The sequence below is a fragment of the Paractinoplanes hotanensis genome (genome assembly GCF_023717965.1).
GTDB lineage: Bacteria > Actinomycetota > Actinomycetes > Mycobacteriales > Micromonosporaceae > Actinoplanes > Actinoplanes polyasparticus.
The window spans coordinates 1-56881 of record NZ_JAMQOL010000006.1 but is presented as its reverse complement, the minus strand read 5'-3'; the positions used below and the strand labels follow the sequence as shown (position 1 = coordinate 56881).

Annotated in this window: 55 protein-coding genes and 1 pseudogene (1 of these 56 cut by a window edge); 34 read left to right on the top strand and 22 right to left on the bottom strand. The window is 71.1% G+C overall.

Features of this window, described 5'->3' with window-relative positions:
* A protein-coding gene (gene rho / locus LXN57_RS04580) for a transcription termination factor Rho (protein ID WP_251796718.1) crosses the window boundary here: on the top strand, window positions 1-1617 show its 3' portion. It extends 399 nt beyond the left edge of the window; 1617 of the gene's 2016 nt are visible here — the last part of the coding sequence; the start codon falls outside the window, past its left edge; its stop codon occupies window positions 1615-1617.
* Between the two features lie 147 nt (window positions 1618-1764).
* The gene (locus LXN57_RS04575; RefSeq protein WP_251796717.1) at window positions 1765-2931 is read left to right on the top strand and encodes a nitric oxide synthase oxygenase; all 1167 of its coding nucleotides are present in this window, start codon (window positions 1765-1767) and stop codon (window positions 2929-2931) included.
* On the opposite strand, the gene LXN57_RS04570 is transcribed toward LXN57_RS04575, so the two are convergent.
* Window positions 2915-3520 carry an RNA ligase family protein gene (locus tag LXN57_RS04570; RefSeq protein WP_251796716.1) on the bottom strand — a complete coding sequence of 202 codons (606 nt, stop codon included), beginning with the start codon at window positions 3518-3520 and terminating at the stop codon, window positions 2915-2917. The two genes, LXN57_RS04575 and LXN57_RS04570, sit on opposite strands and share 17 nt — an antisense overlap.
* Window positions 3521-3810: 290 nt before the next feature.
* On the opposite strand from LXN57_RS04570, the gene rpmE reads away from it, so the two are divergent.
* Both rpmE and prfA read left to right on the top strand, forming a co-directional pair.
* Entirely contained in the window at window positions 3811-4035 is a 225-nt protein-coding gene (gene rpmE / locus LXN57_RS04565) for a 50S ribosomal protein L31 (protein ID WP_221375839.1), read from the top strand.
* A 78-nt stretch (window positions 4036-4113) separates the two neighbouring features.
* Window positions 4114-5205, top strand: a complete 1092-nt coding sequence (prfA, locus tag LXN57_RS04560) for a peptide chain release factor 1 (protein ID WP_251796715.1) — start codon at window positions 4114-4116, stop codon at window positions 5203-5205.
* Between the two features lies 1 nt (window position 5206).
* Here the strand turns inward: prfA and LXN57_RS04555 are convergent, their stop codons facing one another.
* Together LXN57_RS04555 and LXN57_RS04550 are read right to left on the bottom strand one after the other, a co-directional pair.
* Window positions 5207-6562 (bottom strand): outer membrane protein assembly factor BamB family protein, encoded by a 1356-nt coding sequence (locus LXN57_RS04555; RefSeq protein ID WP_251796714.1) that lies wholly within the window; start codon window positions 6560-6562, stop codon window positions 5207-5209.
* Between the two features lie 8 nt (window positions 6563-6570).
* Window positions 6571-8094, bottom strand: coding sequence for a GGDEF domain-containing protein (locus tag LXN57_RS04550; protein ID WP_251796713.1), 1524 nt, complete (start codon window positions 8092-8094; stop codon window positions 6571-6573).
* A gap of 80 nt (window positions 8095-8174) precedes the next feature.
* Here LXN57_RS04550 and prmC point away from each other — a divergent pair, with 80 nt between their 5' ends.
* Genes prmC through LXN57_RS04530 form a run of 4 tightly spaced genes read left to right on the top strand, consistent with a single transcriptional unit; the run spans window position 8175 to window position 11265 of the window.
* The gene (gene prmC, locus LXN57_RS04545) at window positions 8175-9047 is read left to right on the top strand and encodes a peptide chain release factor N(5)-glutamine methyltransferase (protein WP_438872829.1); all 873 of its coding nucleotides are present in this window, start codon (window positions 8175-8177) and stop codon (window positions 9045-9047) included.
* Between the two features lie 37 nt (window positions 9048-9084).
* Window positions 9085-9729, top strand: coding sequence for an L-threonylcarbamoyladenylate synthase (locus tag LXN57_RS04540; protein WP_221376019.1), 645 nt, complete (start codon window positions 9085-9087; stop codon window positions 9727-9729).
* A 1-nt stretch (window position 9730) separates the two neighbouring features.
* On the top strand, window positions 9731-10324 hold the full coding sequence (locus LXN57_RS04535; protein WP_285904589.1) for an arsenate reductase/protein-tyrosine-phosphatase family protein: 594 nt from the start codon (window positions 9731-9733) through the stop codon (window positions 10322-10324).
* Window positions 10321-11265: an L-threonylcarbamoyladenylate synthase gene (locus LXN57_RS04530; RefSeq protein ID WP_251796712.1), complete on the top strand. Its 945-nt coding sequence runs from the start codon at window positions 10321-10323 to the stop codon at window positions 11263-11265. The genes LXN57_RS04535 and LXN57_RS04530 overlap by 4 nt, the downstream gene beginning before the upstream one ends.
* Here the strand turns inward: LXN57_RS04530 and LXN57_RS04525 are convergent.
* Window positions 11258-12745, bottom strand: coding sequence for an SDR family oxidoreductase (locus LXN57_RS04525; protein WP_251796711.1), 1488 nt, complete (start codon window positions 12743-12745; stop codon window positions 11258-11260). The genes LXN57_RS04530 and LXN57_RS04525 overlap by 8 nt on opposite strands.
* Before the next feature lie 80 nt (window positions 12746-12825).
* Between LXN57_RS04525 and glyA the strand changes: the two genes are divergently transcribed.
* Window positions 12826-14106: a serine hydroxymethyltransferase gene (gene glyA, locus LXN57_RS04520; RefSeq protein ID WP_251796710.1), complete on the top strand. Its 1281-nt coding sequence runs from the start codon at window positions 12826-12828 to the stop codon at window positions 14104-14106.
* 16 nt (window positions 14107-14122) lie between these two features.
* On the opposite strand, the gene LXN57_RS04515 is transcribed toward glyA, so the two are convergent.
* Window positions 14123-15154: a TerC/Alx family metal homeostasis membrane protein gene (locus LXN57_RS04515; RefSeq protein ID WP_251796709.1), complete on the bottom strand. Its 1032-nt coding sequence runs from the start codon at window positions 15152-15154 to the stop codon at window positions 14123-14125.
* A gap of 334 nt (window positions 15155-15488) precedes the next feature.
* Between LXN57_RS04515 and LXN57_RS04510 the strand changes: the two genes are divergently transcribed.
* The 13 genes from LXN57_RS04510 (at window position 15489) to LXN57_RS04450 (ending at window position 26010) form a co-directional block, all read left to right on the top strand.
* Window positions 15489-15941, top strand: coding sequence for a hypothetical protein (locus LXN57_RS04510; RefSeq protein ID WP_251796708.1), 453 nt, complete (start codon window positions 15489-15491; stop codon window positions 15939-15941).
* A gap of 183 nt (window positions 15942-16124) precedes the next feature.
* Window positions 16125-16343 (top strand): hypothetical protein, encoded by a 219-nt coding sequence (locus LXN57_RS04505; protein ID WP_251796707.1) that lies wholly within the window; start codon window positions 16125-16127, stop codon window positions 16341-16343.
* A 31-nt stretch (window positions 16344-16374) separates the two neighbouring features.
* The gene (gene atpB, locus LXN57_RS04500) at window positions 16375-17175 is read left to right on the top strand and encodes a F0F1 ATP synthase subunit A (protein WP_251796706.1); all 801 of its coding nucleotides are present in this window, start codon (window positions 16375-16377) and stop codon (window positions 17173-17175) included.
* Window positions 17176-17286: 111 nt separating this feature from the next.
* Window positions 17287-17490, top strand: coding sequence for an ATP synthase F0 subunit C (gene atpE, locus LXN57_RS04495; protein WP_251796705.1), 204 nt, complete (start codon window positions 17287-17289; stop codon window positions 17488-17490).
* Between the two features lie 47 nt (window positions 17491-17537).
* Window positions 17538-18083, top strand: a complete 546-nt coding sequence (locus LXN57_RS04490) for a F0F1 ATP synthase subunit B (protein ID WP_251796704.1) — start codon at window positions 17538-17540, stop codon at window positions 18081-18083.
* Entirely contained in the window at window positions 18083-18904 is an 822-nt protein-coding gene (locus LXN57_RS04485) for a F0F1 ATP synthase subunit delta (RefSeq protein ID WP_251796703.1), read from the top strand. The genes LXN57_RS04490 and LXN57_RS04485 overlap by 1 nt, the downstream gene beginning before the upstream one ends.
* Window positions 18905-18994: 90 nt before the next feature.
* Window positions 18995-20644 carry a F0F1 ATP synthase subunit alpha gene (gene atpA, locus LXN57_RS04480; RefSeq protein ID WP_251796702.1) on the top strand — a complete coding sequence of 550 codons (1650 nt, stop codon included), beginning with the start codon at window positions 18995-18997 and terminating at the stop codon, window positions 20642-20644.
* A gap of 2 nt (window positions 20645-20646) precedes the next feature.
* Complete coding sequence (locus tag LXN57_RS04475; RefSeq protein ID WP_251796701.1) at window positions 20647-21576, top strand: F0F1 ATP synthase subunit gamma; 930 nt, start codon at window positions 20647-20649, stop codon at window positions 21574-21576.
* Window positions 21576-23018 carry a F0F1 ATP synthase subunit beta gene (gene atpD / locus LXN57_RS04470; RefSeq protein ID WP_251796700.1) on the top strand — a complete coding sequence of 481 codons (1443 nt, stop codon included), beginning with the start codon at window positions 21576-21578 and terminating at the stop codon, window positions 23016-23018. The genes LXN57_RS04475 and atpD overlap by 1 nt, the downstream gene beginning before the upstream one ends.
* A gap of 153 nt (window positions 23019-23171) precedes the next feature.
* Window positions 23172-24293: an LCP family protein gene (locus tag LXN57_RS04465; protein ID WP_438872828.1), complete on the top strand. Its 1122-nt coding sequence runs from the start codon at window positions 23172-23174 to the stop codon at window positions 24291-24293.
* Window positions 24294-24386: 93 nt separating this feature from the next.
* Window positions 24387-24668 carry a F0F1 ATP synthase subunit epsilon gene (locus tag LXN57_RS04460; RefSeq protein WP_251796699.1) on the top strand — a complete coding sequence of 94 codons (282 nt, stop codon included), beginning with the start codon at window positions 24387-24389 and terminating at the stop codon, window positions 24666-24668.
* A gap of 8 nt (window positions 24669-24676) precedes the next feature.
* Window positions 24677-25144 (top strand): DUF2550 domain-containing protein, encoded by a 468-nt coding sequence (locus LXN57_RS04455; protein WP_251796698.1) that lies wholly within the window; start codon window positions 24677-24679, stop codon window positions 25142-25144.
* Window positions 25145-25203: 59 nt separating this feature from the next.
* The gene (locus tag LXN57_RS04450; RefSeq protein WP_251796697.1) at window positions 25204-26010 is read left to right on the top strand and encodes a PhzF family phenazine biosynthesis protein; all 807 of its coding nucleotides are present in this window, start codon (window positions 25204-25206) and stop codon (window positions 26008-26010) included.
* A gap of 57 nt (window positions 26011-26067) precedes the next feature.
* On the opposite strand, the gene LXN57_RS04445 is transcribed toward LXN57_RS04450, so the two are convergent.
* Together LXN57_RS04445 and LXN57_RS04440 are read right to left on the bottom strand one after the other, a co-directional pair.
* Window positions 26068-26457, bottom strand: a complete 390-nt coding sequence (locus LXN57_RS04445) for a VOC family protein (protein ID WP_251796696.1) — start codon at window positions 26455-26457, stop codon at window positions 26068-26070.
* Window positions 26457-27032 (bottom strand): cob(I)yrinic acid a,c-diamide adenosyltransferase, encoded by a 576-nt coding sequence (locus LXN57_RS04440; RefSeq protein ID WP_251796695.1) that lies wholly within the window; start codon window positions 27030-27032, stop codon window positions 26457-26459. The genes LXN57_RS04445 and LXN57_RS04440 overlap by 1 nt, the downstream gene beginning before the upstream one ends.
* 96 nt (window positions 27033-27128) lie before the next feature.
* Here LXN57_RS04440 and murA point away from each other — a divergent pair, with 96 nt between their 5' ends.
* Entirely contained in the window at window positions 27129-28415 is a 1287-nt protein-coding gene (gene murA, locus LXN57_RS04435; protein ID WP_251796944.1) for a UDP-N-acetylglucosamine 1-carboxyvinyltransferase, read from the top strand.
* 17 nt (window positions 28416-28432) lie between these two features.
* Here the strand turns inward: murA and LXN57_RS04430 are convergent, their stop codons facing one another.
* Entirely contained in the window at window positions 28433-28771 is a 339-nt protein-coding gene (locus LXN57_RS04430; protein ID WP_251796694.1) for a hypothetical protein, read from the bottom strand.
* A 138-nt stretch (window positions 28772-28909) separates the two neighbouring features.
* On the opposite strand from LXN57_RS04430, the gene LXN57_RS04425 reads away from it, so the two are divergent.
* Complete coding sequence (locus LXN57_RS04425; RefSeq protein WP_251796693.1) at window positions 28910-29758, top strand: 3-hydroxyacyl-CoA dehydrogenase family protein; 849 nt, start codon at window positions 28910-28912, stop codon at window positions 29756-29758.
* 20 nt (window positions 29759-29778) lie between these two features.
* Complete coding sequence (locus tag LXN57_RS04420; RefSeq protein ID WP_251796692.1) at window positions 29779-30102, top strand: hypothetical protein; 324 nt, start codon at window positions 29779-29781, stop codon at window positions 30100-30102.
* On the opposite strand, the gene LXN57_RS04415 is transcribed toward LXN57_RS04420, so the two are convergent.
* The 5 genes from LXN57_RS04415 to LXN57_RS04395 form a co-directional block, all read right to left on the bottom strand.
* Window positions 30099-31394, bottom strand: a complete 1296-nt coding sequence (locus LXN57_RS04415) for a hemolysin family protein (protein WP_251796691.1) — start codon at window positions 31392-31394, stop codon at window positions 30099-30101. The two genes, LXN57_RS04420 and LXN57_RS04415, sit on opposite strands and share 4 nt — an antisense overlap.
* A 222-nt stretch (window positions 31395-31616) precedes the next feature.
* The gene (locus tag LXN57_RS04410; protein ID WP_251796690.1) at window positions 31617-32366 is read right to left on the bottom strand and encodes a hypothetical protein; all 750 of its coding nucleotides are present in this window, start codon (window positions 32364-32366) and stop codon (window positions 31617-31619) included.
* Complete coding sequence (locus LXN57_RS04405) at window positions 32353-34950, bottom strand: FtsK/SpoIIIE domain-containing protein (RefSeq protein ID WP_251796689.1); 2598 nt, start codon at window positions 34948-34950, stop codon at window positions 32353-32355. Before LXN57_RS04405 ends, LXN57_RS04410 begins: the two co-directional genes overlap by 14 nt.
* 57 nt (window positions 34951-35007) lie before the next feature.
* Window positions 35008-36357, bottom strand: a complete 1350-nt coding sequence (locus LXN57_RS04400) for a hypothetical protein (RefSeq protein ID WP_251796688.1) — start codon at window positions 36355-36357, stop codon at window positions 35008-35010.
* Between the two features lie 8 nt (window positions 36358-36365).
* Entirely contained in the window at window positions 36366-36980 is a 615-nt protein-coding gene (locus LXN57_RS04395) for a DUF4126 domain-containing protein (RefSeq protein ID WP_251796943.1), read from the bottom strand.
* A gap of 70 nt (window positions 36981-37050) precedes the next feature.
* Between LXN57_RS04395 and nucS the strand changes: the two genes are divergently transcribed.
* A complete protein-coding gene (gene nucS / locus LXN57_RS04390) occupies window positions 37051-37710 on the top strand; it encodes an endonuclease NucS (RefSeq protein ID WP_251796687.1) in 660 nt (219 codons plus the stop codon).
* 85 nt (window positions 37711-37795) lie between these two features.
* Here the strand turns inward: nucS and LXN57_RS04385 are convergent, their stop codons facing one another.
* The 3 genes from LXN57_RS04385 to LXN57_RS04375 are packed head-to-tail and all read right to left on the bottom strand — an operon-like array spanning window position 37796 to window position 41441.
* A complete protein-coding gene (locus LXN57_RS04385) occupies window positions 37796-39289 on the bottom strand; it encodes a DUF6297 family protein (RefSeq protein WP_251796686.1) in 1494 nt (497 codons plus the stop codon).
* Window positions 39286-39933 (bottom strand): ABC transporter ATP-binding protein, encoded by a 648-nt coding sequence (locus LXN57_RS04380; RefSeq protein WP_251796685.1) that lies wholly within the window; start codon window positions 39931-39933, stop codon window positions 39286-39288. Before LXN57_RS04380 ends, LXN57_RS04385 begins: the two co-directional genes overlap by 4 nt.
* A gap of 17 nt (window positions 39934-39950) precedes the next feature.
* Window positions 39951-41441, bottom strand: coding sequence for an aldehyde dehydrogenase family protein (locus tag LXN57_RS04375; RefSeq protein WP_251796684.1), 1491 nt, complete (start codon window positions 41439-41441; stop codon window positions 39951-39953).
* A gap of 101 nt (window positions 41442-41542) precedes the next feature.
* Here LXN57_RS04375 and LXN57_RS04370 point away from each other — a divergent pair, with 101 nt between their 5' ends.
* On the top strand, window positions 41543-41884 hold the full coding sequence (locus LXN57_RS04370) for an Rv1322 family protein (RefSeq protein WP_498370561.1): 342 nt from the start codon (window positions 41543-41545) through the stop codon (window positions 41882-41884).
* 13 nt (window positions 41885-41897) lie between these two features.
* On the top strand, window positions 41898-42692 hold the full coding sequence (locus LXN57_RS04365) for an alpha/beta hydrolase (RefSeq protein ID WP_251796683.1): 795 nt from the start codon (window positions 41898-41900) through the stop codon (window positions 42690-42692).
* A gap of 4 nt (window positions 42693-42696) precedes the next feature.
* Here LXN57_RS04365 and LXN57_RS04360 read toward each other — a convergent pair whose 3' ends face one another.
* From LXN57_RS04360 to mce, 4 genes are all read right to left on the bottom strand, one after another.
* Window positions 42697-43920 (bottom strand): AI-2E family transporter, encoded by a 1224-nt coding sequence (locus LXN57_RS04360; protein ID WP_438872833.1) that lies wholly within the window; start codon window positions 43918-43920, stop codon window positions 42697-42699.
* Window positions 43917-45323, bottom strand: coding sequence for a coiled-coil domain-containing protein (locus LXN57_RS04355; RefSeq protein WP_251796681.1), 1407 nt, complete (start codon window positions 45321-45323; stop codon window positions 43917-43919). Before LXN57_RS04355 ends, LXN57_RS04360 begins: the two co-directional genes overlap by 4 nt.
* A 241-nt stretch (window positions 45324-45564) precedes the next feature.
* On the bottom strand, window positions 45565-46866 hold the full coding sequence (locus LXN57_RS04350; protein ID WP_251796680.1) for a DivIVA domain-containing protein: 1302 nt from the start codon (window positions 46864-46866) through the stop codon (window positions 45565-45567).
* Between the two features lie 259 nt (window positions 46867-47125).
* Window positions 47126-47614: a methylmalonyl-CoA epimerase gene (gene mce / locus LXN57_RS04345; protein ID WP_251796679.1), complete on the bottom strand. Its 489-nt coding sequence runs from the start codon at window positions 47612-47614 to the stop codon at window positions 47126-47128.
* Window positions 47615-47696: 82 nt separating this feature from the next.
* Between mce and LXN57_RS04340 the strand changes: the two genes are divergently transcribed.
* Together LXN57_RS04340 and meaB are read left to right on the top strand one after the other, a co-directional pair.
* The gene (locus LXN57_RS04340) at window positions 47697-48881 is read left to right on the top strand and encodes an acetyl-CoA C-acetyltransferase (RefSeq protein ID WP_221375876.1); all 1185 of its coding nucleotides are present in this window, start codon (window positions 47697-47699) and stop codon (window positions 48879-48881) included.
* Window positions 48878-49831: a methylmalonyl Co-A mutase-associated GTPase MeaB gene (gene meaB, locus LXN57_RS04335; protein ID WP_251796678.1), complete on the top strand. Its 954-nt coding sequence runs from the start codon at window positions 48878-48880 to the stop codon at window positions 49829-49831. Before LXN57_RS04340 ends, meaB begins: the two co-directional genes overlap by 4 nt.
* 15 nt (window positions 49832-49846) lie before the next feature.
* Here the strand turns inward: meaB and LXN57_RS04330 are convergent, their stop codons facing one another.
* Together LXN57_RS04330 and LXN57_RS04325 are read right to left on the bottom strand one after the other, a co-directional pair.
* Window positions 49847-50320: a hypothetical protein gene (locus tag LXN57_RS04330; RefSeq protein ID WP_251796677.1), complete on the bottom strand. Its 474-nt coding sequence runs from the start codon at window positions 50318-50320 to the stop codon at window positions 49847-49849.
* 121 nt (window positions 50321-50441) lie between these two features.
* Window positions 50442-51626, bottom strand: coding sequence for an FAD-dependent oxidoreductase (locus LXN57_RS04325; protein ID WP_251796676.1), 1185 nt, complete (start codon window positions 51624-51626; stop codon window positions 50442-50444).
* A 53-nt stretch (window positions 51627-51679) separates the two neighbouring features.
* Here LXN57_RS04325 and LXN57_RS04320 point away from each other — a divergent pair, with 53 nt between their 5' ends.
* The 4 genes and pseudogenes from LXN57_RS04320 to LXN57_RS04305 form a co-directional block, all read left to right on the top strand.
* Window positions 51680-52282, top strand: a complete 603-nt coding sequence (locus LXN57_RS04320; protein ID WP_251796675.1) for a PadR family transcriptional regulator — start codon at window positions 51680-51682, stop codon at window positions 52280-52282.
* 39 nt (window positions 52283-52321) lie between these two features.
* Window positions 52322-53995, top strand: coding sequence for a coenzyme B12-dependent isobutyryl-CoA mutase large subunit (gene icmA, locus LXN57_RS04315; protein WP_251796674.1), 1674 nt, complete (start codon window positions 52322-52324; stop codon window positions 53993-53995).
* 165 nt (window positions 53996-54160) lie between these two features.
* Window positions 54161-55093: a tetratricopeptide repeat protein gene (locus tag LXN57_RS04310; protein ID WP_251796673.1), complete on the top strand. Its 933-nt coding sequence runs from the start codon at window positions 54161-54163 to the stop codon at window positions 55091-55093.
* A gap of 15 nt (window positions 55094-55108) precedes the next feature.
* A pseudogene (locus tag LXN57_RS04305) lies at window positions 55109-56269 on the top strand (arginase family protein); the annotation flags it as partial.
* Window positions 56270-56881: the final 612 nt, after the last annotated feature.

Genomic DNA, 56881 nt, shown 5'->3' with positions numbered 1-56881 from the left:
GAGTCGGCGCCGCAGAGTGTCGCCCCGCAGCCGGAGGCAGCCGAGGTTCCGGCTGTGGCTGCCGAGGGTGGCAGCCGCCGCAGCCGGGGTCGCGACCGCGACCGTGAGCCGCGGGAGGCCCGCGAGCCGCGCGAGACGGCCGTACCGGCTGTCGAGGCCGAGACGACCGAGCGCACCGAGCGTCCGGAACGCGGCGAGCGCAACCGCGACCGCAACGACCGCGACCGCAACGACCGCCAGCGCAACGACCGCCAGCGGGACGACCGTCCGCGCAACGACAGCCGGAACGACCAGGGCCGCAACGACCAGGGCCGTAACGAGCCGAACCGCGATGACGACGACGACAGCGACGGCGAGGGTGGCCGTCGCAGCCGTCGCAGCCGCTTCCGCGACCGTCGCCGGGGCCGCGACCGCGACGGCAACGAGAGTGGCGGTCAGCGTGACGGCGGCCGCGAGCCGCACGTCAACGAGGACGATGTGCTCGTCCCCGTGGCCGGCATCCTCGACGTCCTCGACAACTACGCGTTCGTCCGCACGACCGGCTACCTGTCCGGCCCGAACGACGTGTACGTGTCGATGTCGCAGGTCAAGAAGCACGGGCTGCGCCGCGGCGACGCGGTCACCGGCGCCGTGCGGGCCACTCCCCGCGAGGGCAGCAGTGGCGACCAGCGCCGCGACAAGTACAACCCGCTGGTCCGGCTCGACACCATCAACGGGATGGAGCCCGAGGAGGCCCGGCGTCGTCCGGAGTTCTACAAGCTCACCCCGCTCTACCCGCAGGAAAGGCTGCGTCTCGAGACCGAGCCGCACATCCTGACCACCCGCGTCATCGACCTGGTCATGCCGATCGGCAAGGGCCAGCGGGCGCTCATCGTCTCGCCGCCGAAGGCCGGTAAGACGATGGTGCTGCAGGCGATCGCCAACGCGATCACCCACAACAACCCCGAGTGCCACCTGATGGTCGTGCTGGTCGACGAGCGGCCCGAAGAGGTCACCGACATGCAGCGCTCGGTCAAGGGCGAGGTCGTCGCGGCCACGTTCGACCGGCCGCCGCAGGACCACACCACGGTCGCCGAGCTGGCGATCGAGCGGGCCAAGCGCCTGGTCGAGCTCGGCCACGACGTGGTCGTCCTGCTCGACTCGGTGACGCGGCTCGGCCGGTCGTACAACCTGGCCGCACCGGCTTCCGGGCGCATCATGTCGGGTGGTATCGATTCGACGGCGCTCTATCCGCCGAAGCGGTTCCTGGGTGCGGCGCGCAACATCGAGAACGGTGGCTCGCTCACCATTCTCGCGACCGCGCTGGTCGAGACCGGCTCGATGATGGACACGGTGATCTTCGAAGAGTTCAAGGGCACGGGTAACGCCGAGCTCAAGCTCGACCGCAAGATCGCCGACAAGCGGGTCTTCCCGGCCATCGACATCGACCCCTCGGGCACGCGCAAGGAAGAGATCCTGCTCGGCAAGGAAGAGCTGGCGATCATCCACAAGCTGCGCAAGGTGCTGCACTCGCTCGACTCCGGTGCGGCGCTCGATCTGCTGCTCGATCGGCTCAAGCAGACCCGGACGAACGTGGAGTTCCTGATGCAGATCGCGAAGTCCACCCCGGGCGAGTAGCAAGTCCCGAACACCAGGCGCGGCCTCTCCGGACGGAGGGGCCGCGCCTTTTGTCGCACAAACTGTGTGTGCGATACCGGTCAGAGCCATGCGAATCTCCCCTTCCCCGAAAGAAGAGCCGATTGGTAGGACCGTTTGGGAGGCTCGATGACAGTGCCTGGATACCGGGACGAACCGGCCGAACCGTGGGATCCGGCCGCGCCGGCCGATCCAGGCGAGGCCGAGGACTTCCTGCGGCAGTGCTACACCGAGAACCAGCGGCTCGGGCCGGTCGAACCGAGGCTCGCGATCGTCCGGGCACAGATCGCCGCCACCGGCACCTACGTGCACACCACCGAGGAGCTCGCCTACGGCGCCAAACTGGCCTGGCGCAACGCGAGCCGGTGCATCGGCCGCCTCTACTGGCGCAGCCTCGTCGTCCTCGACCGGCGCCGGGCCCGCACCGCCGACGAGATCTTCTCACTACTGGTGAATCACCTGCAGACGGCCGGCGACGGTCAGATCCGGCCGGTGATCAGTGTCTTCGCCGCGGCCCAGCCGGGTCAGCCGTACGCCCGTGTCTGGAACGAGCAGCTGATCCGGTACGCGGGCTACCGCGGCGCGGACGGCTGTCCCCGGGGCGATTCCCGGCAGGAACAGTTCACCGCCGCGATGCAGGGCTACGGGTGGCGCGGTAAGGGCGACCACTTCGACGTGCTGCCGCTCGCGATCGAGACCCCGGCCGAGGGCGTACGCCTCTACGAGCTGCCCGACCGGGCCATCCGCGAGGTTCCGCTCACGCATCCCGAGCACAGCTGGTTCGACGAGCTCGGCCTGCGGTGGCACGCGGTCCCGGCCATCTCGAACATGCGCCTCACCATCGGCGGCGTGCACTACCCGCTGGCCCCGTTCAACGGCTGGTATCTCGGCACCGAGATCGGCGCGCGCAACCTGGCCGACACCGACCGGTACGACATGCTGCCGGTCGTGGCCGCCCGCCTCGGCCTGGACACGAGCCGGGAGTCGACGCTGTGGCGGGACCGGGCGCTGCTCGAGCTCAACGTGGCCGTGCTGCACTCGTTCGAGAAGGCCGGGATCAGGATGAGCGACCACCACACCGAGTCGCAGCGCTTCCTGAAGCATCTGAGCAACGAGGAGAAGGCCGGTCGGCGGGTGCCCGCGGACTGGACGTGGATCGTGCCGCCCATGTCGGGCGGGATCACCCCGGTCTTCCACCGCTACTACGACGAGATGGACCTGCGGCCCGCGTTCTACCTCGACGAACAGGCGTCGGTCCTGGCCCGTGAGGGCTGCCCGGTCAGGCGAACTCATTGACGGCGAAGTCGGCGCCGTCCGGGACGCGCGTCCGGTCGGAGTGGACCCACGCCAGCACCTTGACCGCGAACTCGGCGGCCGGGATGCGGCCGGCCGCGCGGACGACGTACCCCTCGGAATGTCGCGGACTGCGGCAGGCCGCCCACGCCGCCCGGGCCTCGGAGATGCTGCCGCCGCGGTAGAGCACCGGCACCACCGGCAGCTCGAGCCGCCGGGCCCAGTCGACCGTGTCGTCCCAGCCCAGCAACGTGTCGGTCTCGTCCCAGATGCCGAACACGATGAAGACGCCGGGCAGGTCGGCATAGGCGATGCCGCGGCGGGCCCACATCGACTCGCCGCAGACCCGCCAGTCGTCCGGGATCCGGTGCGACGTCATGGCCCAGAGCGCCTTGGCCGGACGGTCCCACGGCTGCTCGTCCTCGCCGGGGGAGCGTCCGTAGATCGCGTCCCGGGTGAAGGTGAGGTTGCCGCCGTCGAGCTTCTCGGTCACCACCAGTTCGCCGTCCAGCCACGACAGATCGGACTGCACCAGGTCGTCGCCCGCGGTTCCGGGCGAGTCGGGCAGGTGGTGGGTGCGGGGGTACTTCACCGCTTCGGGGTCTCCGGTCTCGGCGTACGGGAGGGGTAGCGGAAGAGTACGGCCCGCGGGGCGCCGCTGGTACCTGCGCGCCCCCGGGAGCAGAGATTACCCATGCCTTCGAGCGTGCGAGAACCCGGCAAAACGGACGGGAATGCCCGGTCCGGGACAGGCGTTGACACCGCAGGTCACGCCGATTTCGCCTGGACGCGGCGGCATGGCAGACTGGTACATCGGCCAGAAGGTTCCGGTTCCCGCGATCAGCGACCCGGCGACCATTTTTCGAGAGGGACCGAGAAGACATGAAGAGCGGCATTCACCCGGAGTACACGACCACCGAGGTCATCTGCTCCTGCGGCAGCACCTTCACCACCCGCAGCACCGCCAAGGGCGGCGAGATCCGCGTCGAGACCTGCAGCGCCTGCCACCCGTTCTACACCGGCAAGCAGCGCGTCCTCGACACCGCGGGCCGGGTCGCGAAGTTCCAGGCGAAGTACGCCAAGATCAACGCCGCGAAGAAGAAGTAACTGCTTCAACGGCGCCCGCACCCCACCCGGGGGCGGGCGCCGTTCGCATGTCAGCAGGAATTCCTGAGGGAGAGACCCGTGAGCAACGATCGTCTGAGCACCCTTCTCGACGAGTACGCCGCGCTGGAGAAGCGGATGGAGGACCCGTCCATCCACTCGGACCAGGTCCTCGTGCGCCGGGTCGGCCGCCGCTTCGCCGAGTTGGCACCCATCTACGCCGCCCACGCCGAGCTCGAGGCGGCCCGGGCCGACCTGGCCGCGGCCAAGGAGCTCGCAGCCGAGGACCCCGCTTTCGCCTCCGAGGTCGAGGCGGTCGCGGCCGCGCTCCCGCCGCTGGAGGAGAAGCTGGGCGAGATGCTGATCCCGCGCGACCCCAGCGACGCCAAGGACGTGATCATCGAGATCAAGGCGGGGGAGGGCGGCCAGGAGTCCGCGTTGTTCGCCGGCGACCTGCTGCGCATGTACACCCGCTACGCGGAACGTCACGGCTGGGTGGTCGAGGTGATCGACTCGCAGGAGTCGGACCTCGGCGGGGTCAAGGACATCTCGGTCGGCGTACGCACCAAGGGAGTGCCCGACGGCGGCCACGGCGTCTGGTCCCGCATGAAGTGGGAGGGCGGCGTGCACCGGGTGCAGCGCGTCCCGGTCACCGAGTCGCAGGGCCGCATCCACACCTCGGCGGCGGGCGTGCTGGTGCTGCCCGAGGCCGAGGACGTCGAGGTCGAGATCGCGCCCAACGACCTGCGGATCGACGTCTTCCGCTCATCCGGGCCGGGCGGCCAGTCGGTCAACACGACCGACTCGGCCGTGCGCATCACGCATCTGCCCACCGGCACCGTGGTGAGCTGCCAGAACGAGAAGAGCCAGCTGCAGAACAAGGAGTCGGCGATGCGCATCCTGCGCTCCCGGCTGCTGGCGATCGCTCAGGAGGAGGCGGACGCGGCGGCCTCCGACTCGCGCAAGGCCCAGGTGCGCACGGTCGACCGCTCGGAGCGGATCCGCACGTACAACTTCCCGCAGAACCGGATCACCGACCACCGCATCGGCTACACCGCCTACAACCTCGACCTGGTGCTCGGCGGCGAACTCGACGCCGTGCTGGACGCGCTGGCCGAGGCCGACCGGGCGGCCCGCCTGGCCGGCGGGTCCGAGATCGGCCGGCGTCCCTGAGTCACCCGACCGCGATGACCTCGAAGCTGTCGCCCCGGTTGCAGGCCAGATAGCCGGGCCGCACCGAGCACGGCGGCCCGGCCACGGGCGCGATCGAACCCAGCAGCCACTGCCGGCCGGTGTCGAGGTCCCATCGGGTGACCGCGGTGCGACCCTCCGGCGCCGTCGTCGGGCGCAGCACGAAGACGGAACGGCCTGCCCCGTCGCCGGCCGTCTCGTCGGAGGCCAGGCTGCCCTCGACCGGTTCGCCGACCACCTTCCCGGTGCCGGAGTCGACGAGTTGCATCGGCCCGATGTCGGCGCCCGCACCGGTGACCACCCGGTCGGCACTGAGCTGCCAGGCGGTGACGACGCCGTCCAGCCGCCAGCGCCGGGCGCCGGTGGCCGGGTCGTAGGCAACCACGGCCTCGCCCTGGCTGAGGCAGAGCGCGGTGCCGCACGCGAACGCGTACCCGTCGGTTTCCGAGGCCCGCCACAGCTCGGCCATCGTGTCGGTGCGGTAGATGGTCATGTCGAACTGCTGGGCCTGCGACCGGTTGACCACCAGGACATCGGCGGTGCCGGTGAGGTCGTTGAAGTAGCCCTCCTCCGGGCGCGAGGCGACCCAGGGGATCGTCGCCGAGCTGAGCAGCGTGCCCGAGGCGTACGAGTAGATCTTGATCTGACCGGCGTCGGTGGCCGTGACGACCTTGTCGGGCCGGTCGTTCATCGGCAGCGAGAGGTAACTGCGGACGCCCGTGGTGTCGCGGCTCCAGACCGTGGAGCTGTCGCCGAGCCGGATCAGCCGCAGCCCCCGCAGGACCGCTCCCGTGCTGAACTCCGTCATCAGAGCGGTGTCGCCGGCCACGGTGTAGGGCTCACCGGTGGTGCGCCACAACTCTTCGCCGGTGGCCACCGACAGGGCGATCGTCGCACCGTGCACCTCGGCGTGGAAGGCCGACCCGTCGTTGGCCGACGGCAGTTTGACCAGCTGGCCGTCGGTGGGGATGAGCAGCATGCCGGCCGCGTCGGCGGGCTGCACGTAGCCGATCGCGCCGTTGATCGTGCGCTGCCAGCGGACCGCGCCGGTGGCCAGCTCGTGAGCGGCGATGGTGGTGGTGGAATTGGCGGTGCGGTAGACGAAGAGCGTGTCGCGGCTCAGCGCCGTGCCCTGGGCCTCGCCGATCGGCACACTCCACACCGGACGCAGACCGTGCGCCCGGGGCACCTCGGAACCGGTCAGACTCACCGCACACAGCATCACGGCCACGGCGAGAGCGATCTGGCGGACGAGCCGGCGGTCGAGCCGGGCCGAGCCGGTGGGCGCCCCGCGGTCGTCGTCGGCCGTGGGCAGTTCACCGAGCTCGATGGTGCTCATGGCAACGGTCAGGTCATTTCGCTGAGGGGCCGGCTGGGCAGCCTGTTGGCCGCCGCGGCGGCGAGGGCCGCACTCAGCGTACGCCCGTTGGCGCCCACCTCGGACCAGCCCGCAGCCAGGCTTATCGGCGTGCCCGGCACCAGGATCTGCCAGTTCTCGGCGTTGGCGGCGGCGGCGATGCGGCGCGAGACCTCGGCCGCCTGGGTCGTGCCCGCCCCCGGCAGCACCACCACGAACTCGTCGCCCGCGAACCGGGCCACGAAGTCGCCCCGGCGCATCACCCGGCTCAGCACCCCGGCTATGCGCTGGAGCACCAGGTCGCCGCAGTGCCGGCCGTGCCGGGCGTTGACCTCGGTGAAACCGACCAGGTCGCAGACGCCGATCGCCGCCCGCTCGCCCCGGGCCAGCATGGTGGCCACGTAGCGTTCGAGCTGACGGCGGTTGGGCAGGCCGGTCAGCGGGTCGGTGAGCGTCTCGTCGCCGTAGCGGCCGCCGTCGCGCTGCGTCTCCTGCGCGTCGAGCCGGGCCGCGACGCCGTCGAGGTAACCGTCGCGCAGCCGGTCGATGCGCTGGGCGGCGAGGCGGAACGCGTAGCGGTCGGCGGCGTGGGCGGCGGCATGGTCGCCCGCGGCCGCGTGGCAGATGCTGCGCAACCGGGCCGGCTCGGCGGCGCCCAGGATCTCGGCCGAGACCGGCACCGAGTCGAGCATGGACAGTGCGGGCCCGGGCCGGCCGGTGGCCAGCGTGAGGCAGACGTTCCCCAGGTGGCGCAGGTCGCGGGTGCGGATGCTGTCGCCGCCGCCGGTGAGCCACTTGGCCGCGTCGGCGCCGGTCTCTTCACCCAGTGCGGCCCGGCGGGCCAGCGAGTAGCCGTAGGCGGCGCGGCTGCCGGGACGCAACTGATCGGCGCCGATCGACACGTAGCGGGCCAGCTCGGCCTCGATGTCGCGCAGCACCCGCAGGCAGCCGTCGGTGTCGCCCTGGTGGTCGAGCGAGACCGCGTTGCGCAGCCGGATGCCGGGCGCCGCGAAGATCTCGGGCGCGAGCCCGACCGCGACGCCGACCTGCCGGGCCTGCTCGATCGCGGTCAGCGCGTGACCGTGAAAGCCGAGATAGGAGTACGCCATGGCCAGGTCGTGCCAGCCCCAGGCGGTCTCGGAGTCGTTCTCCCGTACCGCCGCGAGCGCGCGGGAGGCCTGCACCAGGTGGGTCACGCCACGGTCCAGATTGCGCTCGAGGTGGGCGCCGAGCGCCGCGAACGCGTGCATCTGGCCGCGCAGGTAGGGGTCGGGGATCTCGCGGACGGCATTCTCCGCAGTGGTCATCGCGGCCGCGAAATCGGCTATGCGGCCCAGGTTTATGAGGGCCCCGAAGCGCTGGACCAGCGCGTAGGCCCGGGTGGTGGGGTCGGTCGCGGCGGCCAGCACACCGTCGAGGATGGGCAGCGCCTCGGCCGACCGGCCGTTCTGCTGGAGCCCGCCGGCCCGGCGCAGCTCGTCGACGTTTTCCGCGAGTCGGTCCAACCAACTCACCAGGCGCCTCCCACGGTGCCGCGCGTCAGGTCGCCGACCCGGCCGGTCGGCGTCGCACGTGACGTGGGGAAGATTATGCCGTGTCGGACTTGGAAAACATCTCCCGATCTTGGGAGCGGACGCCGCTGAGCCGGGCGCTGGCGAGCGCCGTGGCCGATCTCGCCGCGGCCGGAGTTGCATCGCCGCGGGTCGATGCCGAGGTGCTCGCCGCGCATGTGCTGGGCATTCCACGTGGGCGGTTGTTGCTCGTGGACTCGTTGCGCCCCGAGGAGCTGAGCCGGTTCACGGCCCTGGTGGCCGAGCGGGTGAAGCGGATCCCGCTCCAACATCTGCTCGGCACGGCCGCCTTCCGGCATCTCGAACTTCAGGTCGGCGACGGCGTCTTCGTCCCACGACCCGAGACGGAGCTTCTCGCCGGCTGGGCGATCGAGCACACCCGGCCCGGCGCGACCGTGGTCGACCTGTGCAGCGGCTCGGGGGCGATCGCGCTCGCGGTGGCCGACGAGGCCGGGCCGGGCCGGGTCGTCGCGGTCGAACGCTCCCCGGCCGCCCTCGCCTGGCTGCGCCGCAACGCCGAGCCGTACCCGGCCGTCGAGGTGCTGCCGGGCGACGTGACGGACCCCGGCCTGCTCGCCGGGCTGCGCGGCCGGGTGGACGTGGTGCTGTGCAATCCGCCCTACGTCCCCGACGGCACCGCCGTGCCGCCCGAGGTGGCCGAGCACGATCCGGCCGAGGCGGTCTTCGGCGGGCCCGACGGGCTGGAGGTCGTCCGGCCGGTCATCGCGCTGGCCGCGGCCCTGCTCAGGCCGGGTGGCGTGGTCGGCATCGAGCATGACGACGTGCACGGCGAGGCGGTCCCGGAACTGCTGCGGGCAGACGGCCGGTTCACCGCGGTGACGGCCCACGACGACCTCACCGGGCGGCCGCGCTACGCGACGGCCCGGCGCACCTGATCGATGCGCTCGATCGCATGGCAGACTGCACGGTGTGATGCTCTATGACTGCCGTACCACCGCGGACAGGGATCGCGGCATCGCCGCCGCCGTCGAAGCGGTCAAGAGCGGTGAGCTGGTCGTCATGCCGACCGACACGGTGTACGGCGTGGGCGCCGACGCGTTCACCCCGCATGCGATCACCGCGCTCCACCATGCGCGAAGCGTCACCAACTTCGTCCCGCCGCCCGTGCTGGTCGGTTCCCGCCACACGCTCGACGGTTTGGTCTACTCGCTGCCCAAGGCCGCCCGCGAGCTGGCCGACGCGTTCTGGCCGGGCGCGCTGACCCTCTACGTGGAGCATTCGCCCAGCCTTCAGTGGGACCTGGGCGAGACCGGCGGCCGCATCGCCGTCCGCATGCCGCTGCACCCGGTCGCGCTCGAGGTGCTGCGCGCCGTCGGCCCGATGGCGGTCACCACGGCCAACAAGACTGGGCAGCCCGCGCCGGGCACCGCCGAGGCGGCCCGCGAACAGCTCGAGTACGCGGTCCGCGTCTATCTCGAGGCGGGCGAGGCGCACGACCCGGCGCCGAGCACCATCGTCGACGTCAGCGGCGAGGCGCCGCAGGTGCTGCGGGCGGGCGCGATCCCCATCGAGAAGCTGCGCGACGTCGTGCCCGAGCTGCTGGCGCCGGAGGCCTGAGGTGGCGCCCTTCACCGTCCTGCACATCTGCATGGGCAACATCTGCCGGTCCCCGATGGCCGAACGCCTGCTGGCCCGCGCGGTCCGCGACCGCGTCGGCGAGCAGGGCGATCAGCTGGTGCGCAGCGTCAGCGCCGGCACCGGCGGCTGGCACGAGGGGGAAGAGATGAATCCCCCCGCCGCCCGTCAGGTGCTGGCCCGCGGCGGCGCCGACAGCGGCTTCGCTGCCCGCAAGCTGCGCGGCGACTTCATCGACGAGGCCCACCTGATTCTCACGGCCACCGCCGATCAGTACGACTACGTGGTCGCGCTGCGCCCCGACGCGGCCGGGCGCACGTTCGTCACCGGCGAATTCGGGCGGCTGCTGGGCGCGATCGACGCGAGCGCGCTGCCCCCGGCCGAGCCGAAGCCCGACGCGGTGCACGCCCGCGGCGTGGCCATCGTCGAGGCCGTCAAGGTGCTGCGCGGCGACGACAGCCCACGACCGGGCGACGACCTCGACGACCCGTGGGGCCGGGGCGACGCGACGTTCCAGCGCATCGGCGACGAGATCGAGGACACCACGGTCCCGTTCGCCGTGCTGCTGCTGCCGTGACGATCGTCCGGCCCGACGCCGAGGGCTATCGGCGGGCGGTCGAGGTGCTGCGGGCCGAATCGGTGGTCGCCTTCCCCACCGAGACCGTGTACGGCCTGGGTGCGAACGCCTTCTCCGAGAAGGCGGTCGGCGAGATCTACCGGCTCAAGAACCGGCCGTCCTGGAACCCGTTGATCGTGCACGTGGCGAACGTCGAGGCCGCCCGCGAGCTGGCCGAGTCGTGGCCGGTCGAGGCCAACGAGCTGGCCGCGGAGTTCTGGCCCGGCCCGCTCACGCTGGTGCTGCCGCGGGCCCGCCACCTGGCCGGGGTCGGCGCGAGCAACAACACGATCGCCGTCCGCATCCCGGACCACGAGGTGGCCCTGCGGCTGCTGGAAGAATCCGGGCTCGCGCTGGCCGCGCCCAGCGCCAACCGTTCCGAGGGCATCTCGCCGACCACGGCCGAGCACGTGCTGCGCAGCCTGCCCGACGTGCCGCTGGTGCTCGACGGGGGCCCGGCGTCGTGGGGCATCGAGTCCACCGTGATCGACGTGACCGGTGGCCGGCCGAGGCTGCTGCGGCCGGGCGCGATCCCGCTGCGCGAACTGCGGGACGTGGCCGGGCCGGTCATCCTGCCCGACGACGGGCCGTCCGACGGCGACGCCCGCCCGTCGCCCGGCATGAGCCGCCGTCACTACGCGCCCCGGGCCACGCTGACGCTGATCGAGGATGTGCGGGCGGCCGACCGGGACGAGTCCGTCGGCGTCCTCACGTACGAGACGGCCGGCGTCGAGGGGGCCGAGATCCTCTCCGCCGACCCCCGCGAGTACGCAGCCGACCTCTACGCGGCCCTGCACCGCCTGGACGACGCCGGGGTGACGACGATCCTGGTGCAGGAGCCGCCGCGGACCGAGGACTGGCTGGCCGTGCGCGACCGCCTCGGGCGGGCCGCCGCTAAGTAGCGGGCAGGCCCTCCGTCGTTCCGGAGCCGGTCGGACGGGTCTCGGCGCCCCGCGCGATGTTGCGGGCCATCCCGCTGAAGATGAAGCCGTGGAAGGGCAGGACCGAGGCCCAGTACGCGTGACCGGCCAGCCCCCGCGGCAGGAAGATGGCCCGCTGGCGGTAGACGCTGCCGCCGTTGCCGTCCGGCGCCGCGGACATCTCGAGCCAGGCCCGTCCCGGCACCCGCATTTCGGCCCGCAGCCGCAGCACCTTCCCCGGCTCGATCTCCTCGACCCGCCACCAGTCCAGCGCCTCACCCACCCGCAGGTGCTCGCGGTCGCGCCGGCCGCGGCGCAGCCCGACGCCGCCGACCAGCCGGTCCAGCCAGCCGCGGACCGACCAGGCCAGCGGGAACGAGTACCAGCCGTTGTCGCCGCCGACGCCCTCGATGACCCGCCACAGCGCCTCCACCGGCGCCTTCACCTCGCGCGTGCGCTCGTCGACGTAGATGCTGCCGCCCGACCAGTCGGGGTCCGACGGCAGCGGCTCGGCGGCGGCGTCCCCGCCGGCCGCGTTCGACCACCGGGTCTCGACGTTGGCGTCGCGGATCTTGCCGAGCGCGACCCGGACCGCCTGCTCGAAGCCGAGCGGCTCGTCGGGGGAGTACTGCCGGATGTCGTCCTCGTGCGCCACCGCCTCGTGGATCAGGCTCGCCACCAGCGGCCGGGCGATCGCGTTGGGCACCGGGGTGACCAGGCCGACCCAGTGGGCCGACAGCCACGGGCTCAGCGGGCGCAGCGGCACGATCACCCGCTTCCGCAGCCCGGCCACGTGGGCGTACCCCTGCATCATCTCGGCGTACGTGAGAACGTCGTGCCCACCCACGTCGAAGCCGCGGTTGACCTCGGGCGGCAGGTCGGCCGCGGCGATCAGGTAGCGCAGCACGTCGCGGACGGCGATCGGCTGGATCCGGTTGCTCACCCAGCGCGGGGTGACCATGACCGGCAGGCGCTCGGTCAGATAGCGCAGCATCTCGAACGACGCCGACCCGGAGCCGATGATCACGGGCGCCCGCAGCACGGCCGTCGGCACTCCGCTGGCCAGCAGGATCCGAGCCACGTCGGCCCGGGACCGCAGGTGCGGCGACGGTCTCTCCTCCTCCGGTGGCTCGGGGCCGCCGAGATAGACGATCCGCGAGACCCCGGCCGCCTTGGCCGCCCGGGCGAAGTTCTCCGCAGCCTGCCGGTCCAGCGTCTCGAAGTCCTTCCGGCCCAGCGAATGGACCAGGAAGTACGCCACGTCGATGCCCTCCAGGGCCGCCGTGAGCGTCTCGGCCTGATTCAGGTCGCCCTCGGCCACCTCGACCCGGGACGCCCAGGGGACGTCGCGCAGCCGCCCCACGCCTCGGGTCAGACACCGCACGTCGTGGCCGGCCTCGAGCAGGCGGGGCGCGAGCCGCCCGCCGATGTATCCGGTCGCACCGGTCACCAAGCACCGCATAAACGCAGACTGTGCCCTCGGAAGGGCCTGGTTAAGCCATATGCTCGAATCCGGCGACGTTGCCTACTCGGGGAGGGCACGTGGGAACCTTCTGGGGGCCGGATTTCGCCGCGCTCGAGCGCGGCGATCCGGAGATCGCCCACGTCCTGCTGGCCGAGGTGGAACGTCAGCGGAGCGGGCTCCAGCTCATCGCCGGCGAGAACTTCACCTCGACCGCCGTGCTGGCCGCGCTCGGCTCGACCCTGGCCAACAAGTATGCCGAGGGCTACCCGGGCGAGCGGTACTACGGCGGCTGCGCCGAGGCCGACCACGCCGAGCGACTGGCCGTGGAGCGGGCCCGCGAGCTGTTCGGCGCCGAGCACGTCAACGTCCAGCCGCACTCCGGGGCGGCGGCCAATCTGGCCGCGTACGCGGCCCTGGCCGAGCCCGGCGACCCGGTGCTGGCCATGGAGCTGTCGCACGGCGGGCACCTGACGCACGGCAGCCGGGTCAACTTCAGCGGCAAGTGGTTCCACCCCATCGGCTACCGGGTCACCGCCGACACCGAGCAGATCGACTACGACGAGGTCCGCGACCTCGCGCTCGCCCATCGGCCCAAGCTCATCATCTGCGGCGCGACCGCCTACCCCCGACTGATCGACTTCGTCCGGTTCCGCGAGATCGCCGACGAGGTGGGCGCCTATCTGATGGTCGACGCCGCGCACATCATCGGTCTGGTGGCCGGGCGTGCCGTCCCGTCGCCGGTGCCGCACGCCGACGTGGTGACCTGCACCACCCACAAGGCCCTGCGCGGGCCGCGGGGCGGCATGATCCTGTGCCGGGGGGAGCTGGCCCAGCGCGTCGACAAGGCAGTGTTCCCGTTCACCCAGGGCGGCCCGATGATGCACGTCATCGCGGCCAAGGCGGTGGCCCTGCGGGAAGCGGCCTCTCCGCAGTTCAGCAGCTACGCGAGCCAAGCCGTGGAAAACGCCCGGGAACTCGCCCGGGCGCTGGCCGAGGAGGGAATGCGCCCGGTGGCCGGTGGCACCGACTCCCATCTGGTGCTGCTCGACCTGCGGGGGTTCGGAGTGACCGGCCACGACGCCGAGGTCCGCTGCGCCCGCGCCGGCATCATGGTGAACCGCAACGCCGTCCCGTACGACCCGGCGAAACCGGCGGTCACCTCAGGAATCCGGATCGGCACCCCGTCCGTCACCACCCAGGGCATGGGGACGGACCAGATGCGCCGGATCGCCGGTCTGATCGCCGCTGCAGCCTGCGCCGATCCCGGCACGCGGGACGGAGCGGACGCCCTCGAGGATCTCAAGCGCGACGTGCACGCACTGGTGGCGGAGTTCCCGCCCTATCCATTGCACGTCTGAGCCCGCGGGTCGGGTGCTAGCGCGGGTTGCGCACCGGATCCGGCTCGGCGGTGCGGGTGGCCCGCCTCTCGTCGCGGCGGTTGGCCAGCAGGCTGGTCGCGGTTACGGTCGTGAGGACGACGACGATGACCCCCAGGGAGAACGGCGTCGGGATCTCCGGCAGCCAGGTCCAGACGTCGTGCGCCCAGTGCAGCACCAGCTTCACGCCGATGAAGGCCAGGATCACACCCAGCCCATAGTCCAGGTGCCGTAGCTTCCCCAAGGCGTTGTGCAGCACGAAGTACAGCGCGCGGAGTCCCAGCAGGGCGAAGACGTTGGTCGCGAAGACGATGTACGGATCGCTGGTGACGCCGTAGACGGCCGGCACCGAGTCGACCGCGAAGACGATGTCGGTCATGAAGACGGCGACCACTACCAGGGCCATCGGGGTGAGCGTGCGCCGGCCGGCTTCCTGCACGGTCAGCCGCGCACCGTGGTAGCGACTGGTGACCGGCATCAGCCGGCGCAGGATCCGGACGCTGCGCATCTGGTCGATGTCGATCGACTTTTCCTCGTCCGAGGCGGCCTCGCGAAGCACCTTGACCGCCGTCAGCAGCAGGACCGCACCGAACAGGACGAACGCCCAGCTGCCGGCGCTGATCACTGCAGCGCCGGCAGCGATGAAGATCGCCCTCAGAACGAGGGCGCCCGCGATGCCGAAGAGCAGGACGCGCTGCGCCAGCGGTGGGGGGACCGCGAAGGCGGCCAACAGGAGCATGAACACGAAGAGGTTGTCGACCGACAGCGATTTCTCGACGATCCAGCCGGTGAAGAACTCGACCGACACGGTGCTTCCGTAAAGCCACCAGAGGATGAGGCCGAACACGACGGGAAGGGCGAGGTAGAAAACGGTCCAGCCGACCGCTTCGCGCATCGGCACATCGTGCGGACGCCGGGTGATGACAAAGTCCGCCGCCAGCAGAAGCACGACGAGCCCCACGGTGACGACCCAGAGGATCGGCGAGCCGATGGACTCCAGCTCTGCGGCAAGAATCGTCTGTGAGTGCAAAGAAACTCCTCGAACGCATCATCGTCCGAGGTCTCCCTCACCCGCCGTGTTGGGCGAGCGCCCGTCCGAGGACCCATCAGGAATCCGTACTGACCGGAGCGGACTGTCGAGGTACTCCCCCCGCAGGAACTTTGTAGGCAATCTAGGCGGAAGTCACCGCCCGCCTCAAGTCGACCACAGAACGGACGCAAGGAAGCCGAAGGAGACCGATCTCTCGTCAAGGTGCGGCGCTCCTCGGGACGGCATGCGGGAGGTGCCCGCCAGATCCGGCGGTAGAGTCGGGCACGAACGGCCCCGCTCCGGAGGCCGGCGTGCGGCGTCGAGGAGGTGTGCGGTGGCTGCCGACCAAGAGGCGGCACGAGCGCCCGGTCCGATCGCGGGCCGGCTGGGGCACTTGCGCACAACGCTGGCGGTGACCGGGATGGTTCTGGCGCTCACGGTCGTCGCCGGCGCCGCAATGGCTGGATCGGCCGGCGCTCTCGGCGCCGCCGCCGGCGTGCTCGTGGTCGTCAGCAGCTACCTGCTCAGTGATCTGGCGGTCGCCTGGGCCGACTCGGTGAGCCCGAAACTTGTGTTCAGTGTCGGGCTGGGCACCTATCTGTTCAAGTTCTCGCTGTTCGGCATGGCGCTCCTCGCGGCGCCCGGGGACGGCTGGGCGGGGCAGCGACCGCTGGCTGTGGCGATGGTTGCCGCGGTTGTCTGCTGGGTCGGCGCCCAGGTGTGGTGGACGGCGCGGCACGGAACGCCGACGAGCGACGCGACCAGATCTGACCCTGACCGGATCTGACCCTGACCGGATCTGACCCCGTTCGGGTCCGATTCAGCCCCCGCCGAGCGAGTCGGTTTCGTTGTTCGGCATAGGGGCGTATGTTCTCTGGCATTCGGCGACAGTTCACTCGGCACCGCACGACGAGGTTGTGCGGGGGGTGACTCCTACCCGCCATTGAGCGGCTGATAGGTTGCTCGCGACATGGCTGGTGACCACAAGCCCGAACCCCCTGGACCGCCGCAAGGTGCTGATGCGGGCTGGACGGCTGTCGGTTATCTGCTGGGCGGTATGACCGTTTGGGGTGGCATCGGTTGGCTGGTCGACAGCTGGCTAGATCTTCCTCGCTTCGGGCTGTTGATCGGCCTGATCGGCGGTGGAGCCGCCGGTGTGTACCTGATCGTTAAGAGGCTGGGCGCCTGAACCACACGGCCCGACCGACGGAGGTTGCAAGTTGAGTGAGTCGCCGCAGGTACTCGCCGCGGAGTTCCCGCCTGGCGTGGAGAGCTTCGACTACGGCAGCCTGATCCCGGGTCTCGAGGGCACGATCTGGGAGACCGCCTTCACCAAGATCACCCTGCTGGTCTGGCTGAGCGTGGCTATCCTGATCGTCTTGTTCCTGGTGGCCTACCGGAAGCCGCAGATCGTTCCGACCAAGGGTCAGTGGATGGCCGAGAGCGTCTACGGCCTGGTCCGTGACAACATCGCCAAGGACATTATCGGCGCGCAGGGTGTGCGCTTCGCGCCGTATCTGACCACCCTCTTCGTGTTCATCCTGTTGAACAACTTCTGGGGCATCGTCCCGTTCGCTCAGATCTCCCCGAACTCGCACATCGCGTTCCCGATCGTGCTCGCTCTCTCCACCTACGTGCTGTACATCATCGTGGGTGTCCGCAAGAAGGGCGTGGGCCGCTACATCAAGGACAGCATCTGGGTCCCCGGCGCGCCGGGCTGGGTGCAGCCAATCCTGGTGCCGATCGAGTTCTTCCAGGTGGCGCTCCTGCGGCCGGCCACGTTGGCGATCCGTCTGTTCGCCAACATGTTCGCCGGCCACATGATCCTTCTCGTCTTCACGCTCGGTGGCGTGGCGCTCTGGCAGGCCGGTGGTCTCGGCCTCAAGGTGACCGCGTTCGGCAGTTGGGCGATGGCGATCGTGATGACGCTCTTCGAACTGTTCATCCTGATCCTGCAGGCCTATGTCTTCACCCTGCTCACGGCGACCTATCTGCAGAGTTCAGTCTCCGAGGAGCACTGATCCCCAGCTCCGGGCCGGCGTACCGGCCACGGCCCCATCGTTTCGACAAGTGAATATTTATCTCACCTAAACGTGCGCGTGACAGTCACGCGTTCAACGCAGGAGGAACCAATGGAAGGCTCGCTCAACGTCATCGGCTACGGCATCGCCGCGCTGGGCCCGGGTATCGGTGTGGGTCTGGTGTTCGCCGCCTACATCCAGGCCACGGCCCGTCAGCCGGAGACGGCCAGCCTGACCCGTGTCTACATGTTCATGGGCTTCGCCGTGATCGAGGCGCTCGCCCTGCTGGGCCTGGTGCTCGCGTTCGCTATTTGACCTGCCGCCCGTAGTCTCACGGCCGGTCAGCGGCGAAGGGAGAAGTCATGAAGATAGCAGCGGAAGAGGGTGGCGGTAGCCACATCCTGATCCCGCCGCTGGCCGAGATCATCGTCGGTCTCATCGCCTTCGGCGTGATCCTGTTCATTCTGGGCAAGTTCGTCTATCCGCGTATGGAGCAGATCTTCCAGGCGCGGGTGGAGGCGATCGAGGGCGGCATCAAGAGGGCGGAAGCCGCTCAAGCCGAGGCCAACGAACTGCTGGAGCAGTACCGCGCGCAGCTTGCGGAGGCTCGGACCGAGGCGGCGCGCATCCGGGACGAGGCCCGGGCAGACGCCGAGGGCATCCGCCAGGACATTCTGGCCAAGGCCCGTGAGGAGTCGGACCGGATCATCGGGGCCGGACAGGCGCAGCTCGCCGCGCAGCGCGAGAGCATCGTACGTGAGCTCCGTTCCGAGGTCGGATCGCTCGCGGTCGACCTGGCCAGCAAGATTGTCGGGGAGAGCCTCGCCGACGAGGCGCGCAGCCGGGGCACCGTGGAGCGGTTCATCAGCGAGCTCGGCCCGGCCGGCTCGGCGGGCGGGCGGCGCTGATGGCGTCCAGCGTCAGCCGGCAGGCCACGGCCGAGGCGTCCGCGAAGTTCGCGGCCGGCACGGCCACGGCCACGTCCGCGCAGGTTGCGACGGCCGCGGACGAGATCCTGTCGGTAGCCGGCCTGCTGCGGGCGCAGCCCCGGCTCCGTCGGGCGCTGACCGACCCGTCGCGCTCCGGCGCCGACCGGGCCGCGCTGGTCCGCTCGCTGCTGTCGGGCAAGGTCGCACAGGTCGTGCTCGACACGCTGGAGACCCTCGTGGCGGGCCGGTTCTCCCGGCCGGCCGAGCTGCTCGACAGCACGGAGCGGCTCGGCGCGGACGCCGTGCTCGAGGCCGCCGACAAGGACGGCAAGCTGGCCGAACTCGAGGACGAGCTGTTCCGCTTCGGGCAGATCGTCTCCGGCAACTCCCAGCTCGCCGTCACGCTGAGTGATCCAGGTGCGCCGATCGAACGCCGGGTTAAGCTGGTGGCGGACTTGCTCAAGGGCAAGGCCCAGCCGGCCACGGCGCGGCTCGCCGAGATCGCTCTCGAGGGCTTCGGTGGTCGTGGCTTCGAGGCGTCGTTGACCCGGCTGGTCGAGCTGACCGCCGCGAAGCGCGACCGTGAGGTCGCGTACGTGACGGTCGCCAAGCCGCTCACCGACGCCGACGAGCAGGCGCTGGCTGCCAAGTTGTCCGAAATCTACGGTCGGGCGGTCTCGCTGAAGGTCGACGTCGATCCCGCGATCATCGGCGGCGTCAGTGTCCAGGTCGGCTCCGACCTCTACGACGGCACGATCCTGCGTCGGCTCAACGCCGCCAGGCAGGCATTCGCGAAGTAGTTTTTCTCCCTCGGCCGGTCGCGGAAGCATCCCGGTTGAGCAGGCCCCTCGGTGGCGGCAACGTCCCGAGCTAGACAGAGAAGGCAGAGGATGGCCGAGCTGACCATCTCCTCGGACGAGATCCGGGGGGCGCTAGAGCGCTACGTCTCGTCCGCTACGCATGAGGTCACCCGCGAAGAGGTCGGTATCGTCTCCGATGCGGGCGACGGCATCGCGCACGTCGAGGGCCTGCCCTCGGCGATGGCGAACGAACTGCTCGAGTTCCAGGACGGCACGCTGGGCGTCGCCCTGAACCTCGACGTCCGGGAAATCGGCGTCGTGGTCCTCGGTGACTTCACCGGCATCGAGGAGGGTCAGCCGGTCAAGCGCACCGGCCGCGTCCTCTCGGTCCCGGTCGGCGACGCCTTCCTGGGTCGCGTGGTCGACCCGCTGGGCCGGCCGATCGACGACCGGGGCGAGATCGTCAACGAGGGGTTCCGCGAGCTCGAGCTCCAGGCGCCCAACGTGATGAACCGCCAGCCGGTGAAGCAGCCGCTGCAGACCGGCATCAAGGCGATCGACGCCATGACGCCGATCGGCCGTGGCCAGCGCCAGCTGATCATCGGCGACCGCAAGACCGGCAAGACCACGGTCGCGATCGACACGATCATCAACCAGCGCGCCAACTGGGAGTCCGGCGACCCGGACAAGCAGGTCCGCTGCATCTACGTCGCGATCGGCCAGAAGGCGACCACCATCGCCTCGATCCGCGGCACGCTCGAGGCGAACGGCGCCCTGGAGTACACGACGATCGTCGCGGCTCCGGCGTCCGACCCGGCCGGCTTCAAGTACATCGCCCCGTACACCGGCTCGTCCATCGGACAGCACTGGATGTACAACGGCAAGCACGTCCTGATCGTCTTCGACGACCTGACCAAGCAGGCCGAGGCGTACCGCGCGGTCTCGCTGCTGCTGCGCCGCCCGCCGGGTCGTGAGGCCTACCCGGGTGACGTCTTCTACCTGCACTCCCGTCTGCTCGAGCGTTGCGCCAAGCTCTCCGACGAGCTCGGTGCGGGCTCGATGACCGGTCTGCCGATCATCGAGACGAAGGCCAACGACATCTCGGCCTACATCCCGACGAACGTCATCTCGATCACCGACGGCCAGATCTTCCTGGAGACCGACCTGTTCGCCTCGGGTGTCCGTCCGGCGATCAACGTCGGCACCTCGGTGTCCCGGGTGGGCGGCTCGGCGCAGGTCAAGGCCATGCGTTCGGTCTCCGGCCGCCTCCGCCTCGACCTGGCCCAGTTCCGTGAGCTGGAGGCCTTCTCGGCCTTCGCCTCCGACCTGGACCGCGCGTCGCGGGCCCAGCTCGAGAAGGGCGTCCGCCTGGTCGAGCTGCTCAAGCAGCCGCAGTACTCGCCGTACTCGGTGGTCGACGAGGTCATCGTGATCTGGGCCGGCACCACCGGCCAGCTCGACGACATCCCGGTCGGCGACGTGCGCCGCTTCGAGCAGGACTTCCTGGGCTGGATCAAGCGGCACCGCAGCGACACCTACACCGCGATCGACTCGACCGGTCTGCTGTCGGACGACGACGTGGAGAACCTGAAGAGCGGCGTGACCGAGTTCAAGGAGCTCTTCAAGCGCGGCGAGACCGGCTCCTCGGTCAACGAGGACCCGGCCGAGCCGCTCGAAGAGGGCCGCCAGACGCGTGAGACGGTGACCCGCGAGGTTCCCCGCTCGACGGAAGACAAGTAGTCATGGCCGGTCAGGTACAGGCGCTCCGACGGCGCATCCGCACCGTCAAGTCGACCAAGAAGATCGCGAAGGCGCAGGAGCTGGTGGCAACCAGCCGCATCGCCAAGGCGCAGGAGCGGGTCAACGCCTCCAAGCCGTACGCCGAGGCGATCACCCAGGTCCTGACCGCCCTGGCGTCCAACGCGTCGATCGACAACGCCCTGCTGGTCCCGCGTGAGCGGGTCCGGCGGGCGGGTGTCCTGCTCATCACCAGCGACCGCGGCCTGGCCGGCGCCTACAACGCCAACGCCATCCGCACCGCCGAGCAGCTGATCGAGCGGCTCAAGGCGGACGGCAAGGAGCCGGTCCTCTACGTCGTCGGCCGCAAGGGCGTCGGCTACTACCGGTTCCGCAACCGGCCGATCGAGGCCAGCTGGACGGGCTTCTCCGAGCGTCCGGCGTTCTCCGACGCCAAGACGATCGGCGAGGCCCTGCTGGAGGCGTTCGTCGCCGGCGCGGACGACACCGACACGACGTACGGCCCGGACGGCATCCAGGGCGTCGACGAGCTGCACATCGTCAGCACGCAGTTCAAGTCGCTGATGACGCAGAGCGCCGAGGCGCACTTCCTGGCGCCGATGCAGGTCGAGGAGCGCGAGGTCGAGCCCGGGCTGCGTTCGGCGTACGAGTTCGAGCCGGACGCCGACGAGCTGCTCGACGCGCTGCTGCCGAAGTACCTCAACACGCGGATCTACGCGGCGTTGCTGTCCTCGGCGGCGAGCGAGTCGGCGTCGCGCCGGCGGGCGATGAAGAGCGCGTCCGACAACGCGGACGACCTGCTCAAGCGGTACACGCGCGAGATGAACTCCGCGCGACAGGCCGCGATCACCCAGGAAATCAGTGAGATCGTTGGCGGCGTCGAGGCGCTGTCCTCGGCAGGAAGTGATACGTGATGACTGCTGTAGCTGAGCCCACCAAGGCGGAGACCGGTGTCGGCCGCGTCGTCCGGGTCATCGGCCCGGTCGTCGACGCCGAGTTCCCCCGGGACGCCATGCCCGACATCTTCAACGCGCTGCACGTCTCGGTGACCCTGTCCGAGGGCACGAAGACGCTGACGCTGGAGGTCGCCCAGCACCTGGGTGACAACATCGTCCGCGCCATCTCGATGCAGCCGACCGACGGCCTGATCCGTGGGGCCGAGGTCTCCGACACCGGCTCGCCGATCTCGGTGCCCGTCGGTGACGTGACCAAGGGCCACGTGTTCAACGCCCTCGGCGAGGTGCTCAACGCCGACCCGGCGACCCTGGACATCCAGGAGCGCTGGTCGATCCACCGCAAGCCGCCGGCGTTCGCCGACCTCGAGCCGAAGACCGAGATGCTGGAGACCGGCATCAAGGTGCTCGACCTGCTCGCGCCGTACGTGCGCGGTGGCAAGATCGGCCTGTTCGGCGGCGCGGGCGTGGGCAAGACGGTGCTCATCCAGGAGATGATCATCCGTGTGGCCCGTAACTTCGGTGGCACCTCGGTGTTCGCCGGCGTCGGCGAGCGCACCCGTGAGGGCAACGACCTCATCCTGGAGATGGAGGAGGGTGGCGTTCTCGACAAGACCGCCCTCGTCTTCGGCCAGATGGACGAGCCGCCGGGCACCCGCCTGCGGGTCGCCCTGTCCGCCCTGACCATGGCGGAGTACTTCCGGGACGTCCAGAACCAGGAGGTGCTGCTCTTCATCGACAACATCTTCCGGTTCACCCAGGCCGGTTCCGAGGTCTCCACCCTGCTCGGCCGCATGCCGTCGGCCGTGGGCTACCAGCCCACGCTGGCCGACGAGATGGGCGAGCTGCAGGAGCGCATCACCTCGGTCCGGGGCAAGGCCATCACCTCGCTTCAGGCGATCTACGTGCCCGCCGACGACTACACCGACCCGGCGCCGGCCACCACGTTCGCCCACCTGGACGCGACCACGAACCTCGAGCGGTCGATCTCCGACAAGGGCATCTACCCCGCGGTGGACCCGCTGGCCTCCAGCTCGCGGATCCTGGCGCCCGAGTTCGTCGGCGCCGAGCACTACGCGGTCGCCCGTGAGGTGCAGCGCATCCTGCAGAAGTACAAGGACCTGCAGGACATCATCGCCATCCTCGGCATGGACGAGCTCTCGGAAGAGGACAAGGTCACGGTGCAGCGGGCCCGCCGCATCGAGCGCTTCCTCTCCCAGAACACGTACGCCGCCGAGCAGTTCACCGGCGTTCCCGGCTCGACGGTCCCGCTCAAGGAGACCATCGAGGCGTTCAAGAAGATCAGCGAGGGCGAGTACGACAACTTCCCCGAGCAGGCCTTCTTCATGTGCGGTGGCCTAGAGGACCTCGAGCGCAACGCGCACGAGCTCATGAAGGGCTGATCCAGCTCAGCGTCACCGGAGCCGCGCCGACCGTAATGGTGGGCGCGGCTTCGCTGTGTCCGGCCGAGACTTTGTCCGTTTTGTAGGGATTGCCGTGGGCGGGGCCGGTCTCCGCTGGTTACTCTTGTGCCTTCGTCGACCAAGGGGGAGCACGTGGCCAAGTCCGCGAAGCGCACGCCGCTGTGGGCGCGGCTCTGCGCGATCTTCGGCTGTGTCCTCATGGTGCTCGCCGGGGGCACCCTGGTGGCCCAGCAGGTGCTGGTGTCCCGCTACGCCGGCGCCATCGAGACGCAGAACCTCTTCGGAGACGCGGCCGCCGCCGGCAACGGCCAGAAGGTCTCCGACATCAAGGGCCCGCTCAACATCCTGCTGGTCGGCATCGACCCGCGCAGCGACGAGCAGACCCCGCTGTCCGACTCGATCATCGTGGCCCACGTCCCGGCCGACATGAAGCAGGCGTACCTGTTCTCCATCCCGCGCGACCTGGTGGTCGACATCCCGCCCTTCGCCAAGACCGGCTTCAAGGGCGGCCGTTCCAAGATCAACGCCGCCATGGGGTACGGCAGCGCGGTCGGCAACGGCAAGCACGACGTGGTGCAGGGTTTCGACCTGCTCGCCAAGACGGTCGGTCAGCTCACCGGCATCCCGACCTTCGACGCCGGCGCGATCATCAACTTCAACGGCTTCAAGGCGATCGTCGAGGCCATGGGCGGCGTCACCATGACGATCGACCAGAACGTCAAGTCGGAGCACCTCCAGCCCAACGGCAAGCCCCGCCCGCGTCTGTCCCGCTGCGCCGACAACTCGTGCGCGCACCCGTACTACGGTCCTCAGGCGGAATACAAGAAGGGCACCTACCACCTCCAGGCGTGGCAGGCCCTGGACTACGTGCGGCAGCGCTACGGCCTGCCCCGGGGCGACTACGACCGCCAGCGGCACCAGCAGCAGTTCATCAAGGCCATGGCCAAGCAGGCGCTCAGCAAGAACGTGGTCAGCAACCCGGCGAAGCTCGACAAGGTGCTCAAGGCGGCGGGCAAGGCGCTGATCTTCGACGGCAACGGCCACTCGGTGGTCGACTGGGGGTTCGCGCTGAAGAACGTCCGCTCCGACGACATGACCCTGATCAAGCTGCCCGGCAGCTCGATCATCGACAACGGCCGCTACCGGGGCGAGGAGCTGGACTCGACCGCGAAGGATTTCTTCGCCGCCGTCCGGCAGGACCAGGTCCGCAACTTCATCTTCCGGAATCCCGAATACATCAACACCAACAGCTGATCACATGTGGTAGTCGACACCCCGTACCACGGCGGCCACAAGGGCCGTTTAGACTTCACCCAATAGTTGAAGCAGCCTGAACAGGGAGACAGCGTGGCCAACCAGCTGCCCGTCAAGGTCGTCGCCGTCGAGGAACGCGTCTGGTCCGGTGAGGCCGAGATGCTCGTCGCGCGCACCACCGAGGGTGAGATCGGTGTGCTGGCGGGTCACTCGCCGCTCCTGGGCCTGCTCAAGGAGCCGTCGCAGGTGCGGGTGAAGCTCGCCGGCGGCGAACAGCTCACGTACGACGTATCGGGCGGCTTCCTCTCGATCGACGCCGACGGTGTGACCGTCCTCGCCGAGAGCGCCACGCCCGCCACTCCCGAGTCCCGCTGACTCCGGCGATGCGGGTTCTGGAAGTCTTCGGAATCTGCGTCGTCGCGCTGCTCGCGCTCCTGTTCCTGGTTTTCTTCCGCCGCCGGCTGCTCATGGCCGGCGGCGGAACCATTCGCCTCCAGATCCGCGTCAGCGAACTCGTGCCGGGCCGCGGCTGGTCCACGGCGATCGGCCAGTTCGCCGGGGGCACGCTGCGCATCCACCGTCTGTTCAGCTACGCCGTCCGTCCCAAGCGCACGCTCGACCGCTCGTCGACCGTGGTCGAGGGCCGACGGCTTCCCGAGGGTCCCGAACGGCTCACGATGCCCGGCCATTGGGTGATCCTGCGCCTGTCCACCACCCTCGACGAGATCGAGATCGCGATGGCCGAGTCCACGGTGACCGGCTTTCTCTCGTGGCTCGAGGCAGCCCCGCCCGGCCAGCCCGGCAGTGTCGCGCCCCGCCCGGCCATCCGGCCCGACCCGATAGAGCAGTGACGGCCGCGCTCCGCGGATTGGCTCTCGTTGCCCCGGCCGCGCTCTTCTAGCGTCGAGCCATGCGCATCCGAATCGTCGACGCCTTCACCGACCGCCCGTTCGCGGGTAATCCCGCCGGTGTCGTGGTGCTCGACCAGCCCGACTTCCCCGACGAGCAGTGGATGGCCGCGGTCGCGGCCGAGGTCAACCTCTCCGAGACCGCCTTCGTCCACCCGCTCGACCCCGCCGGCGAGGCCGACTACGCGCTGCGCTGGTTCACTCCCGCCGTCGAGGTGGCGCTGTGCGGCCACGCCACGCTGGCCACCGCCCACGTGCTGGCGGTCGACGGCACCGTGCGGTTCGCCACCCGCAGCGGCGTGCTGACCGCCACCGCCGTCGACAAGGGCTGGTTCACGCTCGACTTCCCGACCGCGCCGCTGGCCCCCGTGGCCGCCGACCCCGAGCTGCTCGACGTGCTGGGCGCCACGCCGGTCTCGGTCCACCACACCGGCCCGAACACCGACGACCTGCTGCTCGAGCTGTACGACGAGGCCGCGGTGCGCCGGCTCACCCCCGACCTGGCCACGCTGGCCGGCTACGAGCAGCGCGGCGTGATCGTGACGGCCCGGGCCGACGACCCGGCCGCGGACTACGACTTCGTCTCCCGCTTCTTCGGCGCCGCCGCCGGTGTCGGGGAAGACCCCGTCACCGGCAGCGCCCACACCGCGCTGGCGCCGTTCTGGTCGGCCAAGCTGGGCGGCCGCACCGATCTGGTCGGCTACCAGGCGTCGGCCCGTGGCGGCTACGTCCGGGTCTCGCTGCACGGCGACCGCACCCACCTCACCGGCCAGGCGGTCACCGTCATCGACGGCACCCTCACGGCCTGACCGGAACGCGCCGGATAGCGCCGGGCCGGCCGGCCGCCCCGGCGCAGATCCGTCATCTCATCCGGGTTTTCCGCTCTGCAGCTCCACCTCGAAGCCCCAGGCGTCTTCCAGGTAGGCGGCGTACGACTCGGGGCCGCCCGCGCGGGGATGACGATCGGGGAACAGCAGCGCCCAGCCGTGGCCGGCCGCGCCGGCGGTCAGACGGTCGACCTCGGCCCGGCTGCCCGCGTTGAACGCCACGTGGTTGAGCCCGGGCGCGAGCCGGTCGTGCACGTCACTCGAGAGGGCCGGCGACTGCTCCAGCACCAGGTAGACGCCGTCGCACAGCCAGGACCGGCCGCCCGGCCACTCCTGGTACGGCTGCCAGCCCAGCTCGCCGAGCAGCCAGCCCCAGGGGCGGGTCGCTCCGGCGAGATCCGGCACCCACAGCTCGACGTGGTGGAGCATCAGGCCGCGCCGCCGCCCGGCACCCACTTCACGTCGCCGCCCGGGTTGGCCGTCCGGGACAGGATGAACAGCAGGTCGGACAGGCGGTTCAGGTATTTCGCGGGCAGGTCGCTCGTCCGCGAAGGGTCGGCCCGCAGCAGCGTCCATGTCGACCGCTCGGCCCGGCGCGCCACCGTGCGGGCCACGTGCAGCAGCGCCGCCCCGGCGGTGCCGCCCGGCAGGACGAAGCTGTCGAGGGCGGGCAGCTTCTCGTTGAACTCGTCACACCAGCCCTCGAGGCGGGTCACGTACTCCTCGGTGATCCGCAGCGGCGGGTACGGCGGGTCCTCGGTCTCGGGGTTGCACAGGTCGGCCCCGACGTCGAACAGATCGTTCTGGATGGCCGTCAGCACCTTGCGGAGGTCGGGCGGCAGGTCGCCGAGGGCCAGAGCCACCCCCAGCGCGGCGTTGCACTCGTCGGTGTCGGCGTACGCGACGATGCGCGGATCGGTCTTGTCGGCGACCTCGTTGTTGCCCAGGCGGGTCTGCCCGGCGTCGCCGGCACGGGTGTAGATGCGGGTGAGGTGAACGGCCATCAGCCGAGCCTAGTAGGGATCCCCTTCCGGCCCGCGGAGTCGGGCAGGCCGTCATTCCGACCCCTACGGAGCGGGCCCGTGCGGGCGGCCCATACCATGGCCCGCGTGGATGTGATCAGGGTGAAGGGCGGCACGTCGCTGACCGGTGAGGTCACTGTCGGCGGTGCGAAGAACTCGGCGCTCAAGCTGATGGCGGTGGCCCTGCTCGCGCCGGGCCGCAGTGTGGTCGAGAACGTTCCGCGCATCACCGACATCGCGATCATGGCCGAGGTGCTGCGCCGGCTGGGCTGTCAGGTGACGCTCGAGGGCGGTCAGGCGACCATCGACGTGCCCGCCGAGCCGGGCAGCGAGGCCGACTACGACCTGGTCCGGCGCCTGCGGGCATCGATCTGCGTGCTGGGTCCGCTCCTCGCGCGGACGGGCTACGTCCGGGTCGCCCTGCCCGGCGGCGACATGATCGGCTCGCGGGGCCTCGACATGCACGTCTCCGGGCTGGCCCGGATGGGCGCGCAGATCTCCGGCGAGCACGGTTTTGTCATCGCCTCGGCACCCGGCGGCCTGCGCGGCAGCAAGATCTGGCTGGACTTCCCGAGTGTCGGCGCCACCGAGAACCTGCTGATGGCGGCCGTGCTGGCCAAGGGCGTCACCGAGATCGACAACGCGGCCCGCGAGCCCGAGATCGTCGACATCTGCGAGATGCTGACGGCGATGGGCGCGCGGATCGACGGCGCCGGCACGTCGACCCTGACCATCGAGGGTGTCCAGTCGTTGCAGCCGGTGCGGCACCGCACCATCGGCGACCGGATCGTGGGCGGCACCTGGGCCTTCGCGGCCGCGATGACCCGCGGCGACGTCATGGTGAACGGTGTGCGGCCCGAGTTTCTCGACCTCGCGCTCGACAAACTGGTCACGGCGGGGGCCACGGTGGAGCCGGGCGACAACCAGTTCCGCGTACGCATGTCCGAGCGTCCCAAGGCGGTCGACGTGGTGACCCTGCCCTACCCGGGGTTCGCGACCGACCTGCTGCCGATGGCGCTGGGCCTGGCCTCGGTGGCCGAGGGCTCCTCGCTCGTGACCGAGAACATCTTCGACGGCCGCTTCATGTTCGTGAACGAGATGGTGCGCCTGGGCGCCGACATCCGCACCGACGGCCACCACGCGGTCGTGAACGGGCGCGACAGGCTGTCCGGGGCGCCGGTACGGGCAACCGACATCCGGGCCGGGGCCGGGCTGGTCATCGCCGGTCTGTGCGCCGAGGGTGTCACCGAGGTCGGCGAGGTGCACCACATCGACCGCGGCTACCCCGACTTCGTCAACGACCTGGCCAAGCTGGGCGTCGAGGTCGAGCGGGCCGACGTGCCGGAGCCGACGTTCGACTTCTGAGCCGGGGCTCGAAAGCCTCAGAGCACGAGCCGCCGCGCTTCCTCGACCTGGTCGGCGAAGACCAGCACGACCGTGCGCCCGTCCCGGTCGCGCGTCTGGGTGGCTCTGATCCCGGCGTCGCCGAGCCGCCGGCGTATCTCGTCGGCGACCTCGGGGTCGGCGGCGATGGCGGCCGGGCGGAGCAGCCCGTAGTCGGGCTCGCGCTCACCGAAGATGGCCAGCCCGTCCGGGGCTGATTCGCCGTCCCGGGCCGAGGTCCATTGCAGGCCCATCCGCCAGAAGATCACTCCGAGGAACCCGACCAGGCCGACGGCGATCAGCGGCCCGATGAGGTACCAGCCGTTCTCTGGCGCCATGGGCACAGTCTCGCACCGGAAGCGGGCGTTTTTCGGCGGAATTGCCCCGATGGAGGGGCCACCCCTGGCCTGAGTTTCCGTTCAGTAGCCCCGCTAGGGTGAGCTTGTTGTTTCCGGCGTCACAGAGGAGTGCACTTCATGGCGGGTCGTTTGGCGGTCATCGGCTCCGGACTGATGGGTTCCGGCATCGCGCAGGTTTCGGCCCAGGCCGGCTGGCAGGTCACCATGCGCGACGTGGACGACGCGGCGACCGGCCGCGGCATGGCGGCGATCCGCGACTCGCTGAGCCGGTTCGCGGCCAAGGGCAAGATCACCGAGGAGGAGGCCGAGGCGACCCTCGCCCGGATCACCCCCACCACCGACCTCGACGCGGCCACCGACGCCGACGTGGTGGTCGAGGCGATCTACGAGAAGGTGGAGGCCAAGCACGAGGTCTTCCGCACCCTCGACAAGATCTGCAAGGCCGACGCCGTGCTCGGCACCAACACCTCGGCCATCCCGATCACCCAGATCGCCACGGTGACCGCCCGTCCCGAGTCGGTCGTCGGCATCCACTTCTTCTCGCCGGTGCCGATGATGAAGCTGGTCGAGCTGGTCCGCGGCTACCAGACCTCCGACGAGACGCTGGCCGCGGCCCGCGCCTACGCCGAAGAGGTCGGCAAGACCTGTGTCGAGGTCAAGCGCGACGTCGCCGGCTTCGTCTCCAACCGGCTGTTCTCGGCGATCCTGGTCGAGGCGGTCAAGCTGGTCGAGTCGGGCGTGGTCAGCCCGGCCGACCTCGACACGGTGATGAAGCTGGGCTTCGGGCACTCGATGGGCCCGCTGGCCACGGTCGACCTGACCGGCCTCGACGTCATGCTGAACGCGGCGACCAACATCTACCGCGACACCGCCGACGAGAAGTTCTTCCCGCCCGAGCTGCTGCAGCGCATGGTTCAGGCCGGCGACCTCGGCCGGAAGAGCGGCAAGGGCTTCTACTCGTACTGACCTGGCCTATCATGCCTGATGTGAACAAAGCGGGCATAGCGGCGCCGGAGGACATGCAGTGGGCGCTGGCCGAGGCGAGCAAGGCCGCCCTGGCCGTCGCTCCGGGCTGGTTCCGGGCCTGGGGCACGACGGAGGACAGGTGGTCGGCCATCAGCGTGCGGTCGGCCACCCAGGTCGTGGTCAACCACAGCCGGGAGGACGATCGGCATCCGAACAGCTGGACGGTGCGGGCGGTCTTCGGCACCCACACCGTGGAGCTGCGCGTCGGCCCGTACGACTCGATGGACCAGGCCGTGCTGGTCGCGCACGCGATCCTCTCGGTCGCCTACAACGGCACCAGCTAGGACGCCTGCTCCTGCTCCTCGTGGTCGCGTGCGGCCACCCGCAGCCGCACCTTGGTGATCGCGCGGCCGGTTACCTCGGCGACCTCGGCCGAGTGCCCGTCGATCTCGACCACCTCGCCCGGCGCGGTCGGGATGTGCCCGAGGTGGGCCAGCACGAGGCCGGCAACGGTCGTGTAGTCACCCTCGTCGAGCCGCTCGACGTCGACGCCGATGTCCGGCAGGTCGTGGATGGGGAACGTGCCGGGCAGCAGCATCGCCCCGTCCGGCTCACGCACCACGGACTGCACATCGCGGTCGGTCTCGTCGTAGATCTCGCCGACGATCTCCTCGACCAGGTCCTCCATGGTGATGATGCCGTCGATCGCACCGCGCTCGTCGACCACCAGGGCCAGCTGCTGACGCTGGACGCGCATCTGGCGCATCGCGTCCGACACCTTGAGCGTCTCGGGCAGGAACAGCGGCGCGAACATGTGACCGCGTACGGGACCCTCGGCGTCCACCAGGTCGCGCAGATGCACCACGCCGAGCACGTCGTCCAGGCCCATCGGTCCGGTGACCGGCGCCCGCGAGTGCCCGCCGGCGATCAGCTGACTGAGCGCCTCGTGCGCCGGCGCGTCGGCCGGAACGACCAGAACATCCCTTCGCGGCACGAGGATCTCGCGCAGGATCCGGTCGGCGATCTCGAACGCGCCGCTGATGATGGTGCGCTGCTCGGGGGTGAACTCCTGCTGCTGGGTGACCAGGTCGCGGATCTCCTCGGTGGTCACCTCCTCGCGGCCGGCATGGGGATCGTTGCCGGTGATGCGGACGATCATGTCGGTCGACTTGCCGAGCAGCCAGACCGCCGGCCGGGACAGCGCCGCCAGCATGTCGAGCGGGCGTGCCACCACCATCGCCCAGCCCTCGGCCCGCTGCATCGCGACGCGTTTGGGGGCGAGCTCGCCGACGACCAGCGTGAAGAAGGTCAGCACGATGGTGACGAGCACGATCGACACCGCGTTGGCGGCCTCGCCCAGAAAGCCGAGCGGACCGGTCAGCGGCTTGGCCAGCGAGACCGCGGCCGAGGCGGAGGCCAGGAAGCCGGCCAGTGTGATGCCGATCTGGATGGTGGCCAGGAACCGGTTCGGGTCGCGGGCCAGTTTCGCCAGCGTGCGTCCGGTGCGCGACTGCCGCTCGAGCCGCTGGAGCTGACTGTCGCGTAGCGAGATCAGGGCCATCTCGCTACCCGAGAACGCCGCGTTCAGCAGCACCAGGATGATGACGAGAACAATCTGCCAGCCATATCCGCCCATGGCGGCGACCAACTCCTCAGCTCAGGGATCACGCCGGTTTACCCGCCGGTGACCGGGATCAAGCCTGTCAGAGTAGGCCGTCGCGTTCCACGCGTACGACCGTAGCGACCGCGCTTCACCTCCGGGCGACCCTTTACCGAAAGCAGAGCCGGCGGCAGCCGCTGGTATCCGTCACACATCCCGCGGCCGATGCGGACCCAGGACGCCGTACGCCTGAGCGTCTCAGTGGGTCGAGGCGAAGGCCAGCGACATCAGGGTGGCCGCGATCATGCCGCCCAGCAGCGTCAGCCCGATGCCGCCGATGTCGAGGCGGGCCTGCAACCGCCGATGGGCGAACAGGGCCGCCACCGGCACCCCGGCCGAGGGCGCCACCAGGAAAGCCAGCCAGCCGAGCCCGCGGATCACCGCGCCGCCGGGTACCCCGGTGCTGCCGAACGAGACCAGGCCCGAGCCGACCAGGCCGGCCAGGGCCGCCACCACGGCTCCCAGGATCGGCAGCAACGGCAGAGCCCACCGCGGCAACGAACGCCGGCCGGCCGGGCGGATCGTGTAGTCGATGCGCTCGGCCGCCTTGGCCAGCAGCGCACGGGGCGACTGGCGGACGGTCGGCGGGTCCATCGACTGGGCCGCTCTCGGCAGCGCGGCCCGCGGCAACGACTCGACCGGCACCGGTTCGGGCAGTTCGCCCAGCGTGCGTACGCGCAGACCGCGGGCCCGCCGCAGTTGGTCCCACAGCCGGGCCGCCTCCCGGTCCACATCGAGCACCTGGGCCGCCGCGGCCCCGGCCCACTGATCGGCCGACAACGCGTCGCTCTCGGCCCGGGCCAGCTCGCCACCGGCCTGCGCGGCGTTCTCCTGGTAGGCCTGCTCGGCGTTGCTCAGGGCGGCGTCGCGGCGGCGCGTGGCCTCGGCCAGCGCGCTGACCATCAGCTGGTAGTCGCGGCCGATGGGCTGACGGTCACGTGTGGTCACTGTTCACCTCGTACGGGACGATGACTTCCGGGGTGCGGTGCACCGAGCGGTCGAAGAACAGCGCCCGCCGGCTGCGCGGATACCAGGCCGGCCCGCCGGGCTGGGGATACAGCGGCGCGAGGTCGGCGCCCTGCACGTCGAGGGCCACCCACGCACCGATCGGATCGAGGCGGGCGCCGACGCCGCCCAGCGAGTCGCGCAGCCGGTTCACCGAGCGCCACCAGCCCAGCACGTGCGTACGCCGCTCCGGCCCCTCGGCCAGCAGCGTGCGGAGCGAGACATCGGACGTGGCGTCGAGCGCGTAGCCGATCACGTAGTGCGGGATCGAACTCTCCTCCAGGGCCGGGGGCGCGTCGCACCAGTCGGCCGAGGGCAGCTCGGCCATCAGCCGGGCCGCCGGACGGGACGCGTCCGGGTCCAGACAGACGATGCTGAAGTGGGCCGGACCCTGGGCGGCCAGCGACAACGCCGCCGCCGCGAGCACGTCGCAGGCCTCGTCGGTGCGGGTGCCGAGCACCGCCAGATTGCGCCCCGGCATGCGTCCCAGCCGCAGCCGGGCCGGCCGGGCGGCCACGTCGATCCGCTCGCCCAGCACCGCGCCCGGCGACGAGCCGACCGGGCTGGCCGCGTCGGGCACCGGCCCGGCCGGGCGGCAGGTCTCGGGCAGCAGCGGCACCGCGTCGCCGTCGAAGAGGCGGGGCTCCTCGCACCCGTCCGGCCGGTCGCGCCACAGGCGTCGTTGCAGGCTGCGCCAGACCAGGCGGTCGCCCGCATCGGGCAGCCGCACGATCTGGTTGGCCCCGGACGTCCCGGACTGGGTGTTCACGACCGCGTGGAAACGGGGGATGACCGCGGCGGCCAGGTTGTCGTCGGCCAGGATGCGGCGGGCCTTGGGCAGGGCGATCCGCAGGGTGAACTGTCCGATCAGGCCGGAGCGTCCCCACAGCGCCTCGATGCCGGAGACGTCCTGCGAGGCCAGGATCAGGTGGATGCCCTGCGAGCGGCCGCGGCGGGCCAGGTCCTCGAGCAGCGCGACGGCCTCGTCGGCGACCGCGTCGCGGCCGGACAGCAGCACCTGGAACTCGTCGATCACGGCGACGATGCGGGGCCAGTGCCCGGCCGGGTCCTCGGCGCGCAGTTCGGCCAGTTTGGACGCGTCCACCCGCTTGGCCGCCTGGGCCCGCGTCCGCAGCTCCTCGCCGAGGTGGCGCAGCATGGCCAGGCCGAACTCGCGGTCACCGTTCACGTTGATGCCGGCCAGCCGCACCTGAGGCAGCCAGCCCGGGTCGCGCGGGCCCGGCACGAACCGCGCGAACGAGACGCCCTCCTTGAAGTCGAGCAGGTAGAGCGCGAGCTCCTCGGGCCCGTAGCGAGTGGCCAGCCCGGCCAGCCAGGCGTAGATCAGGTTGGTCTTGCCCGATCCGGACGGCCCGCCGATCAGCGCGTGCGGCGGATCGTCACCCAGCGGCACCTGGATGAGCGTGCCGTCGGTGCTGTCACCGATCGGCGCGACCAGACCGTGGGCGGAGGACTCGGCCCAGAACTCGCGCGGCTCCAGGTCGGCCAGCCGGGCCGGGGGCGGTCCGGCCCGCAGTCGCTCGGCGGCGCCCCGGCAGAAGGCGGTCACCCGTTCGGCCGGCGGCGGTGGGTCGAGGCGGATCTCCAGGTCGCCGGTGAGGTCGCAGGTGGCCCGCTGGTCACCCACGGTCAGCCGGCGCACGCTGGGATGTTCGGTCAGGTCCAGCCCGCGTACGACGAGATGGACGCCGCACGAGACACCGGTGCGCACGATCCGGTCGAGCTGGGCGCGCTGGCCGTTGGTCAGCTCGTCGGCGGTGGCCGCGTCGGCCAGCAGCACGATCACCCGCCACGGCTCGGCCCGCGGCCCGGCCGTGGCCGCGGTCAGGTCGGCCAGCGACCGGTGCTCGCCCGCCAGCACCGACTCGTTGACCCGGCAGATGTGCTCGACCAGCTCGTCGAGCGTCGCGCCGAGGCTGCCCGGCCCGATGAACGAGATGCCGAGCGGGGCGAACGAGGCCAGGGTGCCGCCCAGGTGCTCGGGGTCGTAGACGGTGAGCTGCACGTCCCCCGGCCGGGTGGTGCCGAGCGCGCGCAGCAGCAGACCGGTGATCACCGCGTCGGTCTCGGCGGCCGGCCCCGAGAAGTTGAGGTGGGCGGCGTCGAGGAACGGGATCAGCGCCGGCAGGGCCGCGGTGTCGTCGAGCGTCAGCGTGCCGATCCGCAGCAGGCCGGGACGGGTGCCGGGCTCGGGCTCGGTCGGCGACCACATCCGCCACGGCAGGCCGGCCGCCCCGCTCGCGCTCAGCGCGGCCAGGTGCCGCACGTTGCCGGCGAGCCGGGACGACTCGAACTGGAAGCGGCGCTGGATGTCGCGCCGGGCGGCGTCGCGGGCCTCGGCGAGCTGGTTGAGGCAGGTCGAGTACGCGTCCCGGACGAGCCGTCGCCGGTTCTGAGCCTCGCCGCGTGCCGATTCCGCCTCGGCCAGCACGGCCCGGGCTGCCCCACGCGCCTCGGCCAGCTCCTGCCGGACTGCGGCGACCAGCTCGTTGCGGTGGCTAACCACCCGACCCCCCGTAGCGCATGATGGGGGATTTTACCGATTTGGCAGCCTATCGCCGGATTATGTGCTGCGTGTCGGCGCGGTCCGGTTACCTCGCGGCCGGGCCACCCCACGGGCGTCGGGGCTGGTCAGTTCCGCCCACAGCCGGGCCGCCACCAGGTCGGCGGCCTCGTTGTGCCACCGCCGCAACGTGCCGCGCGGCACGTAACGGCGCATCCAGTCGACCGCCTGCCGGGCCTCGAGCTCGAGCCCGTCCGTGCGCATATTCCGGGCGTACGGATTGAGCCCCAGCACAGCACAGAAGTGCAGCGCGTTGTAATGCCGCCAGTCGTCGCCGGTCTCGAACGGACCGGCCGGGCGCAGACTGTCGACGCTGGCCCGCAGCACCGCCCGCAACTCCGTAGCCCGTTCGAGCGGCTGGTCGAGCGCCCGCCCGGTCAACCGCCGGTCGACCGCCGGCAGGTCGGTGAGCGGGCTGCGCATCAACCGGCCCAGGTTGCCGTAGTTGTCGAGCGCCTGCCGCGCGTACCGCAGAAAATCCGCCTCGTCGGTGGCCGGCAGGTTGCGGTGCGACTGATGCCGGGGCAACGCCTCAGCCAGCTGCAACAAGGCCGAACGGTTCCGGCGCAGCCGGTCGTCACCGCGGAAGGCGAGCAGGTCGAGCCCGCGCAGCACCGCCCCGCCCAGCCCCGTCACGGTCATCACCACGGCCAGCACGGCGAATTGCAGGTACGTCAGCACCGGCTCGTCGCCGGCCGCGATCATCGTGACCGCCGCCGGCCCGCCCACCAGCACGGTCGCGATGACCGCCGCCGTCGCCGACCGGATCAGGTCGGGTCGCAGCCGCTCGCCCACCTCGAACGCATCCGACACGGCGACCAGGAACCCGAGGATGAGCAGGTCGAGCCCGATCGCGGCGACCACCAGCCCCGACGAGCCCAGCTCGACCGGCAGCAGCAACGCGGCCAGGGCCAGCCCGTACAGCGAAGCCGCGACGGCCAGCGCCGCGGTCAGCATCGGCGGGCGGACCTGGTCGCGGAACCGCCGGAGCAGGAACAGCCCGCCCATCAGCGGGGCCAGCACGACCAGCCGCCCCACCGGCGGAAGCAGGATCGCCATCACCAGGAACAGGCTGCCGAGCAGCATCCAGCCCAGGTCGATCTGCCGCCGCTCCGGCACCGAGGCCGGCAGCAGCGCCACCGCCGCGCCGGCCCAGAGCAGGGCCGGAACGCACAGCAACACCTGGGTGGCAGTCCCGTCCGGATCGACGGTCCACAGTGCCACCCCCACGGCGTACGCCAGAAGCGCGGCCGCCGCCCGCAGCGCCGCCGGCCGCGCCGGATCACGACCGACCAGATAGCAGGCAGCCCACCACGTCAGGGCGAAGGCGGGAACAGCGAGCGCGGGCACCCGGAGAGTCAACCAAACAGTTGCCGTGCGCCGGAACCCGACAGGGCCCGCCGACGTCGCCGCCGGCGCACCACCCAGCCACCCGCGAACACCAGAAGAACCAGTCCGACCAGGACCAATACCGGCAACAGGATGGCCAGAACGGACATCAGAACACTGCCGATGTCTTCCACCGTGCTGGCCACCGGAGCCCCGAACCCCGCCGTTGTGGTGTTCACCACCGGCCGCGACGCCGCCTTCACCCCGTGCACGACAAGAGCGATCACGACTCCGGCCGCGATCGGAACCCATTGGTGCGAGGAGAAGAACGAGCCCGGATCGCTGACCGTCACCGTCTCGGACGACGACCCCGCCCCGAACGCCAGGCCACCCGCGGTCGGCCGCACCACGGTCTGCACCACGTCGTTCACGTGGTCGACCACCGGCACCTTGTCCGCCACGACCTCGATGGCCAGCAACAGCGCGAGGATCAGCAGCGTCCAGCCGTTGGAAAGCCAGCTCCACCCCGTGGGCAGATCGATGGTGTCGGTGTAACGGGCCAGCAGCCCCATGGTGAGCAGAGGAATGTAGGCGTTGAGACCCGCCGATGCGGCCAGGCCAGTTCCGGTGAGCGCTTCGAGCACAACCCCAGAATGACAAACCCCCGCGAACGCCGCTTGCCGCGAACGCCGACCGTGACGGTACTGTCGTCCGGTGCGCCTGGTCATCGCGAAGTGCTCCGTCGACTACGTCGGACGGTTGTCCGCCCACCTGCCCACGGCAGTCCGCCTGGTGATGGTCAAGGCCGACGGCTCGGTCTCCATCCACGCCGACGACCGTGCCTACAAGCCCCTGAACTGGATGAGCCCACCCTGCAAACTGCAGGAGGCGCCCGGCGTCTGGAAAGTGGTGAACAAGGCCGGCGAAGAGTTGAGGATCACGCTGGAAGAGGTGTTCCAAGATACGTCGTACGAGTTGGGTGTTGATCCCGGTCTGGTCAAGGACGGGGTCGAGGCGCATCTTCAAGAACTGCTGGCTGCGCACCCGGAGACGTTCGGCGCGGGTCATACCCTTGTTCGCCGTGAATTCATGACTGCCATCGGGCCTGTTGATCTGCTGCTGAAGGACGCCAAGGGTGGGTCGGTGGCTGTCGAGATCAAGCGCCGGGGGGAGATCGACGGGGTCGAGCAGTTGACCCGGTACCTCGAATTGATGAACCGTGATCCGCTTCTTTCTCCTGTTCAGGGGGTTTTCGCCGCTCAGGAGATCAAGCCGCAGGCTCGGGTGCTTGCTGGGGATCGGGGGATTCGGTGTGTGGTCGTTGATTACGACAAGCTTCGTGGGATGAAGAAGGATGAGCTCACGCTTTTCTAACGGGCCCACCCGGCTTCACCATCGCCAAAGACGCTCTCCAGCGATGGCCGGGGTTCGGGGCAGCGCCCCAAGGTCTTGAAAACCGCTAATGCGAGAGCTCAGTACGGTCATCCCCGGTAGTACCCACGAGATAGAACCGCGCCCCGGCACCAGCGATCACCGCCTGGATCAGAACCGTGCTCCAGTCCAACCGCCCCTGCCCGATCGCGATCCACGCCGGGATCCCGAGCAGCAGCATGTCCGGCCCCATCACGGCGTTCACCAGAGGGCCAGTGGAGAGCGTGCCCATCGGGGTGTCCAGCGGAAGCAGCTCGTTGCGGACGAAGCCGACCCGGGCGCGGTGCACGGCGGCGGCCGCGCCCATGGGTCCAAGGACCAAGCCAAGGGCCCACCACGGCCCCGACGACAGGTCGCCGAGCACGTCCAGCAGCGTCAGCGCCAGAGCGGCCCACAGGGCTGCCAACACCCCCGGCACCCATAGGCGCTGGAGGACGGCTTGGCGGGAGGACAAACCGAGGAGCCTGAGCAGCACGGGGTTCCCGGCGTCGGTCTTGACGTTGCCGGTGGCGGTCATCCCGGCGACCAGACAGCCGACCAGGACAGCGCCGCCGAGCACCCACCCCGGGGCGCTGCCGAGCAGCACGGGCAGGGCAGCGCCGAGAAGCAGCCACAACAGACGGCTGCGGCGGCGCAGGGTCAGCAGGACGTCCTGCGCCACGAGAACGGGCAGGCGCGGGAACAGCGTCGTCGAGCGAAGGCGACGACGGGCCCAGTACCGGCGCTCGATCATGTCGGTGAGGAACGACGGCTCGATGCCGAAGGCGGTGTCGAACAGGGTCCCGGCCGTGCGGGAGGCCTCCAGGATCCGGTCGCTGGGCGTGGCGGCCAGACCGCGGATCACCACTGCCAGCGCGGCCAGGACCACGACGGCAGCCACCCCCACGACGACCCCGAGTGTCGTGACCGAGGGCCAGCTGCTGATCGACCCGGCGTCGTCGAGCGTCGTGGCGGCGACCAGACCGGCCAGCCCGGCCGCGAACACCAGGCCGACCACCCGGTCGAGCGCCTCGCCCCACCGTCCGCCGGCCTGTGCGGCCGTAGCGATCAGCACCAGGGTCAGGCCGATGAGGGCTCCGCCGCCGACCAGCAGGGCGACCTCGTCGGCGGCCTCGGTGCGGGGCGCGGCGTGGCCGGTGATCGCCAGCGCGGCCGTGGCGCCGATGGCCGCGGCTACGATGCCGGTGATGCGGAGCGACGGCAGCAGCAGCCGGCGGCGGCTGACCGGGGCCGGGAGCAGCCACGACGCGGCCGGGCGGCTCAGTGCGAGGGGGCCGAATCGGCGTAGCGCGAGGTAGAGCAACCCGTAGATGACCGCCACCAGCGACCCCGCGGCCAGGGCCGAGGCGTCGGGGGCGGGCGGCCAGAAGACCTCGGCGACCTGGCGGTGGAACATCCCGCCGATGATCGCGATCGACAACGCGCCGATGTACAGGCTGCTCAGTGTGGCGCCGCGTTCGCGGTGGGAGGACTGGGTGCGGCTGATCCAGCGGCGGACGGGCGCCAGCGGGACGGCGGTCATGGCGTGACCGCGCTGAGCGACTCCATGGTGGTGATGGCCGCTCCGGATGCTTCCGCGAAGGCGTCGTCGTGGCTGGCCATGAGCAGGGAGCCGCCGCCGGCCACATAGTCGGCGAGCAGGCCGGCCACGTCGGCCCGGCCCTCGCGGTCGAGGCGCTGTTCGGGCTCGTCCAGGATCAGCAGGGAGCTCGGGCGCAGCAGGGCGATGGCGAGGACCAGCCGCTGCTTCTGGCCGGACGACAACGACGGCGGGATGGCGTCGGCGTGGGTGGCCAGGCCGAAACGCTCGAGCGCCTCGTCCACTCCCGCCGACGAAGGGTCCTGGCCGTGGGCCCGGCACACCAGTTCCGCGTGTTCGCGAGCAGTCAGGCCGGGATACCAGGTGGGCGGTTCGACCGTGGTCACCACCGCCCGCCAGAACTCGGGGGTGGCGCCGGGGTCGCCGCCGAACACGTGGATGGTGCCCTCGTCGGGCTGCTGGAGGCCGCTGACGCAGCGCAGCAGGGTCGACTTGCCGATGCCGTTCTCGCCCGTGACGCAGACGCCCTGGCCGGCCGGGACGGTCAGGGTGACGCCCACCAGCACGGGCGTGGAGCCGTAACCGACATGCAGGCCGTCGACCTCGACCGCGGGATGATCCACCACTTCACGGACGCTAGCAGTTACTTCCGGCCGTACAGAATCCGCAGCGCCTTGACGATGTTGGCGACCTGGGCCGGTGTGCGCTCGAAGGTCATCCCAGGCAGGGCGGAGGGCGCCCGGCGTACGGTGATCGACTTGGCCCGGGCGAACTCGCGCAGCCCGTCCTCGCCGTGGACTCGGCCGAAGCCCGACTCGCCGACGCCGCCGAAGGGCAGGTTGCCCATGCCGACGAAGGACAGCGTCGAGTTGACGGCGACCATGCCCGAGCGCATCCGGCGGGCGATCTTCAGCGCGTTCTTCCTGCCGAAGACGGCGCCACCCAGCCCGTACGCGGTGTCGTTGGCCTTGTCGACGGCCTCGTCGGCGTCGGCCACCTTGGTGATCGTGAGCGTCGGGCCGAACGTCTCGTCCCGGATCTCGCGGGAGTCGGCGGGCACATCGACGAGGACGGTGGGGGAGACGTACGGGGGCTGCACCGCGTCCGCCCCGCCGAGCACCGCCCGGCCGCCCTTGGCCAGCGCGTCGTCGATGTGGTCGCGGATGATGTCGAGCTGGCGGGGCATCGTGATCGGGCCGATCTCCTCGCCCGTGCGCAGCTTGGCCGCCTTCTCGACGACGGCGCTGACGAACGCGTCGTAGACCGGGGCCACCGCGTAGACCCGCTCGATGCCGATGCAGGTCTGACCGGCGTTGGTCATCGAGCCCCAGACCGCGGCCTCGGCCGCCGCCGGGATGTCGGCGTCGGCGTCGACGATCAGCGCGTCCTTGCCGCCGGCCTCGATCACCGCGGGCACCAGATTCTCCGCGCACGCGGCCAGCACCTTCTTGGCGGTGGCGGTCGAGCCGGTGAACGCGATCTTGCCCACTCCCGAGCGGCACAGCGCCGCACCCGTGTCGCCGAGCCCGTGCACCGCCTGGAGCACCGGCTGCTCGGGCACCACCTCGGCGAACGTGTCGACCAGCCACTGGCCGACGATGGGGGTGTATTCGCTCGGCTTGAAGACGACGGCGTTGCCGGCGGCGAGCGCACCGCTGATCGGGCCGACCGGGGTGAGGATCGGGTAGTTCCAGGGGCCGATCACGCCGACCACCCCGAACGGCTGGTATTCCAGGTGACCGGAGTGCTCCGCGACCAGCAGGCGGGTGCGCATCCGGCGCGGGCCGAGAACCCGCTTGGCGTTGCGGGCGGCCCAGTCGAGGTGTTCCACCGCGCCGGTGGCCTCGACGACGGCGTCGGCGTCCGGTTTGCCGGTCTCGAGGCTGGTCAGCCGGGCCAGTTCCTCGATCCGGCGGACGATCAGCGAGCGCCAGCGCAGCAGCCGCTCGCGGCGGCCGTCGTAGCCGAGCGCCTGCCACCACAGGGCGGCCTCGTGGGCGCGCCGCACGGTCTCGTTCACGGCCTCGGCGCCGGCGACCGGCACGCGGCCGGCCTCCGCGCCCGAGGCGGGATTGGTGGAGATCAGCACGCCGTCTTCGACCACCGGCTGGCCGGGCACTCGGGTAGCGGTCATGGATGCGAGCTTAATTCACTTGTTACCGGCGAGTCATCAAATGATTTCGCGTCTCCGGCTCCGGCGGGCTGGTGATCGAGCTCACCCGTACGCTGGTAAATGTGAGTCCTCGCCGCAACCACCCCCGTCGTCGTGACGCCGGTGTCGAGCCGCTGCGTGACCTGACCGACGAACGGGTCCGCAAGGGCATCGAGGGCCGCCAGCAGTGGCAGGACGGTGAATGGATGGTCCGGTCGATCTTCGGCGGGGCGGCCGTCAAGACGTACCGGTGCCCGGGCTGCATGCACGAGATCCGCCCCGGTGTGGCGCACGTGGTGGCGTGGCCGGCCGACGGGCGGGGCGACGAGACCGACCGGCGGCACTGGCACACCGGTTGCTGGAAGGCCCGCGACCGGCGCGGCCCAAATGTGGAGCGCTCGCGCAACGCCCCGCGCTACGGATGAAGGATCTTCGACCATGAGCCAACCCATTCGCGCCAACTCGATCCTCCCGGCTCACCGCGAGGACATCGAGTTGCACACCGCTGACGGGCTCACCCTCGTCGGCGAACTGGCCCGCCCGCTCGATCGCGAGCCCGTCGCCACCCTGGTCTGCCTGCATCCGCTGCCCACCCACGGCGGCATGATGGACAGCCACGTCTTCCGCAAGGCGGCGTGGCGGCTGCCCGCCCTGGCCGGCCTGGCCGTGCTGCGCTTCAACACCCGCGGCACGACCAGCGTGCGCGGCACCAGCGAGGGCTCGTTCTCGAAGGGCGTCGACGAGAAGTACGACGTGGCCGCCGCGATCGAGTACGCCGAGTTCGCTGACCTGCCCGACATCTGGCTGCTCGGGTGGTCGTTCGGCACCGACCTCACGCTGATGCACGGGCTCGACCCGGCCGTGGCCGGCGCCGTTCTGCTGTCCCCGCCGCTGCGCTTCTCGCAGCCCGGGCACCTGGCCGCCTGGGCCGCCGAGGGCAAGCCGCTGACCGCGATCGTCCCCGAGTTCGACGACTACCTGCGCCCGGCCGAGGCCGCCGAGCGGTTCGCCGCCGTGCCGCACGCCGAGGTGGTGCCGATGGCCGGCGGCAAGCACCTCTGGGTCGGTGACGCCGAGAAGGTGCTGGACGAGATCGTGCAGCGGGTCGCACCGTCGGTGGCGGTTCCGCTCCCGCGCACCTGGGACGGTCCGATGGAGACGGGCGACATGAACGCGTACGCCGACCGGACGACCGCCGCCTTCGCCGACGTACCCATGCCCCGCGCGAAGTAGGACGTCAGCGGGCTTCCTGGCTGGGCACGATCACCTCGCGCATGATCAGCTGGACGGCGGCCACCATCGGGATGGCCACCAGCGCGCCGATGACACCGAAGAGCGCGACGCCGAGCAGGGCGGCGACCACGGCCGCGACGTCGCTGACCTTCACCGAGCGGCGCATCACGTTCGGGTAGATCAGGTAGTTCTCGATCTGCTGGTAGAGGATGAAGAAGATCGCACAGACGATGCCGTCGGTCAGCGACGAGGCGAAGCCGACCAGGCTCACGACGATCGCGCCCAGCGTGGCGCCGATCTGCGGGATCAGGTCGGTGACGGCCACGACCACGGCCAGCGCGAACGGATAGGCCAGGCCGAGGATCACGGCCAGCAGCCAGGTGCTGGCCCCGGCCAGCACGGCGATCGAGATCGCCCCGACCATGTACGCGCCGACCTTGGTCAGGATCTCGTCGGTGAGCAGCCGCACCCGCACCCGGCGCGAGGCCGGCACGAGCGAGTAGCCGGTCTCGCGGATGCGGTCGAACGAGGCCATGAAATAGATGGTCAGCACCAGCACGGCGAGCAGGTTGAAGACTGTCCCGGCCAGCATGCGCCCCACGCCGACGACACCGCCGACGGCGTTGCCGACCGTGCCCGCGTTGAGGGCGCTGGTCACCCGGTTGACGATGTCGTACCGCTGGACCAGTTCGTTGACCGTCTCGTTGCGCTGCAGGCTCCGGATGTAGCCGGGCACGTTCTGGATCAGCTCGGTGGTCTGGCTGATCAGCGGCGGGACCAGCGCGATGATGCCGCCCGCGAGCAGGCCGACGACGGCCAGCGCGACGATCGCCACGGCCAGTCCGCGCGGAAGGCCCCAGCTGCGCAGCCGGACGACCGCCGGGTTGAGCCCGATCGCCAGGAAGAGCGCGATGAAGATCAGGACCAGGATCGACCCCGCGTTGCGCAGACCCAGGAAGATCGCGTACGCCAGGATGATGCCCAGCCCGCCGAGCAGGCCGAGCAGGAACGGGTTGCGGCGGTCGAGCGGCGGCCCGGGACGACCGAAGCGCCCCCGGAGGTGGTCTTCGGCGGGCCCGTCGAGCGTGTCGCCGTCCGGCTCCGGCGCCGGCGCCTCCACGGGCAGTTCTTCATCCTTCGCCACCGGTTCCTCCACAAGGGTGGGTGCCGGTGGTTTCCACGCCGGCCGCACAGTCTCGGCGGCGACGTTATCGCACGCGTGCCCTATTCCGCTTCGGCGCCCACGCGGGAGGCGGGCGGGACGGTCACCTTGGCCGACGCGCTGACCTTGCCCGGGGCGGCGGCGTGCTGGCCGGTCGGCTTGTCGGCCGCGTGGGCCCCGGCCGCGCCCGAGGTCTCAGCCTCGTCGTCAGCCAGCGGCTCGTCGTCGGGCGAGGCGGCGGCGGCCATGACCGCGGCCGCGGCCAGTTCGGCCACCCGCTTCGCCTCTCTCTGCACCTGACGGCGGACCTCGGCGGCGCGCCGCTCGGCGGCCTCGCCGTCCCGGGTGGCCTCGGCCACCCGGGACTGCGCGGTCTCGAGCTCCTTGCGGGTCGCGGCGAGGCGCTTCTCGACCTGCTCGGCCTCCGCGGCGCCGGCGCGGGCGCGGCCCTGAGCGGCGGCCAGGTCGCGCTCGGCCTCGGCGACCTTGGCCCGGGCCGCCTCGAGCTCGCGTCCGGCCTCGGCGATCTTCTCCTGCTGGCCGGCGATCTCGTTGCGGGCGGCCGTGGCCTGCTCCTCGGAGCGGCGCAGCACCTCTTCGGCGTACCGGTCGGCCTCGCTGCGCAGGTCGGCGCACTGCTTCTCGACGCCGGCGCGCATCTGGGCCAGTTCCTGCGCTGCGGCCTGGCGCTTCTGGGCGAGGTCGCGCTCGATGGCGGCGCTCTGCTCGGCGTGGGCGCGGTCGGCCGCGGCACGCTGGCTGTTGATCTCTTGCTGGGTCTTGTCGCGCAGCGCCTTGACCTCTTGATCGGCCTGCATGCGGGTCGACTTCACGTAGCCGTCAGCCTCGGCGCGGGCTCGCATGGCCTGCTGCGCGGTCTGGTCGGTGAGCTTCTGGGCGTCGGCGCGGGCCCGGGTCAGCGTGTTCTCGGCCTCGGCGCGCATCTGTTCGGCCGACTGGCGGGCCGCGGCCAGCGCCTTCTCCGAGGCGGCGCGCTTGGCCGCGTCGGCCCGCTCCTCCTCGGCGCGGCGGGCGGCCAGCGCGATCTCGAAGTCGCGGATGCCGTTGTGGGCGTGGGCCTCGGCCTCGGCCCGCACGCGCTCGGCCTCGGCCAAGCGGGCCGCGATGTCGTCGGTGGCGGATGCCTTGATCGCCTCGGCCTGTTCCTCGGCCAGCGCGAGGATCTGCTCGACCCGCGGGCCCAGGTGGCGGAACGAGACCTCGGCGCCCAGGCCGTTCTGCTTGCGGACCTGCACGACCTCTTGCTGGAGGCGCTCGATCTGGGCGTTCATGGCCTGCATCTGCGAGTACGCCTGCTCGCGCTCGGCCGCCAGGGCGGCGATCTCGTTCTCGGCCCGCGTGACGTACCGCTCGACCTGCTTCTTCTCATAGCCCCGGAGGGCGATGTCGAAGCTGGGTTCGGTTGCTGCGTCTCCGCCCAGACCAAGAATTTCCCCGCCGTGCGACATGCTGTCCATCCTCACATACGCATCGCCCGGCCTCGGGGGGATACACACCCTCTTCAGCGGCATATGCGCCTAGTTGTGATTTGTCTGACCCCGACTTGCCCACACCGGGCTATGCCCGAAACGAGTGAGGCCGTACCGGAGAAACTCCGATACGGCCCGCATCGATGTTCGGCAACCCGGGCGCCACTCACGGTCGCGCACCCGGAAGAAGGTCGCAACCGCTGGCGCTCCGGCCGGCGGATCAGGAATTCGTCTTCGCCGGCACCTGCTTGTTGTCGGTCTCGGCCGGCTTGGGCGCCTCGGGACCGCGCGGAGCGGGCGCGGCCTCGGCCGCCTTGGCCACCACCTCGGCCGCCTTGGCCGGCCCGACGCCCGGCACCAGGCCGGAGAGGCCGGAAAGCATCTGGCCGAGCTGGTTGGTGACCGCGTCCTTCTGGCGGGTCAGGTCTTCCACCTCGCGCCGGGCGGCCTGGGTGGTGAGCTCGGCCTCGGTGCGGGCCTCGCTGAGCTGGCGCTGCGCCTCGGCCCGAGCCTCGCTGATGGTCTTCTCGGCCAGGGCGCGGGCTCTTTCGGTGGTCTCGGCGGCGTTGCGTTCGGACTCGACGCGGCGCTGCTCGGCGCGCTGCGAGATCTCCTTGGAGCGGTCCTCGGCGGCGCGGGCCCGTTCCTCGGCCTCGGCCACCATCTTCTGGGTGGCGTTGACCTGGGCGGCGTGGCGCTGCGATTCCTCGCGCTCGGCCTTCTCGCGGCGTTCGGCGATCTCGATCGCGAGCGACTGCAGGTCTTTGTCGCGCTTGTCGCGGGCGTCGGTCAGCAGCTTGGTCGCCTCGGCGCGCTTCTCCTCAGCCTCGCGGGAGGCCTTGGCCCGCTGCTGGGTGATCTCGCGCTCGGCGGTCGCCCGGAGCGACGCGACCTCGCGCTCGACCGTCGACTTGAGCTCGGCGACCTCGTGCGAGGTGACCGTGCGCAGCTGCTTGGTCTCGCGGTCGGCGTCGGAGCGCAGCGTGTCGGCCTCGCGGCGAGCCTGCACCCGGGCCTCGGCCGCCTCACGCTCGGCGTGGGTGCGCACCTGGCCGGCCTCGCGCTCGGCGGTGGCCTTCATCGCGGCGGCCTCGGCCCGCGCCTTGTCGGTGATCTCGCGAGCCTCGAGGCGGGCGGCGGAGAGGATGCCCTCGGACTCTCGTTTCGCCTCGCTCCGGTGGTCGTTGGCCTGTTCCTCGGCCAGCCGCAAGATCTGCTCGACCCGGGTGCCCAGCCCGGAGAGCGTCGGCCGGTTGTTCTCCTCCAGCAGTTTGTTGCTGTCGGCCAGCTTCTGCTCGACGGCGTTCAGCCGCTGCTCGGCCTGGCGCAGCCGGCGCTGGGCGTCGTTCATCCGCTGTTCGGCCTCGCCACGGGCCTGCTCGGACTGGTTGAGCGCGGCGACGATGCGGCCGAGGTGAGCGTCTACCTGCCCGCGGTCGTACCCGCGGAGCACGACGGTGAAGTCGTGCTGGGAGTTCGCGGTGTCGAAGAACGCCAAATTCTGATCCTGCTGCTGGGGCATTGGGCCATCCTGGCGAAGACGCACGAGCCACGCAAGACCGGACGTGCATCGGAAAAGACACGTAGATCAGCTTTGAGCAGGCCCGCGACCCACAGGTCCACCGTTCGGCCGGAGCACTCCGCCCGGGCGGCGGGCCAGGTTCGGCCCGTCGTCACCTGCTGTATCCAGGGGTTACCGGAGCACCGCCGAGCGAGGACCGGCGACGCGGCCCGCTCTGCCCGGAGATCCTGCCAGCATGCCGCCTCCGCGTCAGGATGATTCACCCTTTAGGCGTACGAACCCCGGCAGGCTCCACCAATTCCACCAGGACACCCCCGGCGTCCTTCGGGTGCACGAAGTTGATCCGCGACCCGGCGGTGCCCCGGCGCGGGGTGTCGTACAGCAGGCGCAGACCACGGGCGCGCAGTGCGGCCGAGGCGGCCTCGACATCGGCCACGGTGTAGGCCAGCTGCTGCAGGCCGGGGCCGCTGCGGTCGAGGAACTTGGCGATCGCCGAATCGGGCCGCGCCGGGGCGAGCAACTGCAGGCGGGGGCCGGTGCCGTCGCCGACGGCGAGCATCGCTTCCCGTACGCCTTGTTCCTCGTTCGTCTCCTCGTGCACGCACCGCAGGCCGAAGGTTTCGGCATAGAAGGCCATCGCCGCGTCGAGGTCGGCCACCGCGATGCCGACATGATCGACGCGCAACAGCCCTACCTCGCCGGATGTGAGATTCTCGGGGGAAGTGGCACTAGGTGGAAGCTCGGTCATCCTATTAGTCTTGCCTAAACGGCCGTTAAGGCCAGCGAGGGGTCCCCCCTTTGTCCGCCTCGGCAGATCGGAAGCGAAGACCGTGGTCAGCTCGGTGATCGTGAGCGGCGCCCGCACCCCCATGGGCCGCTTGCTCGGCAACCTCAAGAACCTGCCGGCCACGACGCTCGGCGGCTACGCGATCGAGGCGGCCCTGGAGCGCGGCGGTGTGCGGCCCGACCAGGTGCAGTACGTCATTATGGGCCAGGTGCTGCAGGCCGGCGGCGGCCAGATCACGGCCCGGCAGGCGGCCGTCGCGGCCGGCATCCCGATGACCACCCCGGCCCTCACCGTCAACAAGGTCTGCCTCTCCGGCCTGGACGCCATCGCCCTGGCCGACCAGCTGATCCGGGCCGGCGAGTTCGACATCGTCGTCGCCGGCGGCATGGAGTCGATGACCAACGCGCCCCACCTGCTGATGACCCAGCGTCAGGGCATCAAGTTCGGCGACGTGCTGGTGCGCGACCACACGGCGTACGACGGCCTGATCGACCCCTGGGACGGCACCTCGATGGGCGAGTCCACCGAGCGCAGCGGGGCCGATCTCGGCATCACCCGGGCCGAGCAGGACGCGTTCGCCGCGCTCAGCCACCGCCGGGCGGCCGCCGCCCAGCGCGAGGGCCGCTTCGCCGAAGAGATCGTTCCGGTCCGGGCCGGTCAGCGGGCCGACGACCCGGTGGTCGACACCGACGAGGGCGTGCGGCCCGACGCTACGGCCGAGTCGCTGTCCAAGCTGCGGCCGGCGTTCACGCCCGACGGCACGATCACCGCGGGCAGCTCGTCGCCGATCTCGGACGGCGCGGCCGCGGTCGTGGTCATGAGCAAGGAGAAGGCCGAGGAGCTCGGACTGAGCTGGCTGGCCGAGATCGTCGCGCACGGGAACGTGGCCGGGCCCGACAACTCGTTGCAGTCCCAGCCGGCCAACGCCATCCGGCACGCGCTCGACAAGAAGGGCCTGAGCGTCACCGACCTCGACCTGATCGAGATGAACGAGGCGTTCGCCCAGGTCGTGCTGCAGTCGATGCGCGAGCTCAAGGTCGACGAGGACATCGTCAACGTCAACGGCGGGGCGATCGCGCTGGGTCACCCGATCGGCATGTCCGGCGCCCGGCTGGTGCTGACCCTGGCTCTCGAGCTGCAGCGTCGCGGCGGCGTCTACGGCGCGGCCGGTCTGTGCGGCGGCGGCGGGCAGGGTGACGCGCTGATCATCAAGGCGCCTTCGGCGTGAGGCCCCGGCACGACGTCGGCGCGCTGGTCGCGAAGGCGCGCGACGGCGAGGCGCGCTCGGTGGCGCGGCTGATCACCCTGGTCGAGAACGGCGATCCGGCGCTGCCCGAGGTGGCCGCGGCCCTGGCTCCGTACGCGGGCCGGGCCCAGGTCGTCGGGCTCACCGGCGCGCCCGGGGTGGGCAAGTCGACCACCACGAACGAGCTGGTGCGGGCCCTGCGCGCGACCGGCACCCGGGTCGGGGTGCTCGCGGTCGACCCGTCCAGCCCGTTCACCGGCGGCGCGATCCTGGGCGACCGCATCCGGATGCAGGACCACACCACCGATCCCGGCGTCTACATCCGCTCGATGTCCAGCCGCGGGCAGCTCGGCGGCCTCTCGGCGGCGACACCCCAGGCCGTACGCGTTCTGGAGGGCGCCGGCTGTGAGGTGATCCTGGTCGAGACGGTCGGGGTCGGCCAGGCCGAGGTCGAGATCGCCTCGCTCGCCGACACGACGCTGGTGCTGCTCGCGCCGGGCATGGGCGACGCCATCCAGGCCGTCAAGGCCGGCGTGCTCGAGGTGGCCGACGTCTTCGTCATCAACAAGGCCGACCGCCCCGGCGCCGACGCGACCTATCGCGACATCCAGGGCATGCTCGGCCTCGGCGAGCGCGCCCCGGGCGACTGGCGGCCCCTGGTGGTGCGGGCGACGGCCGTCCAGGGCGAGGGCATCGACGACATCGTGGCCGCGATCGGCAAGCACCGGGCCTGGATGGAGGCGGGCGGCGCGCTGCAGGCGAGCCGCGAGCGCCGGGCCTCGGTCGAGATCGAGGCGATCGCTCTGGGCACGCTGCGCGCCCGCATCGGTGACCTGCGCGAGGGCACGGCGCTGAGCACGCTCGCGGCGGCGGTCGCGACGGGGCGACTCGACCCCTACGCGGCCGCCGACGAGCTGATCAAGGGCCTCTGAGGCGCCGGTCAGCGCCTAGACCAACACGTCCAGAGCGTGGTAGAGGCGCGAGGTGGTGGTGTCGATCTGGGCCAGGCGCGCCGCCGGCAGGCCCGAGGTCAGCGCGACCCGGCGCTCGGCCGCGGCCCGGGTCAGCAGCATGCCGACCTGGGACGAGGTGCGGTCGATCACGGCCTGACGGGCCAGCTCGTCGAACGGGCCGGCCTCGGCCACCGGCGTGCCGGTGCGGGTCGTCTTGGCGGTCATCGTGGCCGTGCGCACCGCGGTGGCGGCGTCACGGGCCAGGCTGTCGGCGTAGGCGGCGGTCGGCTGCACCGCGGCCACCGCGGTCACCGCGGGCGTGTTCACCTGGGCGGCGGCCGGGGCGGCCTCGGCCGGCTTCGCCGCCGACGCGAGGACCGTCGACTGCAGCACCGCCGACTGCAACAGAGGGTGAAGATAGGTGGCGGTTGTGCCGCCCACTCGGGGGAACGTGACGGGGTCGACCATGGTCCCCTCCCTTCGTGACGATGACGTGTTCCCAGCTTAGGGTGTTGCTGAGCGGTTGCCGACCGGGTGAACGGCGGTATCGGCCGTCCGCCGATTGCTACGGAAAGTGACCGAAAAACTCTCAAGCCACGCGGTGGTCGAGGATCCAGGCCTGCGGGTCGCCCTTGCGATAGGCCAGCTTGATGAACAGCGGGAACATGGCGTCGCGGATCGCGGCCCCGACCGGTCCGGCCGTCTTGCCGCTGCCGTTGCGCCGGCCGACCGCGACGATCCGCTCGACCCGGCGGCGCCGGCGCTGCTCGTAGGCGGCCAGCCCGTCGGCCGGGTCGGTGCGGCCGTCCAGGCAGAGCCCGAGCGTGACGGCGTCCTCGAAGGCCATGGAGGCGCCCTGGCCGGCCGAGGGGGCGACCGCGTGGGCCGCGTCGCCGATCAGCACCGCCCGCCGGGTGCGCCAGACCGGTACGCGCCGCAGGTCGTCGGTGTTCCACGGGCCGAGCACGTCCGGCGTGGCCCGGATGATGGCCGCGGCCGGGGTCGCGTCCTCGGCGAACAGGCCGATCAGGAAGGCGCGCCACGACTCCGGGGTGAACTCGCCCGGCCGCACCGGCTGCTTGCGCGGCGGGTTGGCGAACCACCACACCGAGCCGTCGGGCGCCGTGGCCCAGCCGAAGAACGCCCGCTTGCCGAACGCCATGTGAACCATGCCCGGCTCCTGCCCGGCGGCCGCCGCGACCGGCCCGTCGGTGAAGCCGCCCGCGTTCAGCAGGCCCAGGTATTGCGGCGCCGGCCCGCTGGGGTCGAGCAGTTCCCGCGTACGCGATCGGATCCCGTCCGCCCCGACCAGGAGCTCACCCTCGGCGGCCGACCCGTCGGCGAACGTGACCGCCACCCCGCCCGGCCCCTCGGTGAAGTCGCGCAGGCCCCTGCCGTACTCGATCGGGATGTCCCGCTCGGTGGCCGCCGCGCGCAGTGCCGCATAGAGGTCGGCCCGCTTGATCGTGGTGGTCGTCGTGCCGTCCGCGGCCGGGCCGCCCAGGGGCAGCACCGCCAGCCGCCGGCCGGCGCCGTTGACCATGGTCAGCGCCGGGGTCGGGAAGCCGCCCGCGGTGACGACGGCCGGGTCGAGGTCGAGGGCGCGCAGGGCGGACAGGCCGTTCACGGCCACGGTGAGCCAGGCGCCCTGCTCGTCGGCGCCGGGGGAGCGCGCCTCGAAGATACGGGGCGCCCAACCGGCTCTGTGCAGGGCCAGGGCGGCGACGGCGCCGGCGATGCCGCCACCGGCGATGAGCGCGATCGGTCTAGTCATGGCGTGACTATCCATCTTATGACTATGATCGGTCAACCCCTTAGTCTTGCCCGGTGGCAACCTCCGAACCGCGGCGCTCGACGCTGGGCATGCTGCTGCTGGCGCTGCTCATGGAGGCGCCCATGCACCCGTACCGGATGCAGCAGATGATCAAGGAGAGGGGTCAGGACCAGCTGGTCAACGTGGCCCAGCGCAACAGCGTCTACCAGGCGCTCGACCGCCTGGAGCGCGACGGTCTGGCCCGCCGGGCGAGCACGGCCCGCGAGGCCGGCCGGCCGGAGCGCACGGTGTACGAGATCACCGACGAGGGCGCGGCGACCATGAAGCGCTGGCTCGCGAGCGCGCTGCCGACGCCGGCTCGCGAATTCCCCGAGTTTCCAGCCGCGCTGGCCTTCCTGGCCGTGATGCCGCCGGACGAGGTCCGCGACCTGCTCGACCGCCGCGCCGAGGCGCTGACGGCCAAGGTCGCGGCCATCCGCGAGCAGGCCCCGCCGGGTATGCCGCGGTTGTTCCTGATCGAGGACGAATATCGCACGGCCATGCTGACGGCGGAGATCTCGTGGCTGCGCTCCGTGACGGCCGACCTCGACTCCGGCGCGCTGACCTGGGACCGCCGGATGATCCAGGAGACGCAGCAGCGGTTCGGCGAACTTTGACCTTAGCGATCGTTCAGGAATGCCCCTAGGATGTCGGGCATGGACGCAGCCGACATCGCCGCCGGACGGGAGCGCTGGCAGCGGCGCTACGACGCCGCGCGCAAGCGGGACGCCGACTTCACGACCCTCTCCGGCGCGACGGTCGAGCCCGTCTACGGCCCGCCCGCCGGGGCCGGCTATCCGGGGTTCGACCGCATCGGCTGGCCGGGCGAGTTCCCGTACACCCGGGGTCTCTACCCGACCGGCTATCGGGGGCGCACGTGGACGATCCGGCAGTTCGCCGGCTTCGGCAACGCGCGGCAGACCAACGAGCGCTACAAGATGATCCTGGCCGCGGGCGGGGGCGGGCTGAGCGTCGCGTTCGACATGCCGACCCTGATGGGGCGCGACTCCGACGACCCGCAGTCGGCTGGCGAGGTGGGGCACTGCGGCGTCGCGATCGACTCGGCGGCCGACATGGACGTGCTCTTCGACGGCATCGACCTCGAGCGGACCACCACCAGCATGACCATCTCGGGACCGGCCGTGCCGATCTTCTGCATGTATCTGGTGGCGGCCGAGCGGCAGGGCGCCGACCTGCACAAGCTCGACGGCACGCTGCAGACCGACATCTTCAAGGAATACATCGCGCAGAAGGAGTGGCTCTTCCAGCCCGAGCCGCACCTGCGCCTGATCGGCGACCTGATGGAATATTGCGCCCGCGAGATCCCGCGCTACAAGCCGTTGTCGGTCAGCGGCTACCACATCCGTGAGGCCGGCTCGACCGCCGCTCAGGAGCTGGCGTACACGCTGGCCGACGGGTTCGGCTACGTCGAGCTGGGCCTGTCCCGGGGGCTCGACGTCAACCAGTTCGCGCCCGGGCTCAGCTTCTTCTTCGACGCCCACATCGACTTCTTCGAAGAGATCGCCAAGTTTCGGGCGGCCCGCCGCATCTGGGCCCGCCACCTGCGCGACGACTACGGCGCGACCAGTGAGAAGGCGCTGTGGCTCAAGTTCCACACGCAGACGGCCGGGGTCTCGCTGACCGCGCAGCAGCCGGTCAACAACGTGGTGCGTACGGCGGTGGAGGCGCTCGCCGCCGTGCTGGGTGGCACCAACTCGCTGCACACCAACGCGCTCGACGAGACGCTGGCCCTGCCCACCGACGAGTCGGCCGAGATCGCCCTGCGCACGCAGCAGGTGCTGATGGAGGAGACCGGCGTGATCAATGTGGCCGACCCGCTCGGCGGGTCCTGGTATCTGGAGGAGCTGACCGACCGCATCGAGGCCGAGGCGGAGGAGATCTTCGCCCGCATCCGGGAGCTGGGTGAGGACGGCACCATCACCGCGGGCATCCTGCGAGGCATCGAGGACGGATGGTTCACGGCCCACATCGCCGAAGCGGCGTTCGTCTATCAGCAGGCTGTCGAGAAGGGCGAGAAGCGCACCGTCGGCGTCAACGCCCACACCGGCACCGTGGCCAAGGAGCTCGAGATCATGCGGGTGTCGCACGAGGTCGAGATCGAACAGAACCGGGCGCTCGGCACGCGGCGGAGCGGGCGGGATCCCGTACGCGTGAAGGCCTCTCTCGACCGCATGATCGAGGCCGCCCGCTCCGGCGACAACATGATTCCCGCCATGCTCGACGCCGCACGCGCCGAGGCGACGCTGGGCGAGATCTGCGACGCGCTCAAGGACGAGTGGGGGATCTATCGCGAGCCCGCCCGGTTCTAGCCGCTCGAATGGGATGAATGGGCCCGTTTCCCGCAGGTCGGCGGCGGGGCCTTGCTTATCCGCGGGCCGCCGTCGAGGATCATCGGAACAAGCTCCTGTGACGTCCGATATCAGCTGCACCGCGGCGCGGCGGAGCGCCTCGTCAGCGTGCGAGACTAGGTAACCATGAGCGACCCACGGACCACTCCGTCGATCTTCACCCGCGGCGCGGTCGATCTCAGCGCGCTGCGTGCCCCGGCCCCGGCTCAGTCCCCGGCGGCCGAAGTCCCCAGCAGGGCCGATGACGGCCCGTCCGGCCCCATCCCCGGCGGTCTGCCCGGCGGCATCGCCCCCGAGGCGATCATCGACGTCACCGAGGCCAACTTCCAGACCGTGCTCGAGCGCTCGCTCAGCACTCCGATCGTCCTGGACTTCTGGGCCGACTGGTGCGAGCCGTGCAAGCAGCTGTCGCCCATCCTGGAACGGCTCGCGCGGGCCGGTGGCGGCTCCTGGGTCCTCGGCAAGATCGACGTGGACCAGAACCCGGGCCTCGCCCAGGTGTTCCAGGTGCAGGGCATCCCGATGGTGGCCGCGCTGGTCGGCGGCCGTCCGGTGCAGGGCTTCAGCGGCGTGCTGCCCGAGAACCAGGTCAAGCAGTACATCGACGCGGTGCTCAAGGCCGGCGGCGTCTCGGTCGAAGAACCGGCCGACCCCCGCCTCGACGCGGCCGACGACGCGCTGATGGTCGGCGACCTCGACGAGGCCGAGGCGGCCTACCGCAAGATCCTGGCCGAGCACCCGGCCGACGCCGCCGCCGAGTCCGGCCTGGCCCAGGTCGAGCTCTACCGCCGCATCACCGGCGCCGACCCGGCCACCGCGGTGGCCAAGGCCGACGCCGCGCCCGACGACCTCGACGCCCAGCGGCTCGCCGCCGACATCGAGGTGCTCAGCGGCGAGGCCGAGAAGGCGTACGCCCGGCTCGTGGCCCTGGTCAAGCGCACCTCGGGCGACGAGCGTGAGGCTGTCCGCAAGCACCTGCTCTCGCTGTTCAGCGTGGCCGGCCCCGACGATCCCGCGGTGGCCGGAGCCCGACGCGCCCTGGCCAGCGCCCTCTTCTAGCCAGGGAGCCGCCCCGTGCGCCGCATAGCCGTCCTCGACGCACCGTCCAATCTCGGTCTGCGCCCGCCGACCGTGACGTCGGTGCCGGGGTGTGCCAAGGCGCCCGGGGCCCTGCGCGACCACGGGCTGCTGACCAAGCTCAACGCCCGCGACGCCGGCTGCCTGACCCCGCCCCGCTACGACGCCGGGGACTGGCGGCCGGGCGACGGCGTGGCCATGGCTTCGCAGATCGCGGCCTACTCGCGGGCGCTGGCCGACCGCATCGGCGCCATCCTCGACGCGGGCGAGTTCCCGGTCGTGCTCGGCGGCGACTGCTCGATCGTGCTCGGCTCCGGCCTGGCCATGCACCGCCTGGGCGAGGCGGTGGGCGGCCGCATCGGCTTGGTCTTCGTCGACGGCCACTCCGACTTCCGCCACCCCGGCAACGCCTCCTATGTGGGCGCGGCCGCCGGTGAAGACCTGGCGTTGGTGACCGGTCGCGGCCAGGCCGACCTCGCCGCCATCGAAGGCCGCCGCCCCTACTTCCGGGACATCGACGTCGTGGTCATGGGCATCCGGGCCCAGGACGAATACCGCCTCGACCTGCAGGCCGCGGGCATCGTCACCCGCCCGGTGCCCGCCCTGCGGGCCGAGGGCGCCGCGCGCAGCGCCCAGTGGGCCCGCGACCAGCTGGTCGACTGCGCGGGCTACTGGGTGCACGTCGACGTGGACGTGCTCGACCCCGCGGTGATGCCGGCCGTCGACGCCCCGTCCCCGGGCGGCATCGCCTTCCCCGAACTCGAGATCCTGCTGGCCGGCCTGGTCGAGAGCCCGCACTGCCTCGGTGTCGAGATCACCGTCTTCGACCCCGACTACGACCCCGACGGCGCCTACGCGGAAGAGATCGTCACCGCCGTGACGGCCGGCCTGGCCGCCGCCCACACGGTGACCCCGCGCCCCGACCTGATCGCCGCCCGGGCCGACCTCAACCGGCCCGAGGGAGCATCGGCTCCGGCCGCGGTGCTGGGCTTTCCGGCCCGCCTCGCCGCCGCCGCTCCGGCCGACGAGGTCCCGGATCCGGCTTCCGACCCCGCCTCCGAGGTTGAAGACCGGCCGGAGGACACCGACGACGATCAGGCTGTGCCCGAGGACGAGCGGGAGCCCGCCGCCGAGGATTCCCGGCGGGAGCCTGTCGGCGGCCTCAACCGGCCGCGGCTGGCGGATCGCTTGAACAGCCTGGACCTCACGGCCGGCTTCAAGCGGTCGGAGCGGGCGGCCGGCTTGAACCGTTCCGAGCCTGGCGGCTCGCGCGGTGCTGAGCCTGGTGGTTTGCGCGGTGCTGAGCCTGGTGGTTTGCGCGGTGCTGAGCCTGGTGGTTTGCGCGGTGCTGAGCCGAGCGGTCGGAGTGGGTCTGGGACCGAGGGCTTGAATCGCTCGGCCCTGAGCGGGCTGGGGGACTCCGAGTCGGCTGACCTGAACCATTCTGAGCTGGGCGGTCTGGATCCCTCCACGTCCGGTGGGGTGGACCGTCTTGAATCCGCCGGGCCGGGCTCCTCGATGTCGGACGATCCGGATCGCTCCGGTGATGTGGAGCGCTCTGAGTCGGCTGGACCGGAAGGCGCTGGGCCGGATGAGTCGGACCCCTCCAAGGCGGCTGGTCCCGATCGCTTAGGGCTGGGCGGGGCCGCTGGTTCCGAGCGCTTCGGGCTGGGTGAGTCGGGCCGCTCGGAGTCGGCTGGTCCCGATCGCTTAGGGCTGGGCGGGGCCGCTGGTTCCGAGCGCTTCGGGCTGGGTGAGTCGGGCCGCTCG

Bases quoted from the DNA above. Each gene is read 5' to 3' on its own strand.
- LXN57_RS04350 (WP_251796680.1), bottom strand. From the start codon at position 46,866: ATGCCCCAGCAGCAGGATCAGAATTTGGCGTTCTTCGACACCGCGAAC.
- LXN57_RS04540 (WP_221376019.1), top strand. From the start codon at position 9,085: ATGCTCTATGACTGCCGTACCACCGCGGACAGGGATCGCGGCATCGCC.
- LXN57_RS04430 (WP_251796694.1), bottom strand. From the start codon at position 28,771: ATGGCGCCAGAGAACGGCTGGTACCTCATCGGGCCGCTGATCGCCGTC.
- LXN57_RS04450 (WP_251796697.1), top strand. From the start codon at position 25,204: ATGCGCATCCGAATCGTCGACGCCTTCACCGACCGCCCGTTCGCGGGT.
- LXN57_RS04325 (WP_251796676.1), bottom strand. From the start codon at position 51,626: ATGACTAGACCGATCGCGCTCATCGCCGGTGGCGGCATCGCCGGCGCC.
- LXN57_RS04365 (WP_251796683.1), top strand. From the start codon at position 41,898: ATGAGCCAACCCATTCGCGCCAACTCGATCCTCCCGGCTCACCGCGAG.
- atpA (WP_251796702.1), top strand. From the start codon at position 18,995: ATGGCCGAGCTGACCATCTCCTCGGACGAGATCCGGGGGGCGCTAGAG.
- LXN57_RS04485 (WP_251796703.1), top strand. From the start codon at position 18,083: ATGGCGTCCAGCGTCAGCCGGCAGGCCACGGCCGAGGCGTCCGCGAAG.
- LXN57_RS04425 (WP_251796693.1), top strand. From the start codon at position 28,910: ATGGCGGGTCGTTTGGCGGTCATCGGCTCCGGACTGATGGGTTCCGGC.
- LXN57_RS04575 (WP_251796717.1), top strand. From the start codon at position 1,765: ATGACAGTGCCTGGATACCGGGACGAACCGGCCGAACCGTGGGATCCG.
- LXN57_RS04505 (WP_251796707.1), top strand. From the start codon at position 16,125: ATGGCTGGTGACCACAAGCCCGAACCCCCTGGACCGCCGCAAGGTGCT.
- LXN57_RS04455 (WP_251796698.1), top strand. From the start codon at position 24,677: ATGCGGGTTCTGGAAGTCTTCGGAATCTGCGTCGTCGCGCTGCTCGCG.
- LXN57_RS04310 (WP_251796673.1), top strand. From the start codon at position 54,161: ATGAGCGACCCACGGACCACTCCGTCGATCTTCACCCGCGGCGCGGTC.
- rpmE (WP_221375839.1), top strand. From the start codon at position 3,811: ATGAAGAGCGGCATTCACCCGGAGTACACGACCACCGAGGTCATCTGC.
- LXN57_RS04375 (WP_251796684.1), bottom strand. From the start codon at position 41,441: ATGACCGCTACCCGAGTGCCCGGCCAGCCGGTGGTCGAAGACGGCGTG.
- LXN57_RS04415 (WP_251796691.1), bottom strand. From the start codon at position 31,394: ATGGGCGGATATGGCTGGCAGATTGTTCTCGTCATCATCCTGGTGCTG.
- LXN57_RS04445 (WP_251796696.1), bottom strand. From the start codon at position 26,457: ATGCTCCACCACGTCGAGCTGTGGGTGCCGGATCTCGCCGGAGCGACC.
- LXN57_RS04440 (WP_251796695.1), bottom strand. From the start codon at position 27,032: ATGGCCGTTCACCTCACCCGCATCTACACCCGTGCCGGCGACGCCGGG.
- murA (WP_251796944.1), top strand. From the start codon at position 27,129: ATGGCCCGCGTGGATGTGATCAGGGTGAAGGGCGGCACGTCGCTGACC.
- atpD (WP_251796700.1), top strand. From the start codon at position 21,576: ATGACTGCTGTAGCTGAGCCCACCAAGGCGGAGACCGGTGTCGGCCGC.
- LXN57_RS04490 (WP_251796704.1), top strand. From the start codon at position 17,538: ATGAAGATAGCAGCGGAAGAGGGTGGCGGTAGCCACATCCTGATCCCG.
- LXN57_RS04355 (WP_251796681.1), bottom strand. From the start codon at position 45,323: ATGTCGCACGGCGGGGAAATTCTTGGTCTGGGCGGAGACGCAGCAACC.
- atpE (WP_251796705.1), top strand. From the start codon at position 17,287: ATGGAAGGCTCGCTCAACGTCATCGGCTACGGCATCGCCGCGCTGGGC.
- LXN57_RS04475 (WP_251796701.1), top strand. From the start codon at position 20,647: ATGGCCGGTCAGGTACAGGCGCTCCGACGGCGCATCCGCACCGTCAAG.
- mce (WP_251796679.1), bottom strand. From the start codon at position 47,614: ATGACCGAGCTTCCACCTAGTGCCACTTCCCCCGAGAATCTCACATCC.
- LXN57_RS04555 (WP_251796714.1), bottom strand. From the start codon at position 6,562: ATGAGCACCATCGAGCTCGGTGAACTGCCCACGGCCGACGACGACCGC.
- icmA (WP_251796674.1), top strand. From the start codon at position 52,322: ATGGACGCAGCCGACATCGCCGCCGGACGGGAGCGCTGGCAGCGGCGC.
- LXN57_RS04330 (WP_251796677.1), bottom strand. From the start codon at position 50,320: ATGGTCGACCCCGTCACGTTCCCCCGAGTGGGCGGCACAACCGCCACC.
- LXN57_RS04385 (WP_251796686.1), bottom strand. From the start codon at position 39,289: ATGACCGCCGTCCCGCTGGCGCCCGTCCGCCGCTGGATCAGCCGCACC.
- LXN57_RS04525 (WP_251796711.1), bottom strand. From the start codon at position 12,745: ATGCGGTGCTTGGTGACCGGTGCGACCGGATACATCGGCGGGCGGCTC.